The sequence below is a fragment of the Candidatus Palauibacter sp. genome, assembly GCF_965213655.1.
Taxonomy (GTDB): Bacteria; Gemmatimonadota; Gemmatimonadetes; order Palauibacterales; family Palauibacteraceae; genus Palauibacter.
On the sequence record NZ_CBDBZT010000002.1, the window covers coordinates 169,305 to 226,975 of the forward strand.

Below are 57,671 nucleotides of genomic sequence, written 5' to 3' on the forward strand. Positions count from 1 at the left end.
GCGGGCAAGCCCTGGATCGCGCCGACGCTGCCCCGGGGCATCGAGACAGCGACCGCGGACCTCTTCGACAGCATGGATCCCCTGGGCGAAGCGCTCAACACGCTGTTCGCGTTCGGCGACGCCTACGCAGCGGTACCGGCAAAGAGAATACGGGAGACGCTGACCGACTACTTCGACAACAACGGGCTCGGCACCGTGCCCTCCGCCCGTGCAATCGCTGCGGAACTGCGGAGACGTGGGTGCAAACGCGCCAAGCGCCACGGCGCGAGAGCCTGGCGTGGATGCCGGGAGGCCTGAAATGGGACCGATGCGACGGAATAGACCCACTGGTTGGGTTGTGCCCGCAGGCGCGCGCGTACGCAGGGCAACCTACGAAGGGGCCGTAACCGGCCGATTCGGTCCCAAAGGCGACAGCCCCGAGCCCTTTCTCCATGCCGTTTCGGGCTCAACCGACGCCTCACCCGCAGTGCGTCCGGCCCGAAGAGACCGGCGCAATACCGCCTCAGACACCGTAGCCTGCTCATGACCAGGACAAGACAACCCTCGATCAGAAAGCTGCCCGCCGCCTGGCGCCGGCAGGCCAAGACACTCCGCAAGTACGGCGGCCAGGCGCTCGCCACCGCGCTCGAACGCTGCGCCGACGAACTCGAAGGCACGATCCAGGAACGCGACGACACCACCTACTCGCTGACCGACGCGGCCCGGGAGAGCGGGTACTCCAGCGCACACTTGGGACGCCTCGTGCGCGACGGCAAGATCCCGAACGCAGGACGGCCCAACGCACCCAGAATCGCGCGCAGGCACCTGCCCCGGAAAGCTCGGGCCGAGCCGCGACTGGCGGAGAAGTCCCGCCGTGGCCACCTTTCAAACGCGCAGATCGTGCAGTCCATCATCTCGAAAGGAATCGAATGATGGCACGCACGAAACGTAGTCGGCGCTCCTACAGCGCCGGAGAGTGGGGCCGGAACCGGGTCCGGGTGTTCCCCGACCCGAAGACCGGCATCCTCCAGATCGAGTGGCGGGAAAACGGGCGCAGGCTCACCCGGTCCCTCACGCACCGCGACTGGTCGCGGGCGAAGCGGCAAGCCGACGAGTTCGCCGCCGGGTTCGCCGGGCCGGAGCTGAACGGCAAGAAGGACGCCGAGCCCGAACCGCTCACCCTGGGAACGCTTTTTGAAATCTACGGTGAGGAGGTGACGCCCTCCAAGGCGAGGCGCACACGGCAGCGCGACAGGGTCCTGACCGCCATGTTCCTCCGGTTCTTCGGCAGGGACCGCAGGCCCGAAACCCTCTCTCAGCGCGACTGGGACCGGTTCATCCGGGAGCGGCGCGCGGGCAGGGCGGGTATTACGGACCGGCCCGTGACCAACGGGACCATCGAGGGGGACTTGACGTTCCTGATGGCGGTGCTCAACTGGGGCGCGAGGTCGAGGGACGAGCATGGACGACTGTTCCTCGACAGGAACCCGCTCAGGGGCCTCAGAAAGCCCGTCGAGAAGAACCCGAACCGGGTCATTCTCGACGACGAGGAGTACCGGGCGCTCCTTCGCGTGTCACGGCAGGTCAATTGGCGATTCCACGTCGCCCTCGTGCTCGCGCACGAGACCGGACACAGGATCGGAGCGATCTGCAAGCTTCGCTGGACCGATATCGACCTCGAGGGCGGGGTGGTGCGGTGGCGCGCGGAGCACGAAAAGACCGGCTACGAGCACACCACGCCCGTGACCGACGAGGCGTTGGCGGCCTTGAAGGAGGCACGATGGATGAGCGACGCTACCGGCGATGCTCCGGTGATGCCGGCCGGGACGGATCCCATCAGATGCATGAGCACCAGCTGGGCCTACCGGTTTTGGTGCAGGGCGGAGACGCGGGCGGGGTTGGAGCCGAAGCACGGTCGGGGCTGGCACTCCCTGAGGCGCAAGTTCGCGTCCGACCTCATGGACCAACCGCTGAAGGTCCTTTGCCAACTCGGGGGCTGGAAAAACGCGCACACGGTGCTCAGGTGCTATCAGAGAGCCGATGAGGGACAGCTCAGGAAGGCGCTGGAGAGCCGCCCGAAGGTTCGTGCCTGAGAACCCAATCGGCGGGAGTCAATCGGCGGGAATCCGAGCTGCGAAATCCGTAAACTCAACGCTCACAACTAGATATACACCAACGGGGATCTACTGGTAGCATTGCAGGACCGTTTTGGCGTTCTTCCAGCCGCCAAGCTCGCAGAGCACCTTGAGCGGCTGAGCCATCAAGTCGCTCGCAAACTTGCGTCTCAGCGAGTGCCAACCCCTGCGGCGCTTCCGCTCCATCCCCGCGAGTTCCTCGGCCCTGCCCCACCAGACGCTCGGCTGCGACGGGCTCACGCATGTCAAAGGATTCGTCGCCGAGGGCAGCACCGGCGCGTCCCCGATTCCGGGGCTCCTCCTCCACGCCTGCTTGAGAACGGCGAGCGCTTGGCCGGACAACGGGGTCCGGTGCTGGTATCCCGTCTTCTCGTGTTCGCAGCGCCACCGGACGGTCTCGGCGTCGAGGTCGACATCAGACCACCTGAGCTTGCGGATGGCCCCGATTCTGTGTCCCGTCTCGTGGGCGAGCACCAGTGCGAGGTGGAACCGCCAGCCCACCTGCCGGGACACGTTCAGAAGCGCCCGGTATTCCTCTTCCGTAACGACTACGCGAACCGGGTTCTTCTCGACGGGTTTCCTGAGACCCTTGAGCGGATTCCTGTCGAGGAGCAGGCGGCCGTGCTCGTCTCTCGACCTCGCGGCCCAGTTGAGCACCGCCATCAGGAATGTGAGATCGCTCTGGATGGTCCGGTCGGACACGGGCTTGCCGCTGGGGCCAACCCTGCCCGCGCGCCGCGCCCGTATGAACCGGTCCCAGTCCCTCCGCGACAGCGTCTCGGGTCTTCGGTCCCGCCCGAGGAATTCGAGGAACATCACCGTCGCGGCCCGGTCGTGCATGCGGGACGTCTCGCCCTTGGTGGGCGTCACCTCCTCACCGTAGATGTCAAAGAGCGTGCCCAAGGTGAGCGGCGCGGGCTCGGCCTTCGCCTTGCCGTTCAGGTTCGGGCCGACGAACCCGGCGGCGAACTCGTCCGCCTGCCTTTTCGCTCGGGTCCATTCCCGGTGCCCGAGAGACCGGGTGAGCCTTCGCCCGTTCTCTCGCCACTCGATCTGGAAGATGCCGGTCTTCGGGTCGGGAAAGATCCTGACCCGGTTCCGGCCCCATTCTCCGGCGCCGTAGGAGCGCCGGCTTCGTTTCGTGCGTGCCATCGTTCGATAACCTCCGATTGATGGACCGCACGATCTGCGTGTTTGAAACTTGGCGCCGCGCGGGCGCGTCGTCCAGAGTTGGCGGCCCGGTGCGCTTTCGCGTGAGGCGCTTCTCGGGCCGTTCGTCTCTTGCGGTTTACCGTGGAGCGTTCGATAACCTCCGATTGATGGACCGCACGATCTGCGTGTTTGAAACTTGGCGCCGCGCGGGCGCGTCGTCCAGAGTTGGCGGCCCGGTGCGCTTTCGCGTGAGGCGCTTCTCGGGCCGTTCGTCTCTTGCGGTTTACCGTGGAGCAAGATGTGTTTTTGATGTACAAAAACCTCTGGCCGGGGGATGGCCCCCGGACCCCCGAACGACATTCCGCGCGCCACCAAAGGAGGCCGCCCGACATGGCCCGTCCCCGGAAGCCCGAGGCCGAGCGCAGGACCCGCACGATCGGCGCGCGCGTCACGACAGCGGAAGCCGCCGAGATCGCCAAGCGGGCCGGGGCGGCCCGCATGACCAAGGGTGGCTACATGCGCCGCAGGGCGCTGGGGCAGCCGGTCCGCGAGGCGGCCGTTCACCGTCTCGGCGCTCGGGAGCGGGTCGAACTCCACCGGATCGGCGTGAACCTGAACCAGATCGCCCGCGCCCTGAACTCCGGAGCTTCGGCACCCGACGGGACGCTGGAGGCGGTCGAGAGGGTGGGCGAGCTTGCGGCCGATCTGCTGAGCGGCGAGGTGCTGGACCGATGATCCCGAAGATCAACAGTCTGGGGCGCTCGTTCGCCGGTGCCGCGGCGTACTGTCTGCACGATTCCCCGACGCCGGACGACCGGAGCCCGGAGACTGCGGAGCGGGTCGCGTGGACCGACACCCGGAACCTTGCGACGATCCGGGCGGAGCGGGCTGCGCCGCTGATGGCCGCGACCGCGAAGGCGGCCCCCGACCTCAAGCGGCTGGCGGGCGGGACGCCAAGGGGGCGGAAGCTGGCGAAGCCGGTGCTGCACTACTCGCTCAGTTGGGCGAGGGACGAGACGCCCGACCGGCAAGAGATGAGCCGCGCGGTGGACGGGAGCTTGGAGGCGCTGGGGCTGGAGGGCCACGAGGCGCTGGTCGTCGCGCACGACGACACCCGGCACCCCCATGTCCATGTGGTCGCCAACCGGGTCGATCCGGAGACCGGGAAGGCGGCGAAGCTCGGGAACAGCAAGCTCCGGCTGTCGCGCTGGGCCGAGGGTTACGAGCGGGAGCAGGGCCGGATCCGGTGCGAGGAGCGGGTCAGGAACAACGAACGGCGGCGCGCGGGCCAAGAGGTGGTTCGCACTCCGTGGGAGCGGCCGCGCCACTGGGCGCGCGTCCGCCGCGAGGGGATGCAGCCCGGGCGCGCGCGCCGGGCAAGGGGGCCGGTCGACGAAGGGTGGGTCGACATGGAGGCCTGGCGGCGTGCCGAGGCGCAGGCGTGGGAGAAGGTCGAGGATCGGCGCATGCAGGAGTTCTCGCGGCTGGAGAGCCGGGCGCGGGAGGAATGGGCCGGGCTGCTCAAGCGGCAGGAGGACATGCGCCAGAGGCTCGACCGGGAGAGCCGCACCGTGCTCGGGCGGCTCCGAATCTGGCGGATCGAGCCCTCGTTGCGAGAACTGGCCGGGGCGGTCCGGGGTCGGGAGGATCTGGTCGAGAGCTGGCGTGAGGATCTCGACCGGTACAACAAGGGCGAACGGGCCGCGCTGGGCAAGGCACACGCCGACAGCGCCCGGCAGATCGAGCGGAAGGTGCGCGAGGTGTACCGAAAGGGGCTGCAAGACGCGGAACAGCACGCACGGATCACTGTCCAGGACCTCGTCCAGCGGGCGGCGCGGGAGATGAAGGAGCGCGGCCCCAGCATAACCCACGTTCCCGTCCGACCGCCCCGGCCCCGAGGCCCCGAGCGTGACGGAGGAGGGTTCGAGCGATGACCCTTGACACCGTCACCGCAAGGGGATCCCAATCCCCATGGTAGCCAACAGGGTGCGAGGTTTGCCGTCGAGGGAATCGTATTCCACGAGTCCGTGCAGGTAGACGACCTCGATCCCATACGACAGCGTGTCGCTCAGGGGGATTCTGAATCCAGCGGTCACCGCGCCGCTCAGGTCGAAGCGCGCCACGGGCGTTCGGGGCCGGGACAACTTCGCTGGCGGACAGGGTTCGCCAGTGCCGCATGGCACGACGCCGCCCGTGCGGATGCCGACGGACAAGCCCACTCCGGCAAACGCATGTGCTCGCAGCAAGTTGAAGAGTACGAGCGCGGGGACCTCGATGTGCTCCGCGCTCTCGTGCTTGCGCACCCAGCTCGCCCCTATACGGAGCGGCAGGCCCGGCGCCGGGATGTCGAGTGAAATCCCGGCGGTGAATCCCGTCGTGTTCGTGTAACTAGCCCGATCTTGCACCAGCTTGGTGAAAGAGCCCCCGGCTCGGAGGTTGACGGTCTGCCCCTCGGCGGCGTGACTCACGCAAGCGAAGGCTGCCAGCGCCAAGATCGTTGCCCTGCCGGAAGCACTCATGATCCCACGTTCTTGAGCCATGTTGAGCGGATGTCCCCGGCGTTCCAGGTGGACGGCTCGGTAGCCGATTCCCTCACGGCAGTCGGCGCGTCGATGCCGTGGAAGTTCTGATTGTGGGCGGCCTCGTTCACACGGTTTTCGAGACACCAGACGAAATCTGACAGTCCCTCCAGACCATAACCCCCGTTCCCCCCCCGGCCCCGAGGCCCCGAGCGTGGCGGTGGAAGGATTCGAACGATGACACCACCATACCACGAGTGCAGCCCAGCGCCAACGCGCGAACTGATCTTCCACCTTCGATTATCGGCAAACATCCCGGCCGGAAGAATGGGCGCTGCTGACGGCGAGCCTCTCCACGGCGGGAAGAAGGACGACGCCCGCACCCGCGAACTTCCCCGGAGTGCGGGTCTTCCTCGGGTTCGAAGGGTGCGGTCCCTCAACTCGTGGACTTGGCGGCGGTCATCCCGGTTGCTTAGAATGTTGGAATGGTGTCCTCGAATGATGGAGGCATCGTGCCCGCCTTCGCACCTTGCCTACTCGTGCTCGCACTCTCCCTCTCAAGCGCCGGTTGCGGCAGCATCCTCGGCATCTTCGGCTCACGCGCGAAGCTGGAGTTGACGGTGCCGTCGGTCCCATGGACGGACGACTCGCAAAACAGCTTCGACGACCCGAACGGACTCGGGGGACTCAGAGTCGTGTTGAGCGGGGCCATCTCGGACACCCTCGCCGCGAGTGAATTCCCGGTACCGCCCTACCGAGTGCCGGGCTCCGGCACGATCCGTGTCCGTGTGTCTCTGTCCCAGGAATCTGAACTTGTCGCCGAGCGCGAGGTCGAGTGGGCGCTCAAATCGAACGCGAACACATGGAGGCTGGAGTTCGACCGTTCTCCGTTTCCAAGCGGCTCGCTGACCGATCCCGAGCGAGTGGAAAACAAGGATCCGAACCCGGGTTGCGGCTGGTTCAGCTGCCAGAAGGTGTGGCGCGTCGACATCGACGAGGATGCGCGCAACTACGACGATGAAGTGCTCTGGCTGATGCTCTGGATGTACGATGGCGGGTGCGTGGACGTCTGCCCGTAGTCGGTCTTGGACACACCTCTCTTCCGCCACCCGATCGCCGGCACCACCCGGGACGGGAGGTTGGGCGCGGCTGACGGTGAGCGACGCCCTCAAACGCGGGCATTTGGCGGCGGTGATCCCGGCCGCCTAGAATACCGAAACGGCGTCCTCGAATGAAGGAGGCATCTTGCCCTTGTTCGCACGTTTCCTCGTCGCGCTCGCACTCTGCCTCGCGAGTTCCGGGTGCGGCAGCGTCCTCGGCCTCCTGGGCATCGGTAGGGGGACTCTGGAGCTGGAGGTGTCCGCCGTACCGCGGGGCGACAACTACAATTCCACGACCGATTATGAGGGTCTCGCCGGTCTCTGGATCAAGCTCAGCGGATCCGTTGAGCGCACCTTCGTGGCGGCAGACCTTCCGGTCAGACCCTTCTCGGTGCCGCGTGACGGTTCGGTTCACGTTGAAGTCGCCCTCAGCGATGGCTCGCGCCAGGTTGCGTGGGGTCGAGGGAGCTGGGCGTTGTCCCCGGGCGTGGCATGGAAGCTCAGGTTCGAGCGTGGCCCTTTCTTCGTTGACGGCGATACGATGAACTGGTTGCCCCCAGCCCCCTCCATCCCCGGCCGTTCGGTAGAGCTTTGCAGCTGGCCGGGGTGCCGGGAGTACTGGCGCTTCGACATTGCCGAGGACGCACGCAACTATGAGGGCGAAGTCCTCTGGATGGTGCTCCTTGCGCCCGTACGCTGCCCCGAAGGCGAGGTCTGCTAGAACCATCACTTGCGGACTCCCCCGGGTAAGCGCGGCCCATCCGGGTGCGTAGCCTAGCCGGTCAGGTTCTGAAGCCACGTGCTGCGTATGTCGGCGGCGTCCCAGCCGCTGTCCCGCACCGCGCTCTGGCGAGTTGGAACGGCAAGACCCGGAAAGTGATCGGCGTGCACGCTGCCGTTGATCCGGTTTTCCATGCACCAGACAAAGTCGGACACATTGTTGCGCTTTCGCCAGTTGCCGCCGACCCTGACCCGACAGGACCCGAAGGCTGTGGCCACCGCCGCCGCCGAGTAGTTGGTTTCGTCGTTCTGCTCGTTCGACGGGTCGATCAGGTCCTGAAACAGCATCGCGATGTAGCCTTCCATCCTTGGGTCGGGGGCCAGGGTGTCGAATTGCGCATACTCCCAGGAGTGGCCCCAGGCCCCGATGTCGGCTGCGTAGTCGGCGAAACCCTCCTGGAAGGCGCAGAGGTAGCCTGATACCTCCCAATGCTCGTGCGACACATAGCACGATGGCTCGGCCCTCCAGAGGCCGCCATACGCTTTCGCGTGCATCGCATGCCCGTACTCATGAGCCGCGGTCCAATCCTTGTGGTAGGAAGCGGTTCCGAATTTGATGCGATGCTCACGGTCGTTGTACGACGACACCGAGTCCGAGTCCGAGTCCGAGGAGGATGTGAACCACGCGACCCGCGGAACCGAGGGGTTGCCGAAGTGGCGGAGTATCTTTGGAATGACATCCCCCAGGTTCTTCCACGGCAGATACCTCCGGTCCGAGCCGGCGGCCATGATCGTGTCCCCGCAGTCGCTCGACCGCGCCTGCCAGTAACCGGAAAGGCCCGCCCCGGCCATGTGGGCCGTGCTCGGCAGGTCCACGCCGCCTTCCAGGTGGAAGCCGGGGCGCGGGCAGTCGAAACGCACGATGCCGCTGGGGCCAACGGTGGCTCTCTGCTGGTTCCAAGGCCCGTCCGTATGATCGTGGTTGTGCCACTCCGCAACGTGCGCGTAGGCACCGACCGCCGCCAGATTCACGCCCTTCCGCACATACACCGCACTCATGTAGACGTAATCGTGGGAGTCCATTCCGACGTCATCTCCGTTATCCGCCGCCGCTTGGCTCCCCGTGCCGCCCCGGCCGATCCTGGTGTGGAACGGTCCCGGCACCGGCGCGATGCCGTCGGCGAAGACATCTTCGTCGAACTCCGGCGTCCACCGCCCGCCTGTGTCCGTCACGAGCATCCAGCGCTCGTACTGGACATCATCGCTCACATAGGGGTTCTTCCACTCGCCCGCGGGCGCTTCCGCGTCGGCGAAGATCGACAGGTGGTAGTACCCCACCTCGGGCAGCGTGATGGTGAACGAGCGTTGCCAGGTGTCACCGGGCTCCATCGGCGAGAGCGTCCACCGGCGCTCGACCGGTAGGCTCCGGCCAATCGGGTAGTACGGGCGCTTCCCGGCGCCGGCGTACTCCATGCCCGCCATCGTGGGCAGGGTGACGGTCACCGTGCCGCCGGCAACCTTCTCGACCGCCCTCCCCTGAAGTGTCACGGCAATGCTCGCGTTGGGCGTCAGCGCGCCGCTTGCGGAGATGTCGAGCTTGAAGCGAGGTCGCGTGTGGTCGACGACCGCGGCGGCGCTGGAGCCGCCCGATGACGCCGCCATCTCCCTCGGCAGATCGTCAACGGAGGATGGGCGCTCGGACTCGTGGAGCGCCACGGGATCATCGTGGCAGGCGGCTACCAGCACGATGCCGACCGCAGTGATCGAGGTTCGGTACATCGCCTTCGCGTTCATGTCTCTTCCTCCTTTGGGCCAAAGCCCTGGATGGTGTCGCGTCCGAGCGCGAGAGCGCCCGAACCGGTACTGGCAGACTGCCGGGCCGCTGAGGTTCCTTCGGCGATCCGGCCCCATATTCGAATATCGGCAATGCCCGCGAGCTCTCTGAGAGGAAAAATCCTGCAAGTCGTGAGGGGAAAAACCCTCAAGACGCTGCCGGGAAACTCCCCCTAGGAGAATGGGGGAGTGCGGGGCTCCGATGCCGCCGGTCCAAAGGAGCGTGCTCCTCCAATCTCGGCACCCATAGTGGCTACAGGCGCTTCCGCCGCGCATCCGTATGGTCCAGACATCGATGGCCCCGTCAATGGGGATCCGTCTCGGAAAGCCCCGGGGCGGCCAGCGCGGGAAAGTCCTGACAAAGGACGGAGCCCCGGGACCATGATAGACCGCGACACCGAGGTCACTATTCCGCAGTCATTATGGTGTCGGGGATCCAGGTCGGCTATATTCCACATTCCAACCAATATAGCCGCTGATAGATCATTCCGCTTGGCCGCCCGCCGCAATACGGCGTACCCGAACGAGCGAATACGACGGACAGCCTTCCACCGGTCGGCGCATCCATTGGGGACCGCCCCCGAAACCGACGCCTCCGGACCAAGGAGAAAGGACACCATGAAGACCAACGCCACCACAACCGCCGTTGCCGCCTTGCTCGCGCTCGCTCTTGCCGCTTGTGGAGACGCCACCCCGCCCCCGGACGTTACCCCGTTCGAGGCTCCGGAAGTCACGGCCGCGCTGGACTGGATCGAGGACTCCGGAATGGAGTTCGGCGCGGCTCCGTTCTCGCCTCCCGGCTGGCCCTACCGGATCGGCGAACGGATTACCACCTACCACCCGTCCGACCCCCGCAACGCCACATCACCGCTTCCCACCAGGTCCCAACTTCTCAAGCGGTTCCCCGATTTTCTCGGCATCTTCGCCGTCAACTGGGTGGACGGCTTGGCGTTCGGGGCCAAGTTCTCGGCGGGTGGTGGTGAGTTCCGGATCTACGAAGGCCACTTCCCGCAGAAGATTACCCGGACAAGCTACGAGGACGCCCAGCGTTTCGGGATCGCTCTACCGATGCCACCGGGCGGCAACGTGGAAAAAGCGCTGGGCGACCACATCGAGGCGGCTTATCCCGTGGCTTCCGACTCGCTGGACGTGCTCCGGGCGCGCTGGCATGAGCCGTTGGAGGTTCGGACCTACAAGGACGGCGGACGATGAGGCGGGCGGCGCTGGCCGCGCTGGCCGTCGCGCTGTGGTGCGCGGCCCCGGCTTCGGCCTAGGAAGCGGATGACGACCAGAGATACTGCCTGAGCACGGATACGGCCCGCAAATGCTTCGACAAGCACTTCAAGGATGAAATCCAGTTGGAGGGTTCCGAGCTGGAGCGCTGGCGGGGGAAGTTTGAGCGGGCGACGTGGGATACGGGCACGAACTGCGAGAAGGTGAAGACGGCGCTATTCGATCTGTTCGACAAGGCGGAATCGACGGTGAGCGGCAAGACGGCGGAACTGTATTTTGCCCTGCCGAAGGACAACGACTCCGACTTTGCTGGCAGCTATTGGGGAGGGCTGAACGACAGCACGGAGCATCTTGTCGTGGTCAGAAAAGACCTGACCGACGCGCGCAAAATCGAATTCCTGCTGCACGAGGCGGCCCACCATGCGGGTTTCGAGCATTCGGACAACTGGAACCCCTACAACGCGCAGAGCTGCGCGGAGGAGAAGGAGGACGACCCCGGCGGCGGGGGCGGCGAAAATACGGGGGACGACGACCCGACCTGCACGACGACGATCGAATGGAAAAAGGCTTATCGCTACTGCACGTACTGGACCGGCCCTTCGGGGCTGCCGCATTTACATGTCTGCATCGAAGAGATTTTGATACCTGTGGAGGTGACGATATGCACCACCTGACAACGATTTGCACGGCGGCGGCGGTCCTGTTGGTCGCGGCCCCGGTCGCGGCCCAAGAGGGGGCCGACACGACGGTGTACACGGGGGCGGACGCTCCGGTGTGGCTCACGGTGGAGGACGTCGACGGGGACGCGGGCGCGCACCGCGTCTACGTGGCGGTGCTGTGGGACGATTACCGCTCTACGCTTCCGTTCGCCGTCGAGGTCGGGGCGGGGGACCTGACGGTGTTCCTTCCGAAGACGGAGGACGCGGACGAATCGGACCTGTCCGAAGGCTGCCGGTTCACAAGTGCGAGGATGGCGCACGGCAACCCCGGCATGGTCCCCGCGAACCGGGCGGATACGGAATGTCTCGCACCCCCGGCGGCGTACCTTCCGCTGGTCGGAATCGAGTACACGGGTTCGCCGGCGCGGATGGCCTGTCTGCCGGCGGCGCGTGATGACGGGATCGAGGACCCGGAGGTGCGGTACTTCGCTTGCTACTGGTCGGCCCCACCGGACGAAGGAGGCTGAACCGGGACCGACTGGCGTAGAGGGGGACAAGCGGGGCCGCTTCGGACGCGATCCGGGGCGGCCCTTTGCCGCTCAAGGGCGTTTGCGGAGCCACTGAGGCAGTCGTGGCCCGGTGCCGGGACACGGACGATGTGTGGGCTTTCGGGATCTTCGGCGCAGACGCAGCGCGGGTGAGGGAGTCCCGCCATTCAACTCGTTTTTCCCGCTCTCACGGCACGGTCCAGCAGGGTCCGGTGCAACGACAGGAAACGCAGATCGTGCAGTCCTGTAAGTAGTTAGACGATTTCCTGTCGGGATTCAGACCTCTGGCAATCCGTGTGGCCGACATCACGTATGTGCCCACTTGGGCGGGCTGGCTGTACCTAGCCGTTGTGCTCGACGTCTGGAGCCGTCGCGTCGTCGGCTGGGCCATGGCGACGCACATGCGGACCGAACTCGTCGAGGCCGCGCTGTCGATGGCCCTCGCGCGCCGTCGTCCCCGGGGGCGCATCGTCCATCACTCCGACAGGGGCTCGCAGTACACCTCGCTCGCCTTCGGGGAGCGCTGTCGCGAGTCGGGCATCGCCCAGTCCATGGGCTCGGCGGGCGATGCGTACGACAACGCCATGTGCGAGTCGTTCTTCGCGACGCTCGAGTGCGAGCTGATCTGGAAGCGCTCCTTCCGCACGGCGGACGAGGCGCGACGGGAGGTCTTCGGCTTCATCGAGGGCTTCTACAACACCCGGCGGCTGCACTCCGCACTCGGCTACGAGTCGCCGGCAGACTACGAGAGGAACCATGCGGCCTGAGGCGCACCGGCGGCGCGCACGGACGTCCTCTCCCGAGCGCCTGAGAGAGGCCGAAAGGAGAAGAGCCCGAGACGATCAACCACAGAAACTAACCGTCCGTGAAAGCGGGACAGCTCCAGACACCCATCATGGATCGCAAACGGATGATCAACGTACGGATCGGCCCGTGTTGCTTCAATCGACCTGGCTTAGGATTCGACGTGATCCCGTGTAATCCTAGGAAAGACGGGGGCCTCCCGTGGCGAGGCGTGCGCGCTTCTTGTTCCGGGCTAACCCCCCACGCCCCCTCGAGCGGAGATCCGCTTGACGAACCGCATCAGGCGAGCGTGAACTCGATCCCCTCACGTTTTTTTCGCACCGTCTCGGCGAACTCGCGTGCGATCCTTGCGCAGCGTTAGCGACGCGACCCACGGTGAAGACGCTCAAAAGGTTATGGCTCTTATGCTTCGCGGTCAGGAAATCCCCCTGCCGCCCCATCCAAGAATGACCGCAGCCGTTCCGCCAAGCGGTCGACATCCGTTGTCTCGCATTCCCAAACGACGCGCGGCCGCCAGCCCATCTGTTCCAGCGCCTTGGTATTCCTTCGGTCGCGCTGAACGTTCAGGTCGAGCTGCATCCGCCAGCACGCCCGATTCGCTGTCATGCCGCCCAACCGGCCGACAGCACCTCCGCCTGTTCAAGCACCGTCCGCGTCGCCTTCTCCTGCTTGTCGGGCGGGTAGCCGTGCTTTCGCAGGATGCGCTTGACCAACCGCCGCAGGTTGGCACGGACGTTCTCGCGAAGCGTCCAGTCGATCCTCACGTTGTTGCGCACGGTCTCGACCAGCTCGCGGGCGATGTCGCGTAGGGTCTCGTCGCCGAGGACCTGCACGGCGCTGTCGTTCGTCCCGAGCGCATCGTAGAAGGCGAGTTCATCGTCGGAGAGCCCCAGCGCCTCGCCTCGGGCGTTCGCCTCGCGCATCTCGCGGGCAAGCTGAATCAGTTCCTCGATGACCTGCGCGGCCTCGACGGCCCGATTCGCGTAGCGGCGGACGGTCTGATCGAGCATCTCGGCGAAGGATCGCGCTTGGACCACGTTCCGTCGACTGCGGACCGCTAGTTCCCCCTTGAGGAGCTTCCGCAGCAGTTCGACGGCGAGGTTCCGCCGCTTCATCCCCCGCACTTCGGCCAGAAACTCTTCGGACAGGATCGAGATGTCGGGCTTCTCAAGGCCCGCCGCTGCGAAGATGTCCACGACGCCTTCGGAGGCGACGGCTCGCGACACGATCTGGCGTATGGCCATGTCAAGCTCCTCCTCGGACTGCGCTTCCCCGGCGGCGCGTTTGGCCAGCACCGACCGGACGGCTTGGAAGAACGCCACGTCGTCCCGGATCCCTAGCGCTTTCCCGTGAGGGACGGCGAGCGCGAACGCCTGGGAGAGTTCGCGCACGGCCAGTAGACAGCGTTCCTTGCCGTTCTCCTGCGCGAGGATGTGTTCCTGGGCTGCCGGCAGCAGGCTCGTGCGTTCGGCGGGCGTGCCGTCGATCCACCCCGAGTAGTCGAAGCCGAAGAACAGGCCTTGGCACACCTGGTATTTCTCCACCATTACGTCGGCCGCCTCGGACTGGTCCAGCGTGGTCCTGCCCGTGCCGCCGCTCTCGGTGTAGGTCGCGAGAGCACGTTTGAGTTCGTGGGCGAGCCCGAGGTAGTCCACGACCAACCCGCCCGGCTTGTCGCGGAACACGCGGTTCACCCGCGCGATGGCCTGCATGAGCCCGTGGCCGCGCATCGGCTTGTCCACGTACATGGTGTGCAGGCTCGGGGCATCGAATCCGGTCAGCCACATGTCCCGCACGAGTACCACCCGGAGGGAATCGCCGGGATCGCGAAACCGCTTCGCCAGGGTCTCGCGGCGCTTCTTGTTCCGGATGAGCGGCTGCCAGTCGGGAGGGTCCGATGCGCTGCCGGTCATCACGACCTTGATCTCGCCATCCGCGTCGTCCTCGTGGTGCCACTCGGGACGCAGACGGATCAACTCCCGGTAGAGTTCGATGCAGATGCGACGGCTCATGCAGACGATCATCGCCTTGCCGTCAATGGCTTCGAGCCGCCGGTCGAAGTGTGAGACGATGTCCCGGGCGACGAGCTTGAGTCGGTGCGGGGCTCCGACGACCGCTTCGAGTTGAGCCCACTTGGTCTTGAGCTTCTCCTTGCGCTCGACCTCCTCGCCCTCGGTCGCCTCCTCGAAGTCGGGATCGATCTTGGGCCGTTCGGCCTCGTCTAGTGCCAGCCTCGCCAGTCGGCTCTCGTAGTAGATCGGCACGGTGGCCTTGTCTTCTACCGCCCGCTCGATGTCGTAGACGCTGATGTAGTCGCCGAACACGGCCCGCGTGTTGGCGTCCTCAAGCTCGATGGGCGTGCCCGTGAAGCCGATGAACGAGGCGTTGGGAAGCGCGTCGCGCATGTGGCGGGCGTAGCCGTCGATGAAGTCGTACTGGCTGCGGTGGGCCTCGTCGGCGATCACCACGATGTTGCGGCGCCCCGACAACTCGGGCATTCGGTCACCCTTCTCCTCGGGGAAGAACTTCTGGATGGTGGTGAACACCACGCCGCCCGACTCGACGGACAGCTTGCCCCGCAGGTCGGCCCGGTTCTCGGCCTGGGTCGGCGGTTGCCCGAGGAGATCGTGGCAGCGGGAGAACGTGCCGAAGAGTTGGTCGTCGAGGTCGTTGCGATCCGTCAGGACCACGATGGTCGGGTTCTCCATCATCGGCTGGCGGGCGATCCGTCCGGCGTAGAAGGCCATCGTCAGGCTCTTCCCCGAGCCTTGGGTGTGCCAGACGACTCCGATGCGCCGATCTCCCGGCGTGCCTCCGGGCTTCCGGCCCGACTCGTACCGACCGCTCTCCTCGGGAACCCACTTCGCTTTCCGCCGGAGCGCGGCCGCGCGCAGGGTCTCCTGTACCGCCGTCTCCACCGCGTGGAACTGGTGATAACCAGCCATCTTCTTGGCCAGCCTGTCGCCGCCGTCGTCCTCGAAGACGATGAAGTCCCGGACCAGCGACAGGAACCGCTCGCGCTCGCACATCCCTTCGAGCATCACCCGCAGCTGGGGCAAATGCGGTCCGGCCAGCGTCTCGCCCGTGATCGTGCGCCAAGGCTTGAACCACTCGCGCCCGGCGGTGAGGGTTCCCATGCGGGCCTTGAGGCCGTCCGAAGCGATGAGAACCGCGTTGAAGGCGAACAGGTCAAATAGCTCGGCCTTGTAGGTCTGGATCTGCTCCCAAGCCTTCCGCACCCTGGCCTTCTTGTCCACCGGGTTCTTGAGTTCGATCAGGCCCAGCGGAAGGCCGTTGACGAACAGCATGATGTCCGGCCGCCGCTCGTGCTCGCCTTCGACCACGGTGAACTGGTTGACCGCGAGCCAGTCGTTGTTCGCGGGGTTCTGGTAGTCGAGGACGGAGACCTGCGCACCGCGCATCGCACCCCCGGGGGGCCGGTACTCGACCGTCACGCCATCCACGAGCAGGCGGTGGAACGCTCGGTTGCGGGCTTCCAATGTGGAGCCTTCGGGGCGAGTGATCTTGCGGAACGCGTCGTCCACTGCCTCGGCGGGCAGGTTCGGGTTCAACCGGTCCAAGGCGTCGCGCAGCCGGTGTTCCAGAAGGACTGCGGTGTAATCGGCCCGTTCCGCACCTTCCGCGTGCGGGCCGATGTCGGGACCGTAGGCCACGTTCCACCCGAGGCCTTCGAGCCATTCCAGCGCAGCGGCTTCGACCTCCGGCTCGGTGAAAGCCGCCATCAGACAGCCGCGCCGCCGGATCCCAGGACAAAACTTGCTCGTTCTCGCCTGAGCATCTCGTAAGGGTTCATACAGGGCACACCGAGGTCGATACAGGCGTTCGGAATCTTGACCTTACGCTCAGTGTCAGCCGGAACTTCGTGCGTCACGACAGTGCAATCGTGAGCCAGCGCGTGCCCGACAAGCCAGTAGTCGGCGACCTGGAGAAATGTGGCGACCGCGGCAGGTTGGTATCCGCTGCCGCTCGCCCAATCGCTTACGCTGTGAAGCGCCGATACGACCGCCTTGTCCGGTCTCAGAAAGAAACGTTCGCTCCTCACTGCTGCCCAGCTCGACAGTTCGTCTGCTCCCGCGTGCAATTCGTCGGCGACCTTCTCGATACTGGCGACCTTTCCGGTGCGATTCTGCTCGACGAGCCAATCCCAAAAGGCAGGGCAGAAATCAAAGCCATAGTGCAGATTCTTGGCTTGGATGAACACGTTTGCGTCGATGAGATAAGCGGTCATCCGATCACCCCGACTTCGCGCCCCAGCTTGTTGAAGGTCTTGGTCTTCCGGACTCCCAACATCCTAAACGCGTCCCGGTAGAGCGTATGCCCTTCGAGCGTGCTCGCGACGAGCGCTCGAGCGAAACGGTGGCTGACGCGCGCCAGCGTGGTGTTGTAGAAGTCGCCGCCACCGCCTCGAACAAGACGCGTCAGGTGCTCGATCTCCCGCTCCCACGCGACATTGAAGCGACTCCGTTCGATCCACCCCGCGTCGAGAAGGCGTCTCAGAATCACCAGCTTGCTGACCTTGAACGCGCGCGCAAGCCGGGACAGAGCCTCCGGGAGCTGCTCGTTCCATCGGAGATCGGACCGCAACACGTCGAGCGGCACTAGGAACTCTGCCGCCACCGCGTTACACCACACCTCCTCGCGGCGGAAGCCAGACTGCGGAGCTACGCCGAGATTCGACAGAGCCGAGGCTCCAAGCCAGAGATGCGCAAGCTCGTGGGCGAGCGTGAACATCTGGGCCGCCTTCGTGTCTCGACCGTTGATGAAGACCAGCGGCGCCACAGGATCAGACAGCGCGAAGCCGCGGAACTCGGCGGGGTCGAGGGGGCGGCGGTTGTTGCTCATCACGACACCGCTGACCATGACGAGCACACCGACCTCGTCGGTTTGGCGGATGAACAGTCGCAGGGCATCGGTCCAGGTCGAGCACTCCCGGCGGGCTGCAGGATCAAAGCCTAGCCGCTCACGCATCTGGTTCGCAACGGATTCTGGAGACGCTTCGAGCGAGGCGTGTCCTACGAAATCCAGCTCCGGCCGACCGCTTACCCGGGCGAAGTCCCGATACCAGCTCTGCCGTTCCTGACACATGTAGATCGTGTCCAACAGGTCCGGACTCGGTCGCGTCAACTCGTGTGCGACATGGGTTCGGAAATCCGGGATGGGGATGGTCTCCTCCGGCGGTTCCGTGAGGAACAGATAACCGACGGGCACATGGACGGCGCGCGCGAATGCCTCGACCTGTTTGAGGGTGGGTCGCGTTTCTCCGTCCTCCCACTCCGGCAGCCTCTTGAACCTCTTCGCCAAGCTGTCGAATGGGATCCCAGAGCGCTCGCGCGCCCAACGGAGAAGGTGGGGGTTTACGGCCACGCGGATCATAACCGCTCCCTCAATTCTTCGGCCTCAGCCCTCTTGGATTCGGCCAAACGAAGTTCGCCCGAAATGAGCTTTGGGAGGAGGGTGTCGCGGAGCGCGCCGAGGGTGCGGGATTCGTGGATGTTTCCGACGATGCGCCGCAGAATCGGCGTAACGAGTCGCTGGAACTCAGCAGCCACGTCATCCATTGGCCGACATAGGTCATACCTGTTCATGGCCTTCCAACTGGTTCGAGGCATCCTCGTCCCCGTCGCGGCCTGGCTTGTGTGGGCAACAAACGCAGACGACGAGACGCAGGCTAGTACGAATGCGGACCACTTCGGCTCTCGTGCGCCAAGCACAACGATATCTGTCGAGCAGACGCCGTCCACTGGCGCGATTCCCACCTTGTGGAAGTAGGGCCTGAGCTTGCCGAACAGAATGTCTCCGGCCTCGAACGCGGACTTTCTGCTGAAAACGCTCCCGGCCCCACCCCAGTCTGTCAGGGCGATCGATCCACGGGGCATGTCGGCTAACCCGATGTAGGGGGTATCGGTCGCTACGCTTGCCGGATCGACTCCTCGCCGTCGCAAGGCCGCCACATCGCCGAGCCTTCCAACCTCCCATCCCTCCGGAATCTCGCCCAACTCGGAATCCACCAGCCGATCGGGGAACAGGTCGGCGATGTCCCCCGGCAGGCCCGTGTCGCGACCTTCCAACTTGGCCCGCACCGGATCGAAATCGACGAACCAGGACTTGAACAGCGCCCGCGCCTTCGCTTCCAACGTCTCGTTCATCCGGCGGTTCAACTCGATCTTGTCGTCCAACGTGCCGAGGACATGAGCGATGGCGCGTTGCTCGGAAAGGGGAGGCAGCGGCACATCGAGTTGCGCCAATGCGTCCGTTGGCACTCGTTGGCGTCCGGACGTGCCGGTCATCTGGCCAATCGCATATTCCCGAACGAGATTCGAGCGCGCAGCGTAGAAGGCGTACTCGGAATCAGTTACCCCGGGTCGACCGCGAACCACGATGAATTCCGTCGACCCATGGGCAACATCGCCTATGCCGGAGTTCGCGGAGTAGCGGGCGATCTTGCCGTTCTCCAAGCACGGGGTGATCCGGGCGAACAGGGTATCACCGTGCTGGAACCTGCTACCGCTGCCTCGAAACTCTCTGATACGTGCCGAGCGAACGGCACGACGGGTTGGATCGACAGCGGCCATATCGACGAATGGGGTTGGGCTGCCACGTTCGATCGGCACGGCAGGGTTGACCACGAACGCTTCGCTGAACGGCATGGTGGACCAATCCTCGATGCGTGCTCGACCGTCCACCTCGGAGACTGTGGTCGGAGGCTGCATGGTCACCGCGTCGCGCCGGATGATCGCGCGAAAGGCATCGTCGGTCCTTGCCCAATCCACGACATCGACCTTGAACGGCAAGTCGGAGTTTCCGAGCGCCTCGTCCAAGGCGGAGACTGTGCGTAGCGAGAGAGGCTCTTCACCCATGACCGCAAGGTCGAGGTCGGAGTAGTCCTTCGCGGTCCAGCTCGCGCGCGATCCGAAGGCGAGCACCTCGCGATCCGGTACATGGCTCCGTAGAGCGCGGCGGACGATAGCCCAATGATCGGGCCGGAGGTCGACGCCGGGTACGGGGATCCTCATTCCAGCCATTCCCGCAGCCGGTCCCGGAGATAGGCTACCTCTTCGAGGAACCCCGGAATGGCCGCAACCACGGTCAAAGCGATGGGCTCGCTGTAGGTGTGGCTCGTCATGCCGCGCATCTTCCGGTAATCACGCCACTCGGGCCACGCTCCTAGGAGCAGCCCCTGCTCGTTCGCCGTGCGGATCTGATCCTGAAAGGTCATTTGATCCAACAGCGCCGGGTTCGCTGCCGTGTATTCCAAGTAGCGTTTCAGGGTCTTGTAGCCGAGTTCGTAGGTGAACTCGAAGCGCTGAATCAGGCCGTCGCGAATCTGAAGGTCGCTGGTGTCTCTCAGATACCGCTCCAGTCCCTCCTCCAGCCGTTGGATCGCCCGTTTGAGGGGCGTGATGTCCGGGATGTCATACATGTGGTTACCGACCCTTGAATCCCAGCCCATGCAGGTTCTCGGTGATCGCGGCGTCTAGCTGAGCGCCCTCGGCTTGCTGTTCGCGAAGCTCCAAGACCAGTCGCTTCATCTTGTCCTCGAACGCCTCGCCGTCAGCTTTCTGGGGCTCCACGCCAACGTAGCGGCCCGGCGTAAGGACATGGCCGTGCTTCCTCACTTCCTCCAGAGCCGCGCTCCTGCAGAAGCCGGGAACATTCGTGTAACCGTTTCCCTCCTCGGCAGCCCGCCACGAGTGGTACGTCGCCGCGATCCGGGCGATCTCCTCGCCGGTAAGTTCGCGGTGTGTCCGGTCCACCATCCGGCCGAGCTTCCTCGCGTCGATGAACAGGATCTCACCGCGCCGCCGTCGCCCGCGCGCCAGGAACCACAGGCAGGCCGGGATCTGGGTCGAGTAGAAGAGCTGGCCCGGCAGCGCCACCATGCAATCGACCAGTTCGGCCTCGATCAGGCTCTTCCTGATCTCGCCCTCGCCCGACTGGCTCGACGACATCGACCCGTTGGCCAGCACGAAGCCCGCGACGCCCCTCGGCGCGAGGTGGTGAACCATATGCTGCACCCACGCGAAGTTCGCGTTGCCCCTCGGAGGGACGCCGTAGCGCCAGCGCTTGTCCTCGGCCAGCCGCTCCCCGCCCCAGTCGGAGACGTTGAACGGGGGATTGGCAAGGATGAAGTCGGCCTTCAGGTCCGGATGTCGGTCGTTGTGGAACGTGTCGCCGTGGGCGATCTGCCCGTCAATGCCCCGGATAGCCAAGTTCATCCTCGCGAGCCGCCATGTCGTGTAGTTCGACTCCTGCCCATAGATCGAAATGTCGCCCCGCGCCTTGCCGCCGTTGGCGTTGCCGGTGGCGTGGGCGCGGATGAACTCGACCGACTGCACGAACATGCCCGAAGAGCCACAGCAGGGATCGTAGACCCGCCCTCGATAGGGTTCCAGCATCTCGACGAGCAGTCTGACAACGCAACGCGGCGTGTAGAACTCGCCGCCCCTCCTGCCTTCGGCGCTCGCGAACTGCGAGAGGAAGTACTCGTACACGCGTCCGAGCACGTCCTTGGAGCGGGCGTCTGCGTCCCCAAGGCGGATGTTGCCCACCATGTCGATCAACTGGCCCAAGCGCTGCTTGTCCAGCGCGGGCCGCGCATAGTCCTTGGGAAGGATCTCCTTCAGCGCCGAGTTGTCCCGCTCGATCGCGGTCATGGCCCGGTCCACGGTTTGGCCGATGGTCGGCTGCCGCGCTTCGGCCTTCAGGCGCGCCCAGCGGGCTTCTCGCGGCACCCAGAAGATGTTCTCCGCGATGTACTCGTCCCGATCCTCGGCGGCCTCTTCTCCCCACTCGGCGAGCACCGCTGCGCGCCGCTCCTCGAATGCGTCCGAGATGTACTTGAGGAAGATGAGCCCGAGCACGACGTGCTTGTACTCCGCAGCGTCCATCGAACCGCGGAGCGTGTCGGCCATCGCCCACAACTCGGCCTCGTAGCCGGTTGTGGCACCGCTATCGGTTGGGTTGGCAGGCATCTCTACTCGCACGCTTCAGTTTCGCATCACTCCGGTCGCTTCCGAAGGCCTTGTCCAAGATACGGCATGTGTCACGGGGCAGTACACCTCACCTCGCCGGAGTTGGCCGGTGCGCCGCTTACGCTCTCGGGAGCGGACGCCGGCGACTCCGAGCGTTCGGTCTCCGAAAGCGTCGGGGATGGCCACATCGGCGGCTTGGAGAGCGGGGTCCGCCGAAACCCGGACGGAGAGAACAGCGTACAGGTGGAAAGCACCCTCGTCCCGAGAGCCGGTGCCGCTGGTCGGCGGGCCGGCGGGCTGGAGCCGGTTTGCCGATGCCCCCGGCACTCGTGCCTACGCCGGACCGCGGCGTGAAAACGGCGAAGGGGGTCGTTTCACGAATCGGCCCTCCGGCGATTCACACCGGGCTTTCCATCCATCTGCTTGCGCGGTGGTGTCTTGCGGTCTCGCGGCCCGGCCGCCCGCTGCCGGACGGGCCGCACCGGTCGTGGCGGGAGCGACCCCCCTCGCCGAAGGCTCGGTGCGGCGTAGCGACGAGTGTGTTTTCACAACTCGCCCCCCGCCTCCCGGGGTCGCTCCCTAACCAGCAATCCCTGGCGGGAAGGCCGTCCAGCCCCCGTTCCGGGACTTGTCTGCACCCGAGCACCGAACCCGTCGCCTCTGGGCACGCCGTCGGGGCTCAGAAAGAAATGTAACCGCCCATCTGGAAGAGCACGATGTTCGTATCGTCGGACCCGTCTCCGACGTGGAGGATGACGCGCGCCCCGTAGCGCCGTCCGAACGTCAGGCTCGCACCGGCGGTCGGCGAAACGTCTCCGCCGTCGTACTCGATGCCCGCGCGCAACGCCGGGCGAACGACCCAACCGGAACGTCCGAGGAGAACCGACGCGCCGATCCGGTTGGCCGACCCGGCGATGTCGGCGCACCTGTAGTTCTCGACCATCCCGTACAGCGACACCGGCCCGCCGACCCGCCCGCTGAGGCCGACGTAGTGTCCGGGACAAGCGATGCTATTGCCGCCGACGAACCCTGCTTCAAGAACGAAACGGCTCGGCACTTCCCGCGCCTGTTCCGTTTCCTGCGCCTGAACCTGCGAAGGCAACGCGACGGCCAAGCAGGCCGGCAACAGCTCTCGCATCTTGATGCACCTTCCACCGGTTCACATGCTCCGGAGGCGGCCAGTTGGCCGCTCCCGTCCACCAAGGAATGCTCGCCGCAATCCCCTTGGTTGACAAGCAGGATCTCCGGGGAAGCGGGTACCGACCCGTCCCGGCTCTCCGTGCGAACCCCGGGAGACGGTCGGCGAGTCGCGGCGCTTCCCGATTCTCTGGTTCCGCGCCATGATTCGTGGTGCTGGCGGACGGGCGGTTCGAAAAAGCTGTTCGCCCTCCTCAGGCGACCAAGGCCGGGCAGCGACGCTGTTGTCCCAACCCGTGAGAACCGCATGGAATCCACAAGGGGCTTGTTCGGAGGGGCGCGATTGATCTGCGGACTGCTCGTGCCGCTCGTTGCCGGATGCGTCACGGGACCCGACGAGGTGGAACCGGTTGTCGGCCTGATCACCAAGACCGAAGACAATCCGTTCTTCGTGACGATGAGGAACGAATGCTGGGGATGACCGCCGACGTGGCGGACTCCAGAAGCCGTGCAGTATGCCTTCCTGCAAGGAACTGCTGGACTGGGAGCGACCCCACGGCGGAGGGGTCCGGGATGTGCACATCCCGACCCTCCGCGATGCACGCACTGGGCATCGAAAGAGGGGTACTCCCAGCCACGGCCTCGATGGCCGCATCGGCATCGGCGCTCCCTTTGCCGTGGTGCAACCGCAAGCTGCTCCAGCGACTTGCGGTATCGGTCGCGTGTCACATCCGAGAGTGGATTTCGTGTCCGGTCGACCTCGAAGCAAGAAACACATGTCCCGTGCGGCATCGGGACGGCCGGATCTCCGTCAGTACACCGTCCGCCTGAGCCGCTCCGGCTTCGACGGTCTCGTCGCGAAAGGCCGGGTGGAGGATGGCGCTAGCGGCGGATGACGGCTAGCATCGGTGCATTCATCAGCCTCACAAGGAGTTCTATTGTGGACCTGCAATGTATGGCGGTGTTTCGGAAGGTTCCTGAAGGCTACATCGCCTTCATTGAGGAGTTTCCCGGTGCCAACACCCAAGGCGCTTCCCTTGAGGAAGCCCGGACGAACCTTCGAGACGCCATCGCACTGGTCGTCGAAGCCAACCGGGTTTTCGGCCTCGCACCCATGGAGGAACCGCAATGACCCGACGCCTGACTGCGATCGTCGAGCGCGAGGGTGAGGGCTATGTGGCGCTCTGCCCCGAGGTGGACGTTGCGAGCCAAGGTGAGACCGTGGCCGAGGCTCGCGACAATCTCGCCGAAGCCCTTGCCCTGTTCTTCGAGGCCGCGCCTCCCGGCGAGGTCGACCGGCGCCTGCGAGGCGAAGTCTACGTAACTCAGATCGAGGTTGCGGTTGGCTAGGCTTCGCGTCCTGTCCGGCCGTGAAGCCTGCCGCATCTTGGCGGCCAACGGTTTCGTCGAGGTCCGACGACGGGGCAGCCACATCGCCATGCAGAAGGCGGATGCCGACGGAACACTCACCGTCCCTGTTCCAGACCACCGAGAGCTGCGGGTCGGTACCCTGATGTCGATCATTCGCCAGTCAGGCCTGCCCCGCTCGGGGGAGTACAAGCGGGACTTGCAGCCGCTGTCGATTCTCCAGCATCACGGAGCGGGAACCGGGTTATTGGACTTCACGGAGAGTCCTCTCGTGGCCCTTTGGTTCGCGTGCCGGAACGAACCAAAGGAGGATGGGAAGGTGTTTGTCCTAGACATCGGCGACCGTCAGGTCGCGGTGAACGGACGGAAACTGGATGAAGAAGCCTTGTTCCGTACGGAGGAGATCGTGTACTACGAGCCGGATCGATCCCTCAGCCCTCGGATCGTCGCGCAGCAGAGTCTATTTGTGATCTGCAATCCGCCTATGGTACCGGAAGGATACCTCATGCAGGTGGTCATACCGAAAGAGATCAAGGGTACCTTGACCGAATACCTGAAGGGCCTCGGGTTGTCGGAGGAGAACCTTTTCGGGGATGTTTCCGGGCTTGCCACCGCGAACGCGAGGCACACGCCTCTACGATCCAAGCTGACGCTTTCGCCGGAACACCACCGAGATTGGGGAAACCGCGCCTATCACGCCGAACGGTACGAAGACGCTCTCGCGCACTACCAGTCATACGCGGAGGCACTTCCCGACGTAGCCCAGCCGCATTGCCTGGTCGGGGATACGCTCGCCGAGCTCGGACGCTACCAAGAGGCGATCGACGCGTACACGAGGGCGATCGAGAGAATCGCACGACCGATCGATCTTGGGCCAGACGTGACCGTGAGATCGGACGCCGTTCGCCCGCTCATGCTCCATTCACTCTATTTCAACCGAGGCAACGCGCGCGCGGCGACTGGAAACCATGCCGAGGCTGTTTCCGACTACGACAGCGCCTTGGACCACGGCACCCGGTTGAAGAGGAGCGTGCTGTTCAACCGTGGGAATTCAAGGTACAGCTTGGAACGTTATGCAGAGGCCTTCGACGACTTTGAAGCCGCGTGGTTGAAGCGGGAAGGAGGCGACGCCGCGCTTGCAATGGGTAACTGCAAGGTCCTGACCGGGGAGTTGAGGGACGGCTTGAGGCGGTTCTTGGACGGCGTCGAGCTGGGGGAGCCGGAAGACTCGGCTGCTCATTGCCGACGGCACGCGGAACAACTGGGAGAAATCTTGGACGCTTTGGGCGACTCCGACTACGAAGTGAGGCGAGAGGGACCAGTTTTGTACGTCGAAGCGGCGGGTGAGTTGGCGACGTTTCCGTTCAGTGGCAATCGCGGGAACGTCGGCAATACCCCGTCGGGATTGGTCACTGCGCATGGCGGTGAGGGCTATGAGGGAAGCGCGGGATTCGCGGTTATTTTGGTCCCGAGGCACGCCTGAGCGCGGATCCGACATCGGTAGCGTCAAGAACCGTCGGCTCATGGCCTCTCGCCCGAACATCGGCTAGCTCTGGGAACGGCGGCCAGCCCGGCCGAGTCGGTTTCCGGCGGGACCCTACCGTCCCGAGCTTTCATGTCTGGCGGACAAGGCTCCTCTCTGCGAGCTTTCGTTCGTGCAGATCGTGCAGTCCATCGAATCGAGAGAGGTATCGAACGATGGCACGCACGAAACGAAGCCGCCGGAGCTACGGCGCCGGCGAGTGGGGCCGGAACCGGGTGAGGGTCTTCCCTGACCCGAAGACCGGCCTCTTCCAGATTGAGTGGCGCGAGAACGGGCGCAGGCTCACCCGGTCGCTTGGACACCGCGACTGGGCGAGGGCGAAGCGGCATGCGGACGAGTTCGCCGCTGGATTCGTCGGCCCGGAGATCGGGGGCAAGGCGGATGCCAAGCCCGAGCCGCTCACGCTGGAGACGCTGTTTGACATCTACGGTGAGGAGGTGACGCCCACGAAGACGGAGCGGGTCCGGCACCGGGACAGAATCGGGACGAGGATGTTCCTCGACTTTCTCGGGCGCGACCGACGGCCCGAGACCCTGTCCCAGCGGGACTGGGACCGCTTCATCCGGGAACGCCGGGCAGGCCGGGTCGGACCGAGCGGGAAGCCTGTGGGCAACCGCACCATCGAGTTGGACCTGAAGTTCCTGCTCGCGGTGCTCAACTGGGCGACGAAATCCAGAGACGAGGAGGGCAGGCTCCTGCTCGACTCGAACCCGCTGAGGGGCCTGAAGACGCCCAAGGAGAAGAACCCCACCCGGGTCGTCCTCTCCGAGGAGGAGTACCAAGCGATGCTCGGGGTGTCGCGGCGGGTCGATTGGAGGTTCCACGTCGCGTTCGTGCTCGCCCATGAGACCGGCCACCGAATCGGGGCCATCCGCAACCTTCGGTGGGGAGACATCGACTTCGAGGGCCGCGAGGTGCGGTGGCGCGCCGAGCACGAGAAGACCGGCTACGAGCACGTCACGCCGATGACCGACCAGGCGGTAGCGGTATTGGAGGAAGCGCGCGACGCGAACCCCGGAAACGGGGAGACGCCAGTCCTGCCCGAGCCGCGGGATCCCTCGGCGAGCATCAGCCGCAGGAGGGCGGGCACTTGGTGGCGAAAGGCCGAGCGCCTTGCGAGGCTGGAACACAAACGTGGTAGAGGCTGGCACTCGCTGAGGCGGAAGTTCGCGTCCGACCTCATGGACCTGCCGCTCAAGGTGCTGTGCGAGTTGGGCGGCTGGAAGGAGGCCCAGACGGTCCTGCGCTGTTACCAGCAAGCCGACTCGGGACAACTCAGGAAGGCCTTGGACAGTCGTCCGAGGGTCCGCGTCTGACCCAAACCAAACGGCGGGAGTCAAACAGCGGGAATCGGCCTGCCGAATCCCGTAAGCTGCACGCTTACAACGATATGTGATTTCAAGTGCTCATGTCGCGTAGGCAAGATCGAGCGTCTTCGCCCTGATTTTGATGTACGTTCTGCTGGCGATCCCGTTCGGATCGTGGCTTCAGCCGTTGATCGTGCTTGCCGTCATACCCCTGGGGGCGATCGGCGCACTCGCGGGACACATGCTGCTGGGCCTCGATCTCAGTGTCTGGTCGACGCAGGGACTGGTCGGAGTGAGCGGAGTCGTCATCAACGACGCACTCATGATGATCAAGTTCATGAACAACTTCAGGGACTCCGGCATGTCGCCGCGCGACGCCATCATCGCCGGCTCCAAGGTCCGGTTCCGCGCGATCGTCCTGACGTCGCTCACGACGTTTCTCGGCGTGGCCCCCCTGGTGTTCGAGACGAGCACCTACGCCAAGCATTTGGTCCCGGTCGCGACGTCCGTCGGTTTCGGTGTCCTCGTCGCCACGATCCTCCTCCTTCTGGTCGTGCCGGCGCTCGCCGCCCTGCAGTACGATGTCCGGGAAAGGCTCGGTCGCGCGGTAGCGCGAACACGGGGTCGCCATCCCCGCTGACGCGGTCGCCGGTCAGGCGATCTGGCGGCTCACGAGGTCCCGGAATGCGCCCGGGGAGGCAGCCAGATCCGCGAAGGAGCCCTCCTGCACGATCTTGCCCGCTTCAAGCACGTAGATGCGGTCGGCGTGACGCAACGTGGAGACGCGGTGCGCAACAACGATCCGCGTCGATGTGAGGCCCGCCAGATTGGCCAGGACCTTGGATTGTGTTTCGTTGTCCAGCCAGTTGGTGGCTTCGTCGAGCATCAGAATGCGGGGATTGCGGATCAGCGCGTGGGCGATCCGGATGCGTTGACTCTCACCTCCTGACGTGACGGAGGCACCCGCGCCCACCGGCGTCAGCATGCCCATCGGCATGGCCGCGATCTCGTCATCGATGGCGGCAAGCTGCGCCGCCCGCCATGCGTCTTCCGCGGTTGCCCCTTCGTGATCGCCGACGATGTTGTCCCACAGATCCTGTGGGTGGAGCCTCACCACCTGCGGCACGACCCCGATCTGTCGGCGCACCTCCTTGAGATCGAGCTGTTGAAGGTCTCGGCCATCGAAGTAGACCGATCCACCGGACGGCTGCTCCAGCCCGAGCGCGAGCCGCAGGAGCGTGCTCTTGCCGGCGCCCGACGCGCCGGCGATGGCGACGAACTCACCCTTGCGGACCTCAATCGATACTTCGTCGAGGATCAGCGGCCCGTCGGCTTCGCGGCGGAACGAGACGCGGTCGAACGCGACTTCACCACTCAGTGCCGCCGGGAATTCCCCTGCGGCTCTCGTCTCGGGCGTCTCGGCCAGCAGGGGCCCGAGTTGATTCCGTGCCGGCACAACGGCGGCCAATGCACTGAGCGATTCACCCAAGCGGCTGATCGCCCTCTGGTAGAGGTGGAACAGGACGAAGATGGCGATGAAGTCGCCGGCCCCCACGGAGTCCGGGCCAGTCATGGTCAAAACGAGGATCACCATCGTCCCGGCCAGCAACGGCAGAGCGGCGCCGAGCGCCCGCAGGTGCGCCTCCAGTGCGCCGAGTTCCAGCTCCGCGCGCTTCTGCACGCGGTAGCCCCTGGCCCACGCCGCAAAGCCCGAACCCTCGGCGCCGTCCACCCTCAGTTGGGGTATGCCGTTGATGAGTTGGAACAGTCGGCCGGACAAACGTCGAACGGCCTCCAGTCGGCGGTCGTGCGGGGCGATCTGCCGCAGTCCCAGCGCCACCGTCGCCAACAGCGAGAGCAGGCCGAAGGCGGCCGTCAACCCTCCGAGGCGCGCATCGCGCAGGGCGATGAGCAGGAACGCGGGTGACAGAAACAGGATCGACAGCACTCCGTTGCCGATTACGCCCTGCGCTGCATCGCGCGCGTTCTGGAACGTCATGCCTCGCATCGCGAGGTCGCTGGCCGGATACCGACGCAGCACGCCGGAAGGCAGCTGGAGCAGACGGTCCCAGAACGCGGCCTCCATCCGGGAGGTGGCGCGACCCTCGAGGCGCACCAGGGTCATGTTCTGGAGGGTGTGGAGGAGGGCCCGGACGAGACCGAACGCCACCAGAGCCGCGCTGATTCCATACAGGAGTCCGACATCTCCGGTCGGGATGACCTCGTCCGCAGCGAAACCGATGGCCACGGCCGGGAGCAACATTAGGGAACCACCCAGCAGCCCGGTCACCACGAAGCGGGCCAGATCGGCGCCCAGCCCCGTTCGGGCAACGCGCCACAGATCGCGCCACCCGGCGGCCCGAGACTCCAGCGAGGGATAGAAGACCCAGGCGTCCGAGCGCAGTGACGCGGCGGTGGTGGCCGTGACCCGCCGCTTCCGCCGGCCGACGGGATCGATTTCCCTGTAGTTTCCGAGCACACCGGGCAACAGCGCCACGGGCCTCCCGTCCTCGGTTCGGAACGCCAGCATGGCACCGCTGTCGCCGATCCACCAACGATCGTCCGGCGAGAGCCGCACCTTTCGGCCCCGCACCCCGGAGAGGTTGAGAACCCTGACGAGCCTGTCGTCCGGCGTGGATCCCTCGGTGGCGGGCGCATCAGGTGGCCGCCGGAAGACGATGCCCGCGTGCTGGCCGATCAATCTGAGGACATCGTGCAGCCCCGAGTCCTCCGTCTCTTCGGCTCCCTCATCCTGGAGACCGTACAGGTCGAAGAGGCGGCGGCGGGCGCGTGCCTCGTCGCCCCGGCGGCTGATGACCCGCGCCCGCGCGAGATTCGCCTGATCGACCACGGCCAGTTGGCGGTTCAGTCGCTCGAGCGAGAACGCGACCCGGTTGAAGGCGTCCAGGGCGGGCAGCAACAGCTGGTGCTCGGCGAGTTCCGCGGAGGATGCCGTGGAGATCCGCACGTCATGCGTCAGTGTGAGCCAGGTGGCGGACGTCAGGGGCAGCGCCCGCCCGGCGTCAGCCGGCTCCGTCTCACCTTCGGCGGGGTCGACTAGGCCCATGAACAAACCGGCCGCGGGCGGTAGCCCCGTGATCCACACGACTCCCCGGCGCGCGGCGAGTGTGCCGCGCCTTGTGCTTGTCGCTTCGCCGAATTCGAGGAGCTCGTCCGCCCGCGGATGAAGCGTGACATCGCGGACCAGCATTGCCGAGATGTCGAGGAGCCATGCGTCCACCTGCTCGGCCAGTTCGGCAGAGCGAATTGAGCCGGGCCGGGAGGCGGGAAGACGCCACAGCACGGTGCCGGGCAATCCCTTGGCGATGAGCCCAAGCGAAGTCACATCGTCCTGTGGCGCCACGCCGGGCAGGAGGCGACCGGTGCCGGCGCGCATCACGTGCTGCGGTGCGGACCGGTCGACTCCCTCCTGACGCTCGACCAGGAACAGGTCGACCGTACCGGATTCGATGAACCAGGCGAATTCGGGATCGCTGAGGTCGACGGGCAGATTGCCGGCGCAGGGTACCGCCGTGCCCGATTCGGCCGCGATCCGAGCGAGCGTTCGATTCTCCTGGCCGGTCATCCGGCCAGCTCCGTCCGCACGAGGCGATGGTACAGCCCGCCTTTCTCTGTCATCAGCTCGTCGTGGGTGCCGCGCTGCACCGCCACGCCCTTGTCGATCACGATGATCTGGTCGCAGTCGCGAATCGTGCTCAGCCGGTGTGCGACGATCAGGCAGCTGACGCCTCGCCGGCGCAGCGCATCGTCGACGTGCGCCTCCGTCGCGACGTCCAGGGCGCTCGTCGCCTCGTCGAGAATCAGCACCGTCGGGTTCCCGACCAACGAGCGGGCGATTTCGAGGCGCTGGCGCTGTCCACCGCTGAAATTGCCGCCGTCTTCGTCCACCAGAGTCGCATAGCCGAGTGGCCGGCTGAGAATGTCGTCGTGGATGGCGGCGTCACGGGCAGCGGCGACCACGTGATCGTCGAGCACCGTTGGGTTCCACAGAGTGAGGTTGTCCCGCACGGTGGCCGAGAAGAGGACGATGCGCTGGTCCACCATCGAGAGGGAGCGAGACAGCACTTCGTCGGGGATCTCGTCTCGAGGTCGGCCATCGAACAGAATCTCCCCCGACCAAGGGTGCTGGATGCCCGCCACCAGGCGGGACAACGTCGACTTTCCCGACCCGCTCGGACCTACCACCGCCACACGCTGCCCTGGCTTGAACACGAGGCTGAAGTCGTTGATCAGCGGGGGGCGGTTCCGGTTGTAGCCGAAGGTCACGCCGCGCAACTCCACATGTCCCGCCAGCCGCAGGCGCCCGTCGAGAGTGGCGAGCGACTCCGATGTTTCCGCCCGGCGCGCCAGGCCTGGATCCACCGGCGTTTCCGTGATGTCGTCCAGTCGCTGCATGTCGGTGAGCAGTGTCTGCCGCTCGTGTGCGAATTCGACGAAGCGCCCTATGGGTTCCAGGAACATCATCGCCACGAGATAGAACGCCAGCAGCGCACCCAGCGTCAACTCGCCGGACATGACTCTCGTCGCGCCGAGGGCCAGCACCGCGGCACTGCCCAGTATCGTGAACAGGTCGGGCGCGGCGGCCATGAGGTTGCCAAGTTCGGAGAATCGCTGGCGCACCTGCAGTTCGCGCGCCTGATGGCCGCTCCAGCGGGCGAACATGCGGTCTTCCGCCGCCGTCATGCGAAGCGAGTCGGCCTGACTCAGCATGATCGTCCCGATGCCCATGAGGAGGCCCTGTTCACGGCGAAGGGCGGAGGCCTCGTCGGACCGCACGCGCTCGATCGGCCGCAGGAGCAGCACGTTCAGGAACGCCAGGGCCAGCACGGCGAGTGCCAGGGGGAGGTCGTACGCCAGCATGACCGCCAGGAACACGACGCTCATGGCCACATCGACCAGCAGACCGAGGACGCGTTCCGACAGGCCTTGCGCAACCTTGTCGATGGACAGGATGCGTGCGGTCAGATCCCCGACCAGCCGGTGACTGAAGTAGTCCACCGGGAGACGCAACAGCTGCGAGACGGAGCGGTTGCCGACAACGACGGAGATGCGGATCGCCAGACGCCACAGAAGCCGCTGCTTCAGCCAGGTGATGCCATACACCAGGAGCGCGGCCCCTGCCAGCGCCCCGGCCACGAGGAGGCCCCACGGCTCGCCGGCGGCGATCACGCGGTCCACGAACAGACTGGCCGCGAACGGCGCCGCCAGGGCCAGCAGGGCCAGCATCAGCCCGCAAACGACGGCCCACGCCAGCCCGCTCCAGGCGCCACTCAGCCAGAGTGGGAGGCGCCGCACGAGGCCGGCAGGCGCACCTCCGGGCCGAAACGCCGGACCGGGACGGAACTTCAGCGTCACCCCCGTGAACCCCGCATCGAACTCCTGCGGGGAGAGCTTGCGGTGGCCCGCAGCCGGATCGTTCAGGTAGAACCACTTGCGATCGAACCCTTCCAGGACCACGAAGTGGTTGAATTCCCAGAACAGAATCATGGGCAGCGGCATCCGCTTGAGCCGATCCACCTGCACGCTCCACCCGGAGCCCTCGAGGCCGTAGTGCTCCGCTGCCCGCTTCAGCCCGGCGGCGGTGGATCCGTCCCGCCCTACTTCGCAGGTGCCGCGCAGTTCCGTCAGCGGCACCCATCGCCCGAAATGGGCCAGCACGCTGCCGAGGCAGGCCGCGCCGCACTCGGTTGCGTGGGTCTGCAGGAAGAGGGGCGTGACGACCCGTCGTTTTCGCTCGCCATGGGGGCTTTGGCCACGTCCCGAAGCCCCCCGCGAGCCGCGCGGTGCCATGTCAGGCCGAGCCCAAGCCGAGGAGCAGGGCGAGTGAGTATCGTCCGCGGACGATGCGAATGCGGCACGGAGTCCCGTCCGGGAGGGCCAGGTCGGACGCCGGTGGGAGGTCGATGTCGACTCGTCGCATGGAGTCTGTGACCGCCGCTCGCGAATCCAGGGACCGTGGCGGCGACGGTTCGGCGGCGACTGCACTGATCCTCCCTTCCAGCCGGCGCGTCTCGCCATCGGGCAGCTGCACTTCAACCGCCGCTCGCATGCCGGTGCGCAATTGCCGGGCCATGCGCGGGGTGACCTGCAGCGTTGCCTGTAGATGGCGACCCCCGGCATCCCGGAGCTGCGCGACGGTGGTCCCGGCCTGAAGGTATTCCCCCGGCGAGGCTCGCAGGACGACGATCTCGCCTCCCGCAGGGCTTACGACGAGTTGCCGCGCGGCGCGTTGCGCCTCCGCCTGCAGCAGCGCTGCACGGGCCGCGGCCAGCTGAGCGGCAGGGTTCCCGGTGTCTGCGCCGCGTCGCTCGACCTCGAGTTCCAAATGTTCTAAGCGGTCCCGGAGGGCCGCGGTCTCGCGCGCCGACGCAGGTGCGGTCTGGCGCGCGATTGCGGCTCCGGGCTCGATGTGATCCCCGGGCTCGACGAGGTATTCCACGAAATACCCGGGCTCCGCGGCCACGACTTCGTAACGCTGTCCCGGCACGAGCAGGACGCCGTCGAGCGTGATCCCGAGTACGATGGTGCCGAACAGGATCCAGGCGCCGATGCCGGCGAGAATCAGCCCGACCGCGGCCAGAACGATGCGTTCGTGGGGGGCCGTGACGCGGAGCAGTCGGTCAAGCTGCTGCCGGTTCGCGCTCGCGGCGATCGCTCGTTCGCGAAATGGGTTGTTGAACATCAATCGCGGCCCTTCCTGTCGAGTTACGGTGGGCGCGTGATCCGGCCGCCTGTACACGCGCGGACCGACTGACTCCGGACCGTCCCAGGATAGGGACTGGAAACTGCATCGAAAGGTTATTATATCAAGGGGAAGTGAACTCACGTACTCTTCGGAGGAGAGAGCAACATGAACACGATGGTGCAGTCGGCGATCCAGACGTCGAACGAGATGCAGCGTCAGTTGATCGCGAGGGCGGGCGAAGATGCCGACTTCCGCGCGCAGCTCATGGCGGATCCAAAGGGGACCGTTAAGCAGGAATTCGGCATTGACGTGCCCGATTACATCAACATCCAGGTGCACGAGAGCGACTGGAACGTCCTTCACCTCGGGCTGCCCCCGGGCCCCGAGGCCGAGATGGAACTGGACGAGGAGAGGCTGGAGGCGATCGCGGCCGGCCTTTCCTGCTGCGCGTGATCGTCACTCTCCGCTGATTTTGCGGGCGCCGGCGGCGGACTTCGCCGCCGGCGCTTCCGGATCCCCTCGATCCTCCCCTAGGCCGCCCCTGACGCCCTTGAGGTGACCCTCTCTCGCTTCCGCTATTTCGCGGCCGTGGCGGCCAGAGCGGCAGCCTGCAGCGGGGGGAACACAAGGCAGAACACGTAGGCCTTGACCGCCTCGAAGCGATCACCCACCAGCGCCATCTTGATGTGATGGATGCCCCGGACGACGAGCAGCATCCCACGCCGCCCGAACACCGTTTCCACCCCCGCCCATGACTCCTCGAGCGCGGACAGTTTCTCCGGTACGACGAGCCCCGGCGCGCGCAGCCCATCGATAATCCCTATCCAGGGCTCGATGTCTTTCAGCCATTGCGTGTCCTCGGCGTAGTAGCTCACGCCCAGCTCCGGGCTCACGCCGCCCGGACCGACGTCCAGGTGCGCCGCCAAGTGTGAGAAAGCCCCGCGTGCCTCAAGATCCGCGACGAACGGAGCGAAGGTCTCGATACGCCCCGGCCAGCTGGCGCGCTCCAGGAAAGAGGTCAACTCGCGCGTGCTCCTGATGCCCGTGATCGCCACCCGCAATGCCCGCGTTCGGTCAGGAAAGGCGCCAACGGCGCCGATCTGCGAGCCCGATGGCCTGGCCAGAAACAAGCGTTCCGCGTTTCGGCGTTCCCCGTTGTCCGGCCCCCAGCCGCACGCCGTGGCGACCGCGTCGGCGACGACGCATAGATCTTCGGGTTCCTGGACCGAGCCGGGGTCCGGCAGCGAGTCGGCGGTAGGATAGAGGAAGATGCCTGGATCCGGGAACGGGCCATTGTGCGTCGGATCAATGTCAAACTCGAGAAGCAGCTTTGTGTCGGCGATTCGCTGCAGGGCGGCCCCTTCCCGTCCCATCTCCTGCAGGAGCCGGACTATCGCCCTCGCGGACGCATCTTCCGGTCGCGATCGGGCCCATGCCTCGAAGTGCGCCGCGGACTGGCTCCCGTGAAACAGCGCGAGGCCCAGATCCGCCCTCGGTTCGGGTTCGTGCAGCCGCAACTCGAAGCCGAAACCGGGGGTCGCGAGGCTGATTGGCAGCCCGCATGTGCGCTCCATCAGCCTGTCCCATCCGGCGCCATCGATCAGCGCGGGGGGAAACCGGCACTTGAACTGCTCCAGGAGTTCGCCGACGGAATCCGCCTGACCTAGCATGTGCTCCTCGATGGCGGCGCGAGTATCGTCGAGGTTCATTGTTCCATGACCTTCCTCTGTTGCCTTCTCCGTTGCTTTCTGTGGCCGTTCGGGGTCGCCGTACGGGATCGTTCAAGCGATGACCGGGATCGGATTGAGTTGATCCTCCGGGAGAGGACTCTCCCGCAAGCCCATTGAGACCGGCACATCGAACAACCGCCCGGGCGCGAAGCGTGCCCAGAAGTGACGCATGCCCGGAACGATGACACGCGCGACCGGCATGCCGATGTCGGGCCGGGTCTGGTCGAGCACCAGAAACTCCATGCCGCGGGCTTCGACGAGCGCACGGCAATGCTCCACGTCATCCCGCGTGTCCGTGGTGTCGGGAACCGGATAGTCCGGCTTGCCGCGTCTCGCCATGCCCGGCGCCGGCGCCAGCCAAGGGTGATCCGCCACCCTGCCGTTCCGCCACCACCAGCGGCTCACGGGGTCGTTGACGGTGTAACCCGATTCGCGCCGCGCCGATCCCTGCACCCATTGAAGGCACTGGTTCAATTCGCACACCGCGCGCAGGGCCGCGATATGCGGATCCGTGTGCGCACCGGCCCCGTAGAGAATGTCCTCGGCCCCTTCACCGGTCCTGCGCGAGATCGCCACGAAGACCGGAATGCCGAGATCGGCGGTCGCGTCCAGCACCCACATCTCGCGCTCATGACGGCCGTAGTAGTCCCGCGCGGACGCGAGGTATTCGTCGCCAAAACTCGACAGGTCCACCTCCGGCACGTGCAGCCGGTTGTACCACCATACGGCGAAGGCGTCGCGTTCCACGAGTTCGAGAAACCCCTGCAGGATCGCCTCCTCGAGCGTGTTCCCCGCGGCGCATCCGTTCGAGTCCGCCTTGAAACCGGAGCCATCGCCTACCTCGCCCGCCATGCCGTAAAGGATCGAGGTGGGCGCCCGCCGGTGCCGCCCCTGTGTGAGCGACCATACGGGCGACCAGTCGATCTCCGCTTCCGGATCGAGACGGGGCGGCACGAAGTTGTAGGGATGGCCGAGAGCGTTGATCCGCTCCGCGTCATCCAGCTGTCGGTCACTGAACAGCTGCACGTCGTTGGGGTGAATCGCTTCCGATTCTCCCGCATTCTCGAAGTCCACGAGGCGGCGCCGGCAGCGGATCTCGTCCCCGTGAAACGCCCCGCTGTAGCGCTCGATCGCCTCGCAGAGGGCGCTCACCTCAGACTGCCGCGGCGTACTGCCCTTGCCGGCGCTCTTGCTTCGCAGACTGCGGCGGAGGGAACTGAGCCTGCGGCTCCTGAGGGCGTAGTTGTTACCCGCCCAGTACACGTGCAGCCAGGGGTCGGCCTCGTCCGTGGTGCGGGTGAGCCACGTGACGACGCCGGTGATCGGGCTGACAAGATGCCGATACCTGGCCAGCGTCACCGCGGGTGGGACCGTTCGTTGGCCGCCGCTGTTGTGCACCGGCTTGGGGCTCGACCGCAGCTGCACCGGTTCCGCCGGTCGGTCGGGGCGGTACAGGGCCTCGTCGCCGCACGCGAGGCATTGAGGGCGGCGCATTGCGGGGTGCAGCCGATTCTCGAGGTTGATGAGATCCAGCGAGATCGCCCGCTCGTGGATGGGCGCCAACTCCCCGAGGACCAGCCATCTGGCGATTTCGGCGGCAGCCAGACCGCAAACGGCTTCCAGCAAGGTCGGCTCAGCCGCGCGCGGCCGAGCGGTGGAGGATTCCCCGCCGACGTTGCGCAGGAAACTGTGGACCTCCTCGTGGGCCTCCATGCGGTAGGCGAGACACGCCCAGCACGGACCGCCGGCCGCCGGCCGAAAGACCGGCCCGAACAGCGGCCGCATGCTGCCCGGCCTTACGAGGATCCAGGGCGCGCCCGACCCGAGGTGGCGGCGATTGATCCCGTCATGCCGTGCGTCGAGGTAATCCGTGCATACGATGGCGGACAGGGAAGGGCGGACCGTGCCCGCCCGGACGCCCAGCGCCTCGAGCCGGCGGGCGAGCAGGCCGGCATCGCCGGTCACGGCGACCGTCGTCCCTTCCAGGCGCTGCTCAGCCCAGCGCGGCGAGGCGCCGAGCGACGACCAGTACGCCGCCCGGCCCGACGGCATGCCGTAGTCGCCGGACACGAGATACCCCCGGGACGCCAGGGCCGCGATCGCCGTTCGCACCTCGGACGCCGAATGCGCGGGGGCCAGAGCGGCGGCGATCTCCTCGTGCGTGCGGCGCCCGTCGAGGAGCGGCATGAGGTCGCAATGGATCTGCCCGCGGAGCAGTGTGTTGAACGCCTCCGAGACGAGCAGCGTCTGCTCGTCGCCGATCGGCCGGAACTCGAGGTGTGGCGCGAGGCGCGGCACCTCAGTGAGGTCGCGGTCGGCGGAAGTGGTTCGCTTCAGCACTGGCGGCCGAGCGGGATCAGGCCCTTGGGCCCGAGGCTGGGGGGCTGCCGCCGAACGGCGTGTCGGCCCGGTGGAACACCTGCTCCGGATCGAACTCCCGCTTCCACCTGAGGCCCTGCTCGAGCATGTCGCCGTAATGTTCCGCCCACTGCTCCGGGCCGTAGCCGACGCCGCCCGACAGGTAACTCTTGCCGCCGAGCCCGACGAGCGTTCGGTCGATACCCTCCAGTTCCTTCACCAGTTCCGCCGCCTGGTCGTACTGGAACTCCCCCAACACGGCGAGGACCGAGTACGAGATCACCCTTTCCCCCGGGGGACGCATGAACAGCGGGGCCTCGATCTCACCCCTCCCGATCGGGTACAGCCCGACCCAGCCCCAGGGCCTGTGCGGCGTCGAGGCTGGATCCAGCAACGGTTCGATGAGCAGCCGTCGCAGGGTCTCCCAGGGCAGCATCCAGTCGCGCCACGGATGATAATGCAGCCAGCTGAAGCCCCACGAGGGATACATCCCGGCGCGCCCGACGCTGGCGGTGTCCCGCGTGTATACGTGTTCGTCGTGCCCTAGCGCGTCGAGGACCCTGCCGTCGTCGAACTCCTCATCGTACTCGATCGCGGCGAGGAGGACGATCAGGTTCTCCCGGTGCCGGAGTTCCGCCCGCAGGTGGTCGAAGCGATCCGCCTCCACCATGTTCTCGAGATCGTCCGCGAAGCGGTCGAAGTCATGGTAATGGAGCTCGTACTGCCGGAACCGTTTGCCGGCCGGGCGGAGCCGGATCCATGCCTCCGTGATGATGCCGAACTGTCCCTGGCCACCCCTCACCGCATCGAAGAGCCCCGCGTTCCGCGTGGGGGAGCACCGAATCCGGTCACCGGTGCCGGTCACCACCTCGAGTTGTTCAACCTGTTCGACCTGAGCGCCGTAGCGATGGGAGGATGTGCCGATCCCTCCCGCGGAGAGCGTTCCACCCACCGTCGCCTCGCCGATGTCCACGAGTACCGGTGGCAGCCGCCGCGCACCGTTCAGCGCGTCCACGACGGCGCCCCACCGCGCGCCCCCCTGCGCGCGTACTACCTCCGGACCTGCGGGCTGGACTCGATCCAGCCCCGTCGTGTCGAGGACGACGCCGCGGTCCGTCAAGCTGCGTCCGCCCTGGGAGTGCCCTCCTCCCCGGAGCGCGAGCCGGATCCCGTCTCGCGCGGCGCGGCGCACGAGGCTGGCCACCTCCTCTACGCTCTCCGGCGTGGCCACCGCTTCCGGCACTCGCCGGGTCATCCGTCCGAAATCGAAGGCGCGCGCCTCCCGATCTTCGAGGTTGCGGCTTGCGCCCGGCAGGAGATGGTCGTCGCTGGTCACTGTCCGCCTTGGGGTGCCTGCGAGGTGAGCAGGGATGGGCAGCGTGCTCCCGCTCGCTGGCCGCCCAACTGATGAAGCCCGGAAGCGTGGGACGCAAGTTGGTTCCAGCGCGGCAGGGGGGTCGCGACCTGCTTCGGCCGTCGTCGTCCTACCGGACCCGGTCGTCTTCGAGCCCGGCGACTCGCGCTTCCTGGTCACCTTCGTGAGCTGCGCGTTCAGGGCCTCGATCGCGTTCGTCGTGTACATGACCTTGCGGATCTCGGGCGGATAATCGAAGAACGGGGTCAGGTTCGCCCAGTTCGCCCGCCACTTCCGGCTGATCATGGGGAAGCGCTTGTCCCAACGCTCTGAAAAGGCCTCCAGCGCCGTCTCGGCCGCCTCCAAGCTCGGAGCCCGGTAGATGGCCCGCAAGTCCCTGGCGACCGCCTTGCGCTCCTTCCAGGCGACGAACCGGAGCGAGCCGCGCACCAGATGCACGATGCAGAGCTGAACCTGCGTCTTCGGGAACACCGACTCGATCGCCTCGGGAAAGCCCTTGAGTCCGTCGATCGCTGCGATCAGGATGTCCTCGACCCCCGGTTCTTGAGTTCGGTGAGGACCGAGAGCCAGAACTTCGCCCCCTCCGCTTCGCCCACCCACAGCCCCAACAGCTCCTTGTTGCCTTCGAGCGTCAGGGCCAGGGCAAGGTAGACCGCGTGCGTCCGGACGTGGCCCCGGGAACGCACCTTCACGTGGATCGCGTCCAGATACACGATCGGGTACACCGGAGTCTAATCCATGGCCATTTACACAGAAATCAGAACACTCCCTGTCAATCGGCACCCGCAGCCGGAACCGTGCCGGACTCGCGTTTTCTGGGCTCGGGGGCACCCCCCTCTCCTCCGCCCACCCCCGGCCCCTCGAAGCGCTTAGAACGCCTCTGAGCGCCTCGCGCCGGATCCGCCGCGCCGCCACGTCGCCGAAGCTCGCGCCCGTGCGCAAAACGCCTCACGCCCGCCGCCGTGTCTCGAAATCCGTGCGCAACGAGCACGGCCGCCGCTTCCTCGGGGCCGGACACGTCCGCCTCCCGCTCGCGGTTGTCGCGTTGCGCCAGCGCACCCGCCACACGTCCGGACGGACGGCCACGGGGTAGAGCCTCGACAGCCCGCGCACGTCCAGCGTCCCGGCCGTCACGGCCCGCATTCATTGACCCGTAGGTATTCGTCCAAGAAGTAGTCCAGCAGCATACGAAAGGCTTCAAAACCGCCGGTACGCACGGCATGAAACGTTTCGGTGCTTCCGCTCGCCCCCGTCCGCGGGTCCTTAAGGGACTTCCACAATCTCAGGTTGAACGTGTAGGGGCCGCCGCCGAAGTGGACGCTGATAGCGTCGGAATTGGCCACGGTGACGCTGAAACGGTCGGGGGCTTCCGGGTCATGGATTCTCGCGGCCCGCCACGCACCGGGAGCGCGGCGGCATCCAATCCGCCGCGTCGAGCGCGCTCTTGTCACGGCGATTCGTGTCCGGGTCGGCAAGCGTGAGATTGTCCAAGTCTCGGGCAAACGCCCGTCGACGCTCGACCGACCATGCACATGCGCCGGAATCGTGCGCTTCGGAGAGCGCGACCATGTGCTCGATGTCCGTCTCGCGGACGGACGCGAACCTCTCCCCCGTGTAGGGGGACCAGATGCCGCCCAAGAGCGCGACGATCTCGGCTTCAACCGAGGCGGGGTAGGAGTAGTCGCCCCGGTCGTATGGCGAGCAACGAGCTTCGCGCGCTATCACGAGGCCGCGCCAGCCATTTGTCGACGGTGTCGAGTCAGGTGCAATCGTCGGCGTCGCGCAGCCAAGCCAACCCGTGGCGAGAGCCGTCAACCAGAGGATCCTCACCGCAGCGTCCTCGATGCGAGGTCCCGATGCGTACGATCACTTATCTAAGTCTAAGGCAGTGGCCCGACGGACCACAACCGGCCGCTGGACCGGGCACGGGCGACGAATCGGCGGTGCGCATGGTGCCTGCACATCCGTCTGGCTCTTTGGTGCCCGACGAGATCAGCGAAGCGAGCTTCTAGAATCAGCGACCCGAACGGATCGAACCGGGCTCTGGTTCCGGAAGTGGAGGTTGTCGAGGCTGTCCCGAACCTCCGGCGAGAAACCGTCAAGGTAGTCTACGAAGTCGGTCTTGGGTTGTTGCCTTCCGGCCCGCGCCCGCAGGTCGCGGAGCGTGAGTTGCGAGGTGTTGTGGAAGGCCTGCCCGACCGCCTACCGGAGCGCGGTGTCCTGTTTGGCGACCCCGGCGGCATCCACCGCTGCCTTCATGTCGAGGTCGGCCCGTCTGATGGGCTCCAGCATCGCGCCTGAATCCCTGTACGATAACGTACCGGCCACGAGGGCCGCGCGGCGTATGCGGGTGCCGTCGCTGAGCGGGGCAGCCGGATACGATTCGATTGGGCAACCTGCCGAAGTAGAGCACTTGGGACCGAAACAAACCTTCACATGAAAGCTGTACCGGTCATCTGGAAAGTGCGCTGGCGTTTGTCGCGTCCCATCAATACTGTCAGCAGGTCTTTGGCGTGGGCGGACGGAGCCAACCCGTCGCTCGACGCTTCAGTCTGCCGGTCGGAGGCGGTCAGGGGACCACTGGGGATGGGGAGGGGATGGTGACCGACGAAGCCAAGCGCGTACTGCATGCTTTCCGGGACGGGCGCAGATTCAGCTTCGGCATGGTGCAGGAGGCAGCTGCGAGCGACCCGCGCCGGGCTCGCATCGCGCTCGAACAGGCGACTCGATTGGGCTACGTCGTGCGGATACAGTTCGAGGCGGCGGACCTCTATAGACTCACCGTCACGGGACGCGACCTCGGCCAGCATCTCGCCGACACCGCATCTGCTCATACCGGGATTTCGGGTATGACCCTGCTCCCACCTGACGAGAAACATGAGGTGAGCATCCACTTCTGACCCCCCCGAGTGGGGAGCAAGGGAGAACGCGGCTCAAACGCTTATGTCCCGATGGGTGGGGCCGGTTGGATTCTCGCCAATCAGTTACGGTTTTCCCGCTTTCGCGGCTCGGTCCAGCAAGATCCAGTAGCACGGTAGAAAACGCAGATCGTGCAGCCCTGTAAGTAGTTAGACGATTCCCTGCCGTGATTCTGGCCTCAGGCGATCCGCTGGCCCATCTGGCGTCCAAGCTGCAGCGTTCCGCGCTGCCGCCGGCCCTCCGCCAGGCCCTGGCCTACAGTCTCCGTAAAGCCGGCGGTACACCCGTCCGCAGTGTGAAGCAGTTGGCGGCCGACGTTCGCAGTTCTCCCGTGACCCTGTCCCATGCTTTCAGTGCGCGCGTCCAGCGCAGGACGACGCTCAGCCGCTTCCTCGGCGGCCTCGTCATCCTCCGGGCCCAGCAACTTCGTCTCTCCGGTTCCAACTGGGGAAATGCGAGCGACCGCCTCGGATTCGCCCGCGCGACGCTGAACCGCAAGGCGCGCCGATGGCCGGGATGCACCCTCAGAGAACTCGAACGCCTGGCCCCCGATCAACTGCTTGCGGCGTTCGTTTCAGAGTTCGTGCAGCCGCTCCTGGACGACGACTAGCCTGGTGTCGCAGCCGGGAGAACGGGAACCTCCGCCCCGACGGTTGATGTGGGAGGTGGGTGGCCGTCGGGACGGGAACTCTCGGGGAGTCGAGAGCGGTCCTCCGTCTCAGTAACGCCGGATGACTCCGATCACCACGCCCTGCACCGTGACCTGCGATGGGTGCAGGTACATCGGCGTGAGCTCCGGATTCGCGGGCTGAAGCCGAATCTGTCCGTGCTCCAGATAAATCTTCTTCATGGTAGCGTTCTCGCCATCGACGAGCGCGATCACCATTTCGCCATTGTGCGCCGTCTCGCGCGACTGGACGATGACGTAGTCGCCGTCCCGGATCTGTTCATCGATCATCGAATCGCCGCGCACGCGAAGCACGTAGTGTTCGCTCAGGGAGCCGGAGATCATGTCTTCGGGGACCGAGACCGTCTCCTGTTCCTGGATGACCTCTATGGGCTGGCCGGCCGCCACGTTGCCGTAGAGGGGCAGCTCGACCGCTGCGACCTGGAGTTTGCCTTCGATCAACTCGACTGACCGACTCTCATTGTAGCTTTTGCGGATATATCCCTTCGCCCGCAGGTTTTCGAGATGTTCGTGTACCGTCGCGAGCGACCGGTAACCGAACTCCTCCGCGATCTCCTCGAAGCTCGGAGAATACCCGCGGAACCGTATGAAGCCCTCGAGGAAGTCCAGCATCTCGCGCTGCCGCTTGGTAAGCGCCATGGTTTCCCACTCTGGTCGTACATTCGCTGTGTGCGGTCCACGGCTTGATCCGTACCGGGAGCCGAACGAGTCCCGAAACGATACCCGAATACGCCCCGAAGTGCAAGCGGCTGCGGATGGACGCTGCCACGCGGCCTTTTGCGGCGGGATACGAACAGTCGCAGCTTGGCGCCATGGCATCCGATACGATTCTCGAGGAGATCCTCGCGACAAAGCGGGACGAGGTCGCGCGGCTCCAGTTGTTTCGCAGCGCGATACGGGCCGAGGCGGACGAAGCGCCGCCCCCGCGTGGTTTCGAGGCGTCGCTGCGCCGCCCGGGGGAAGTCTCCGTTGTTGCGGAGTTCAAGCGCCGCTCTCCCTCCGCCGGTGAGATAAACCCCTACGCGCAGGCGGCGGGTGTGGCGAGCGTGTACGCCTCCGCTGGGGCGGCGGCGCTCTCGATCCTCACGGACGAGCGCTACTTCGGGGGCTCGCTGGACGATCTCAGGTCGGCAAAGAGCGCTGCGGGAGTTCCCGTCCTCCGCAAGGATTTCACGCTGGATCCCGTCCAGCTCTACGAAGCACGGGCCGGCGGCGCCGATGCGGTCCTGCTCATTGTGCGCGCGCTCAGCGACGCCCGGCTGCGTGAACTTCTCGCACTCGCGGCTGACCTCGGGCTCGCGGCGCTCGTGGAAGCGCACGACGAGGAGGAGATGGACCGGGCCCTGGAAGCCGGGGCCGACATCATCGGGGTGAACGCGCGGGACCTCGCGACCTTCGATGTGGACCTCGAGCGCTCGCTGAGGTTGATCGAGGAGCTTCCGGCCGATGTCGTGGCCGTGGCGGAGAGCGGGATCCGGTCCGCGGAGGACGCGGCGGCGGCCGGTTCCGCCGGGGCGGACGCGGTGCTGGTCGGCGGCTGGCTGATGGCGGGCGATCCTTCGGCGGGAGTGGAGGCGCTCGCAGGCCATCCCAAACGCCCTCGGAGCTCTGCGATGCCTCAGGGCGCAGGGTGAACGAGGTTCGGGTGAAGATCTGCGGCCTCAGGGACCCGCGGCACGCCGCGGCGGCTTCCCGCGCGGGCGCGGACTACATCGGCGTGGTGTTTGCCGGTCGCGTGCGGGAGGTAACGGCCGAGGAGGCCGGCGTGGTCGTGGCCGCGCTCGAGGGCGGCACGCGGGCCGTGGGCGTGTTTCTGGACGCGAGTCCGGCGGAGATCCTTCGGACCCGGGACGCCGCGGGGCTCCACGTCGTCCAGCTCGCCGGCGCGGAGCCGCCCGACGTCTGCGATCGCCTGCGGCACGAAGGGTTGGGCGTCTGGAAGGGTCTCCGGCCCACGTCGAGCGATGCCCTGATCCGCGCGTGGGACGAGTACCGGGAGGCGGCGGACGCGATCCTCGTGGAGGGTTTCTCGCCGCGCGGACCCGGAGGTACCGGGACTGCCTTCCCGTACGAGTGGCTGTCGGAACTCGCGCGGGATGGGTGTGCGCTCGCGCTCGCGGGCGGACTGAAGGCGGCCACCGTGGCGCGCGCCATCCGCCACGCCCGCCCCGACATCGTCGACGTCTCCTCGGGCGTCGAGCGGGCGCCCGGCGTGAAGTCTCTCGAACGGATCCTCGAGTTTCTGGCGGCGGCGCGTCCCGGTCCCCCGGCGTGACGACCCCCGCCCGCGCCGGATGGTTCGGCGACTTCGGCGGACAGTTCGTGCCCGAGACGCTCATTCCGGCGCTCGACGAACTGGCCATGGCCTGGGCCGCGGCCCGCGACGACCCCTCCTTCCGGGAGGCCCTCGAAGCCAGCCTCGCGCACTACGTGGGACGGCCCACGCCGCTCTACCGGGCCCCGCGGCTGGGGGCGGATCTCGGGCTCGACCTGTGGCTGAAGCGCGAGGACCTCAACCACACGGGCGCGCACAAGATCAACAACACGATCGGTCAAGCGCTGCTCGCGAAGCGGATGGACAAGGCCCGGATCATCGCCGAGACCGGCGCGGGTCAGCACGGCGTGGCGACGGCCACCGCCTGCGCGGCGCTCGACTTCGAGTGCGCCGTCTACATGGGCGAGGAGGACATGCGCCGGCAGGCGCTCAACGTCGAGCGCATGGAAATGCTGGGGGCCGAGGTCATTCCCGTCTCGAGCGGCAGCCGGACGCTCAAGGACGCGACGAACGAAGCGATTCGCGACTGGGTCACCAACGTCGATACGACGCATTACATCATCGGCTCCGTCGTCGGGCCTTCGCCCTATCCGGCTCTGGTTCGGGATCTTCAGCGGGTGATCGGCGACGAAACCGTTCGGCAACTCGCGGAGCATCGTGTGGAGCCCGACGCCGTGTTCGCCTGCGTTGGGGGCGGCTCCAACGCCATCGGCATCTTCGCACCCTTCATCGAGCGCAACCACGAGTGCTCGGCAGAGGACCGCGTGGCCCTCGTGGGCGTGGAGGCCGCGGGTCACGGCCTCGACACCGGACGCCACTCGGCCTCCCTCACCGCTGGCGAGCCGGGCGTCCTGCACGGCAACTACAGCTATCTGCTCCAGGACGCCGACGGCCAGGTGATTCCCGCCCATTCCGTGTCGGCCGGCCTCGACTATCCCGGCGTCGGCCCGGAGCACTCGTGGCTCAAGGAGACGGGACAGGTCCGCTACGAATCGGTGACGGATGACGAAGCCCTCGCCGCCTTCCAGGACCTCTGCCGGCTCGAGGGGCTGATCCCTGCGCTCGAGAGCGCCCACGCGCTGGCGGGGCTGCGACTGGAAGCCGCGCGCTGGGCCGGGAGCAGCGTCGTCATCTGCCTCAGCGGGCGCGGCGACAAGGACGTCGAGGAAGTCGCCCGCATCCTCGACCCGGGCGAGGCCGGCTGAACATGGCCTTCATCGAATATCCGGACCCGGCGGGCATCCCCGAGGAGGACCGGGTCGCGGACGACGACAACATCATCCGCATTCACGGCGTGCACAGTCGCGTCACCCCGCTGCACTACGATCTCTACCGCGAACTCATGTACGGGCCGGGGCCTCTGTCCCGGATTCAGCGGGAGATGATCGCGGTCACTGTGTCGGGACTCAACGACTGCCACTACTGAATTGTCCATCACGGAGAGGGTCTCCGTCGTCTGCTCGAGGTTGCCGGCGCCGGTGGTTCCACCGAGGAGAACGAACGCCTCATCGCCGACCTCGCGACGGACCATGCCGCGGCCCAGCTGAACGAGGCCGACCGGGCGATGCTCGACTATGCCGCGCAGTTGACGCTCGCGCCCGGCGATATGAGCGAGTCCGCGGTCGACAGCCTGAAAGCGCACGGTTTCGATGATCTCGCGATCCACGATATCTGTGCGGTCACGGCCTACTATGCGTTCGTGAACCGAATCGCCGACGGGCTCGGCGTCGAACTCGAAGACGAGAGAGGCTGACGAAATTGGCCATGCTTCCCACCCCGCAGGAGGGTGCACCGGGCGCCCCGGTCGTCCCGCCGAATCTCGACCATCTGCTGCTCGGAACCGCCGACCTTGAGGAAGGGGTCGCATGGGCGGCCGATCGGCTCGGCGCCGAGGCCGCCTTCGGTGGCCGCCACGAGAACCTCGGAACCGCGAATTACCTCCTGTCGCTCGGGGGCGACATGTACCTCGAGATCCTCGGGCCGGACCCGGAAGCGTCACCTCGGGAGGAACCGCTCCCGTTCGGGATAGAAGCGCTCGACGAGCCGAGGCTCGTCACGTGGGCGGCCCGGGGGAGCGACCTCGAGACACTTGTGGCGCGAGCCTCGGCACGGGGTGTGCAACTCGGCCCGGTGCGGCCCGGGTCCAGGCTGCGGCCGGACGGCGGTGAGCTGCGCTGGGAAGTCACGGCCCTCACGACGGTGCTTCACGATGGACTCGTGCCCTTCTTCATCGACTGGGGGACGACGCCTCACCCAGCCAGGTCGACGCCACCCGGCGGAAGCCTCGTCGCCTTTCGGGCCGAACACCCGGATCCTGCCGCGGTACGGGCGGTTCTCGAGGCGCTGTCTCTTGCGCTCGTGGTCGAGGAAGGGCCGGAGCCCGCGCTGGTGGCGACGATCCGCACCCTGAGCGGGGACGAAACAGAGTTGCGCTGACATCCGAATCCGGATCTTGAATCCCGATACAGGAGTTCCACTCATGAATATTCTGAATCGCGCGGGCTGGCCCCTGCCTGTCGGGGGCGCCCTGGCGGTCCTGCTGCTGGTCGCCACCGGATGTGTCGACGACCCGGCGGCGCCGGAGCCGGAGCCGGACTCGGACGGGGCCCCGATCAGCCTGGCCGCCGCCCTGGCCGAAAGCGGGCGCCACAGCCCGGAGGGAACCGAGGTATCGCGAGGTTACCGCCTCGCCGTCGAGATCCTCAACGAGAACGGCGGGATTCGCGGCCGGCCCGTGCAGTTGGAGATCCGAGATGATGGCAGCGACGCGCGGAGGAGCGCGCGACTGTACGCGTCGTTCATCGCGTCGGATACGATCGATGCGCTGCTGGGCCCGTTCAGCAGCCCGATCACCGAGGCCGTGCTCGCCGTAACCGAAGCCGCCGGCGAGCCGATGGTGGCGCCGATGGCGGCCACGCCCGGGATATGGGCCGGACGCGAGCGACAGTGGAGCGCCCAGCTGCTGAATCCGGGTCCCACCTACCTCCAGGGTTCGGTGGAGGCTGCCGTGTTCGGTGGCGCACGAACCGTCGCCATCGTGTACGAGGACACCTCGTTTCCGTCTTCGGTGGTGCAGGGCGTGCGTGAAGCGGCCGAGGCCCACGGACTCGATATCGTCATGGACCAGTCCTACGCCGTCGGCGCGGCGGACCACGAGGCCATCGCGGCAGCGGCGCGGGACGCGCGCGCGGACCTCTTCATCGGAGGGGGATACACCGCCGACGCCGTCGGCTTCGCCAGCGCCGCACCGGCCGTCGGCTACCAGCCTCTCCTCATGAGTCTGATCCTCGGTCCCGGTCAGCCGCAGTTCGCCGACGAGGTGGGCGGAGCGGCGCGATGCGTCGCCGGCAACGCGCCCTGGCACTCGACCATCCGGACATCCGGTTTCATCGCGGACAGCGAGACCTTCGTCAGCCGCTACGAGGCCGCGCACGGAAAGACCCCGGGGTACCACGCGGCGGGTGGTTTCGCGGCGGTGGAACTCCTCGCAGAGGGGCTCGACGAAACGCTGCCCGCGACGGGCGACCTCGACCCCGTCGCCCTGCGCGATTTTCTGTTCACGACCCAGACGGAGACCGTGCTGGGGCCCTACCACGTCGCCCCGCTCGGCGACGCGGAGGCCGGCGCGCAGCGCGGGCTCAAGGGCCTCCAGGTCCAGTGGCAGGACGACGGCGCCGGCGGGCTCGCCCTCCGGATCATCCACCCCTGGGCCGCTGCCGAAGCGGTGCCGTGCTATATGCGCTGAGCGCCCGCGGCCCGCGGACGCAGTGCCCGCGCTACCGGTTTCCCCGGATCCCGGCGGCCGCGCCCTGGGCGCTCTCCTCCGCGGGCCGCTCCCTCTCGAGCGGCCGCTCCTCGGGATAGATCTCGTCGAGCGTCATCCCGTTGTACAACCGGCCGTCCTTCATCACATAATGGATGTCGACCGTGTTCCGAAGTTCGTCCAGCGGGTTCGAGTTGAGCACGACGATGTCTGCGAACTTTCCTTCCTCGATGCTCCCGAGCTGCTCACCGAAGCCGATCGCCTCGGCGCCGAGGATCGTCGCCGCCCTGAGGATGTCGTAATTCGAGGCGCCGCCCGAGCCCATCGCCCACAGCTCCCAGTGATACCCGACGCCCTGGATCTGTCCGTGGCTGCCCACGGCCATGCGGGCGTCCGCTTCGAGCATCTTCTTCACGAACTCGCCGTGACGCGCGAAGACGTACTCCTCCTCGAGGAACCAGCCGCCCTCGCCGGGGCTCCCTCCGGCGCCGGGTCCGCGCCGCCGGGCCCTGGCGTCGATGTTCGCCTGGGGCACGAACGTCGCGAGCTTTTCGTCGCCCAGCACGTCTTCATGTGTGTAGAAGTAGTTCTCGCCGAACGGGCCCCCGTAGGAGACGAGCAGCGTCGGACTGTTCGTCGTCTGTGAGGTCTCGAAGAGTTCGACCACGTCGGAATAGATGGGGGCGATCGGCAGGTTGTGCTCGATGCCGGGGTAGCCGTCGATCGCGTGCGTGATGTCGATCTTGTAGTCGAGCCCGCCCTCGGTCGTCGGCATGAGTTCGAGGTCGCGCGCCGCCTGGATGATCCACTGACGCTGCTGGCGGTTGCCCGTCATGTACATCTTCAGCGTCTTCGTGTCGAAGTACTCCGCGTAACGGCGCAGGATGCTCTTCGCATGGTCCGCGTCGCGGAGGTTCTCGCCCGCGAACACGCCGGGTCCGGTCGAATAGATGCGCGGTCCGATCATGCCGCCCGTCCGCACGCGGTCGGTGTAGCTGAGGATGTCCGTCGTGGCGGTCTGCGGATCGCGCGTCGTCGTGACGCCGTAGGAGAGCGTCGCGAGGTACTGCCACACCTCCTCGGGATGGACCTCGGGGACGAGCCACTGCGCGTGGTAGTGCGTGTCGACGAAGCCGGGGACGAGCGTCTTGCCGCTGACGTCGATGACGGTGGCGCTGTCCGGCACTTCGACCGAGTCGGCCGGGCCCACGGCAACGATGCGGTTGTCCGTCACCAGAACGACGCCGTCTTCGATGATGCGCGGTTTCATGGCAGGCTCTTCCGGCTCCGCTTCCGCGTCACCTTCCGCCTCGGCCCCGCCCTCCTCGGCTTCGGCCGCCGCGGTGTCGGCGGGCGCCTCCGCGGCTTCGGGCGGCGCCTCCGCGCCCGCCGAGTCCGCCGGCGCGCCCGCCGTGTCGGCCGGGGCGTCGCGGACTTCGGTCATGGTGATGATGCGGCCGCCGCGCAGAGCGACCGTGCCGCGCGGGACGTCGCGCGGAAGCTGCGCCTCGATCCTGCGCTCACGGGCCTCGTAGGTCTCCGTCGTGTCGGCCAGGACCTCCTCATCGCCCGCCCGCACCGCCGCGGACTTCTCGGCCACCTCCTCCGCCGCCCGCCGGATCGAATCGGCACGCGCGAGGAGCGAGTCGGCGACGACCTGCACCGAGTCCGCCTGGAGCCGCGTGATCTCGTCCTCGAGCTCCTCCGGCACTTCTTCATCGGCGTTCTCGAGGCTGTCGGCCTCGGCCCGCTTCTCTTCGAGCGTGTCGGTGATCGCCGCCGCCCGCACGCGAAGCAGGGCACGGGCGTGCGCCGTCTCTTCCTCCTCCTCTTCCTCCGCCTCGATGTGGTCGAGGTCGTACGTGAAGAGGACGTTGCCCATGGCCCAGTGCAGGGCCCCGCCATCGGGCGCCCACGAGGGGAACTCGCCGCCCACGTCCGTGACCTTGCGGATCGGCAAAGGAGCGGAGTCCAGCGTGATCAGCATGATCGTCGGAGGTTGGTCCCCGACCTCGGCCATATCCACCACGAAGAGATCGCGTCCGAACTGCACGAAGGCGCGGTCGCCCGCGGGGGAGAGCTGGATCAGGCCCGCAGGCGCCGGTCCGCCCGCCTCCGCGGGGGGATCGGGGTCGGTCGGGTCAGGGCCCTGGCGCCACGGGAAAACGCGCCGGGGCAGGAACTCCCACTCGTTGGGGTGCGGGTCGCCGATGCCGGCGATCCCCTGGCGTCCCCGCACGATCAGGTGGCGCTTCACGTCGGTCCCGTCCCAGCGGAAGGACACCAGGCCCTCGATCGGGCTGTAGGCGTAGATGCGGTCGGGATCGTCCGCCGCGAAGTGCGGCACGTCGCGGAGGCCGGTGGGCGAAATCACCTCCGCTTCAGCCGGCTCGGGTCCGACCGCGGGCACCCACACGAACTCGCCGCCGATAGGGCCGAAGAAGGCGCCGGACGCTTCCTTCAACTGACGCGCGGCCCCGCGTGAGGCCACGATCCGCTCGCCGTTCGGCGACCACGCCACGTTGTAGTAGAGGGCCGCCGTGGTCGTCAGTTGAAACGTTTCTCCGCCGGTCGCCTCCACCTTCATGATGTGGCCGCCGCCGGTGTCGTCCCACGTGGTGTAGGCGATCCAGCGGCCGTCGGGCGACCACTGGGGATGGAACTCACCCGCGTCGCCGTCGGTGAGGCGCCGCGCCTCGCCGTCCGGCAGATCCCGGATCCAGAGGCGGTCGAAGGCCGTGAACACGACCTGGTCACCGTCCGGGCCCACGACCGGGTTCCGGATCTGGCTCGCCGTGACCATCGCCGTCGTGTCGATCTGGTACTCGAACTTCACCTGCGGGCCGACATCGAGTTCGACCTCCGCCTCGAACGGGATCTCTGTCGCCTCGCTGCCGTCCATGGGGACGTTCCAGATCCTGCCGCCGTACGAGATCACGATCGCCGAGCCGTCCGGGAGGAAAGCGTACCCCGGCAGCACATCCAGAGGCGCCCGCGACTCCTGCTCGTCCCGCTGCACCGGGTAGGCGAGCCAGGCTTCCTCACCCGTCTCGAGGTCGCGCTTCCGGAGCCCCGTGTCGGCGTTGTAGCGCGTGCCGTACACGAGCCAGCGGCCGTCCGGAGAGATCGCGGGGCGGAACGCCGACCCGTACCGGTTCGTCATCGTCGTCGTCGTGCCCGTCTCGCGGTCGTAGCGGTAGAGCTGGTAGATGTAGACGCCGTCGGGACTCCATTCCGGCGACAGCATGAGGCTCGACCCGCCTCCCGCCACCCGGGTCGTGTCCGTGAGGTCAAGCCGCATCGTCCACAGCGCGTCGCCCCCGCTGCGGTCGGAGATGAAGGTCACCGACTCGCCGTCCGGGCTGAAGCGGGGCTGCGTCTCGTAGGCCATGCCCGTCAGCAGGGGTGACGCCTCGCCGCCCTCGATCGGCATCGTGTACAGATCGCCCAGCAGGTCGAACACGATCGTCGCCCCGTCGGGACTCACGTCGAGCGAAATCCAGGTGCCCTCCGTCGCCGTGAAGCTCGCCGTGCGAGCGCTTCGCAACGGCAGCGGCTGCCGGCCGCCGGGCCCGCCGGGCCCCATCATCACCTGGGCTGCCGCCGGCGCGGCGGCCACCGAAGCCAGGAGCGCGGCGAACGCCGCAGCTTTCCCTATCCGTAGCCGTGCCAGCCTCTCGCGGGGGCTCATCGGTCACCTCCCCCGGAGCCGGCGCCTACAGCAGTGGTTACGGCGGGCGCGGTATCCCTCCATGGTTCGTTCGGGGCCGCCCGTTGCCGCGGCCAAAGCTCGTCGAGCGTGTCGCCGTCGTAGAGTCGCCCGTTCATCATCACCTTGTCGATCGTATTCGTGTTGCGGATGTCCTCGAGCGGATCCGCGTCGAGGATCACGAGGTCCGCGAGCTTGCCGGGCTCGATCGAGCCCAGATCCTCGCTGAGGCCGATCGCGTCGGCCCCCATGAGCGTGGCGGCACGCAGCGCGTCGTGCTCGTCCATGCCGCCGCTCTGCAGCGCCCACAGCTCCCAGTGGTAGCCGAGGCCCTGCAGCTGGCCATGGCTGCCGACGCCCGTGTTCCCGCCCCCCTCCACGAGGTCCGCGAGCCACGCCGCGTGCTTCGGAAAGGCGTATTCGTCCTCGTGGAACCAGCCGCCCGGCCCCGGTCCGGTGAAAAGCCCCAGGCGCCGGGCCTTGATGTCGAGTTCCCGCTTCGGCGTGAAGTGCGTGAGCTTCTCGTCGCCGAAGATGTCCCAGCGCGTGTAGAAGTAGTTTTCGGCCCACGGCCCTCCGTAGGAGACGAGGAGGGTGGGGGAGTTCACCGTCCCCGAGGTCGCGAACAGTTCCACGACGTCGTTGTACGCCGGCACGATCGGCATCGAGTGCTCGATGCCCGGATATCCGTCCATGGCGTGCGTCATGTTCAGCCGGTATTCGAGGCCGCCCTCCGTCGTGGGCATGAGCCCGAGTTCGCGCGCCGCCATGATGAGCCACTGCCGCTGACGCCGGTTGCCGGACATGTACATCTTGAACGTCTTCGTGTCGTAGTACCGGCTGTATTTCCGCAGGACGTCGAGCGCGTGCTCGTAGCTGCGGATGAAGTCGAACTGGAACACGCCGGGTCCCGTGTGATACACGCGCGGCCCGGGCATCCGGCCCGCCCGCACCATGTCCTCGTAGGAGAGCACGTCCGTCGTGGCAGTCTGCGGGTCGCGGGTCGTCGTCACCCCGTAGGCGAGGTTGGCCTGGTAGATCCACGGCCGCGCCCAGTGGAAGTCCCACAGGTTCCACATGTGGGCATGCGTGTCCACGAACCCGGGCACGACGGTCTTGCCGCCGATGTCGATGACCTGGGCGCCCTCGGGCACCTCGCCGGGTCCCGCCGACACCGACGTGATGCGGTTGTCGGTGACGACGATGTCCGCGTTCTCGACGATCTCGTCGCCGTTCATGGTGATGGCGCGTCCGCCCCGGAGGACCACGACCCCGCGAGGGATGTCGCGCTCGGCCGTGACCTCGATCTGCTGCTCCGCCGGCGCGTACGCCGTGTCGCCGGCCGCCGCATCGAGGTCGTAGGTGAAGAGGGCGTTGCCCAGCGACCAGTGGATCGTGCGCCCGTCCGCCCCCCACACGGGGAACTCGGCGCCGAGTTCGTTCAGCTTCCAGGCGGGCACTCCGGCCGAGTCCGGCTTGGCGACGTCGATCCTCGGCAACGTGGCCCCGAGGTCCGGAACCGTCACCGCGTACAGGTCATCGCCCACGTGCGCCAGCGCCAGATCACCCTGTGGCGCCATGATGACCGAGCCGGCACCCAGCCGCAGGACGATCTGCTCGCGAAGCTCGTCGTGCTCGAACGTCCGCGGCATCGGGAGGTCCGAGTGCGGCGAGCGCTCATACCGTTCGTACGCCGCCGGGACGCCCCCCGCGTCGAGATTCGCCCGAGCCGTGACCGCCAGATGCTGCCGCCGGTCCGTGTCGTCCCAGCGGGCGGACGAGAGCGCGGTCGTCGCAATGGGCGGACTGGGTGATCCGGGCACCGGGTCGGCGCGCGCCAGACCGTAGTAGTAGATGCGGTCCGGGTCCGATGTGAAGTGCGGCTCCCTGCGTCCACCGGTCGGCGCGATCCTCGTCAGCTGCCCTCCATTCGCCGGGACCCACACGAACTCCGAGTCCAGCCCGAATCCGATGAAGGGGTCGACCGCCTCCTGGATGTTCCGGCGCGACGACCGAATGGCGACGATGCGCCCGCCGTCGGGAGACCAGGCGAGCTGCTGGTAGTAGGCCGGCTCGCGGGTGAGGTTCGTGCTCGCACCGCCGTCCGCCGATACGCGCCGGATGTGGCCCTCGCCCGTGTCGTCGTCCCATGTCACGTAGGCCACGTCTCGCCCATCCGGCGACCACACCGGATGGTACTCTCCCACGTCGTCCCCGGTGAGGCGGCGCGGGGTCCCGTCCGGCAGGTCCGCGACGTACAGTCGGTCCAGGGCGGTGAAGGCCACGCGGCTCCCATCGGGCGAGGGACGGGTGTTGCGGATCTGTTTCACGATGAAGGTCGGGGTGTCCTCGATCGGGTACTCGAAGTCCACCTCCGGGCCGACCGCGACCTCCGCATTGACCGTGAACGGGATCTCGGTCGGATCGCTCCCGTCGATCGGCACGCGCCACATCCCCCCGCCGTAGGAGATGACGAGCGCGTCCGAATCGGGCGTGAACGAATAGCCCGGCAGCACGTCCATGGTGGCCGTCGACTCCTGGTCGTCGCGCTGCACAGGGTACGCGAGCCACCGTTCCTCACCCGAGTCGAGTTCGCGCAGCCGGATCCCCGTTTCGGTGTCCTCCCGGGTCGCGTAGGCGAGCAGTTCTCCGTCGGGCGAGAGGGCGGGGCGGAAAGCGGAGCCGTAGCGGCTCGTCATCGGCGTGCGCGTCCCGGTCCGGCGGTCGTAGACCCAGAGCTGGTACTGCGGGAAAATCGCGTTGTACTGCCAGGTGCCGAGGCGCTGCGCGTACCAGATGTAGCGTCCCTCGGCGTCCACCGCGGCTCCGAGCATGCGTTGGGCCCCGCCTCCGCCCACCATCTCGAGGCCGGTGCCGCCGTCCACGTGGTAGAGCCACAGCTTCTCCAGTCCGAAGAAGGCACGCGAGCGCGAGACGACGACGTACTTGCCGTCCGGCATCCACTCCGGCGAGAGGAAAACGCTCCCGATCCCCTTGCTGAGCTGCGTCGGCTCACCCCCCTCCGCGTCCATGAGCCACACGTTCTCGTCCCCGCTGCGGTCCGAGACGAAGACGATCCGCGACCCGTCCGGGCTGAAGCGCGGCTGCATGTCGTGCGGCAGGCCGCTCGTGAGCCGCGTCGCCTCGCCGCCGGTGATCGGCATCCGGTAGAGGTCGCCCAGGAGGTCGAAGACGATCGTCTGCCCATCCGGACTCACGTCGAGCGAGATCCAGGTCCCCTCGCTCGTCGTAAAGCGCGCCCAGCGCGCCGGTTCGAGGGGAAGTCCCCGGTCGGGGTCCAGCTTCTCCTCCTCCTGTGCCGCCGCGGGCGGGGGCGCAGGAAACGGTACGAGCAACGGTGCGAGGAGCAGCAGAGCGGCTGCCCGAAGGCGAGGAGGGAACGAGAACATACGCCGACTCCGTTCCGGAGGTTGCGGTTTGAACCCTTATGCTGTGTACGGGGTGAAAGCGTACGAAAGGCATAGTAGTGTGGGCTGGCACTCGCGACCAACCAAAGGGAAACGATCCTTGGCCAACCATCGGGACATCGCGCTGATTTCCGTTTCCATCGATCTTGGGGCCGGGCGCCGGGGGGTCGACATGGGTCCCTCCGCCCTTCGCATCGCGGGGATCAGCCGGGAGATACAAGCCGTCGGGCACACGGTCACCGAGCTCGGCACGCTGACCGCGGGCGGGCTCGAAACGAGCGCGGCGGGTGAGAGCGAGCTCCGTTTCCTGGATGAGGTCGCCCACGTCGCGGAGGGCACGCGTGCGCTCGTGGGCCAGGGTCTGGACCGGGGCTGCACCCCGCTCGTACTTGGTGGCGATCACTCCCTCTCGATCGGCTCAGTGGCGGCGGTCGCCGACCACTACCGCCCGCAGGGAGCTTCCATCGGCATCATCTGGGTCGACGCCCATGCCGACATGAACCGCCCCGACACGACGCCCAGCGGCAACATTCACGGGATGTCGCTCGCCGTCCTGCTGGGCCACGGGGAGCCGCGGCTGACGCGCGGCCGGCCGAGCGTCCGGCCCGGGAACGCGAGTGTCCTCGGCGCACGGTCGCTGGATGCCGGTGAGAAGCGGCTCATCCGCGAACTGGGCGTCCGCGTGTTCACGATGTCCGAGATCGACGAACGCGGCGTAGCGCCGTGCATGGACGAGGCGGTCGAGCGCGCCAATGCCGGGACCCGCGGCTTCCACCTCTCCTTCGACCTCGATGCACTCGACCCCCGTATCGCTCCAGGCGTGGGGACGCCCGTTCGCGGGGGACTGACCTACCGGGAAGGCCACCTCGTGTGCGAGAAAGCGTCGCGCTCCGGCCGACTCCTCAGCCTCGAACTCGTCGAACTCAACCCGGTCCTCGACGACCGCAACCAGACGGCCGAGTTGGGGGTCGGCCTCGTCGCCTCCGCCCTCGGCGCCACGATCCTGTAGCACCGCGCGCCGCGCCGACTTGCGGCCCGCCGTCGCCCCGACGGATTCTTCCGGTCGCAACTTCCACCACCGGACTGCCCAGGGGGTCACATGCGCGCCAAGATCGGAAGGTTGTTCCTCACGACCGTCACGGCCGCCGGGCTGACCGGATCCGGGCTCGTCGGGTCCGCCCCGGCCCGACCCGCCGCCGCGCAGGAAATGTCCGCCGCGGAGCTTGCCGAGCTTCGCCACGGCGTTCCCAACGGGGCGTGGCGCTCGACCTACGCCGCCCCCACGCATGCGCCGACGCTGATCCGGGGCGCGACCCTGATGACCGCGGCCGGGGAGGAATACGCCGGCAGCATCCTGTTCGAAGACGGGGTCATCGTACAGATCGGCCGCGATGTCGAGGCGCCGCCGGACGCCGTGATCCTCGATGGCGCCGGACGCTTCGTCACGCCGGGCCTCATAGACTCGCACTCGCACCTCGGCGTGTCCGCGACGCCCGAGGTTCCGACGAGCTTCGACAACAACGAGACCGGGATGACCACGCCCGGCGTGTGGATCGAACATTCGATCTGGCCGCAGGGCCCCGGGTTCGTGCGCGTTCTCGCCGGCGGAACGACCACGCTGCAACTGCTCCCCGGCTCCGGCGACCTCATCGAGGGGCGGGGCGTGACGGTAAAACCCGTGCCCGCCCGC

Annotated in this window: 48 protein-coding genes and 2 pseudogenes (2 of these 50 cut by a window edge); 29 read left to right on the forward strand and 21 right to left on the reverse strand. The window is 66.8% G+C overall.

All coding sequences use genetic code 11. The features are described 5' to 3' along the window. The 3 genes from ACOOGH_RS01790 to ACOOGH_RS01800 all read left to right on the forward strand — a co-directional run. Positions 1–297, forward strand: the 3' portion of a protein-coding gene (locus tag ACOOGH_RS01790) for a phage/plasmid primase, P4 family (protein WP_420447280.1). Its footprint begins 1,473 nt before the window's first position; only the last 297 of its 1,770 coding nucleotides appear in the window; the start codon falls outside the window, past its left edge; its stop codon occupies positions 295–297. 225 nt (positions 298–522) lie between these two features. Further along, positions 523–912, forward strand: a complete 390-nt coding sequence (locus ACOOGH_RS01795; RefSeq protein ID WP_420447281.1) for a hypothetical protein — start codon at positions 523–525, stop codon at positions 910–912. Next, positions 912–2,072 carry a tyrosine-type recombinase/integrase gene (locus ACOOGH_RS01800; protein WP_420447282.1) on the forward strand — a complete coding sequence of 387 codons (1,161 nt, stop codon included), beginning with the start codon at positions 912–914 and terminating at the stop codon, positions 2,070–2,072. The genes ACOOGH_RS01795 and ACOOGH_RS01800 overlap by 1 nt, the downstream gene beginning before the upstream one ends. A gap of 90 nt (positions 2,073–2,162) precedes the next feature. On the opposite strand, the gene ACOOGH_RS01805 is transcribed toward ACOOGH_RS01800, so the two are convergent. Continuing rightward, a complete protein-coding gene (locus ACOOGH_RS01805) occupies positions 2,163–3,266 on the reverse strand; it encodes a tyrosine-type recombinase/integrase (RefSeq protein WP_420447283.1) in 1,104 nt (367 codons plus the stop codon). Between the two features lie 390 nt (positions 3,267–3,656). On the opposite strand from ACOOGH_RS01805, the gene ACOOGH_RS01810 reads away from it, so the two are divergent. Together ACOOGH_RS01810 and ACOOGH_RS01815 are read left to right on the forward strand one after the other, a co-directional pair. Continuing rightward, complete coding sequence (locus tag ACOOGH_RS01810; RefSeq protein ID WP_420447284.1) at positions 3,657–4,001, forward strand: plasmid mobilization protein; 345 nt, start codon at positions 3,657–3,659, stop codon at positions 3,999–4,001. Beyond that, positions 3,998–5,200 (forward strand): relaxase/mobilization nuclease domain-containing protein, encoded by a 1,203-nt coding sequence (locus ACOOGH_RS01815; protein ID WP_420447285.1) that lies wholly within the window; start codon positions 3,998–4,000, stop codon positions 5,198–5,200. Before ACOOGH_RS01810 ends, ACOOGH_RS01815 begins: the two co-directional genes overlap by 4 nt. Before the next feature lie 12 nt (positions 5,201–5,212). Here the strand turns inward: ACOOGH_RS01815 and ACOOGH_RS01820 are convergent, their stop codons facing one another. After that, on the reverse strand, positions 5,213–5,734 hold the full coding sequence (locus ACOOGH_RS01820; protein WP_420447286.1) for a hypothetical protein: 522 nt from the start codon (positions 5,732–5,734) through the stop codon (positions 5,213–5,215). A 563-nt stretch (positions 5,735–6,297) separates the two neighbouring features. Between ACOOGH_RS01820 and ACOOGH_RS01825 the strand changes: the two genes are divergently transcribed. Both ACOOGH_RS01825 and ACOOGH_RS01830 read left to right on the forward strand, forming a co-directional pair. Further along, positions 6,298–6,864, forward strand: a complete 567-nt coding sequence (locus ACOOGH_RS01825; protein WP_420447287.1) for a hypothetical protein — start codon at positions 6,298–6,300, stop codon at positions 6,862–6,864. 172 nt (positions 6,865–7,036) lie between these two features. Continuing rightward, positions 7,037–7,606, forward strand: a complete 570-nt coding sequence (locus ACOOGH_RS01830; RefSeq protein ID WP_420447288.1) for a hypothetical protein — start codon at positions 7,037–7,039, stop codon at positions 7,604–7,606. 53 nt (positions 7,607–7,659) lie between these two features. On the opposite strand, the gene ACOOGH_RS01835 is transcribed toward ACOOGH_RS01830, so the two are convergent. Beyond that, on the reverse strand, positions 7,660–9,399 hold the full coding sequence (locus ACOOGH_RS01835) for a hypothetical protein (protein ID WP_420447289.1): 1,740 nt from the start codon (positions 9,397–9,399) through the stop codon (positions 7,660–7,662). 657 nt (positions 9,400–10,056) lie between these two features. Between ACOOGH_RS01835 and ACOOGH_RS01840 the strand changes: the two genes are divergently transcribed. From ACOOGH_RS01840 to ACOOGH_RS01855, 4 genes are all read left to right on the forward strand, one after another. After that, positions 10,057–10,650 (forward strand): hypothetical protein, encoded by a 594-nt coding sequence (locus ACOOGH_RS01840; RefSeq protein ID WP_420447290.1) that lies wholly within the window; start codon positions 10,057–10,059, stop codon positions 10,648–10,650. A gap of 146 nt (positions 10,651–10,796) precedes the next feature. After that, positions 10,797–11,345, forward strand: coding sequence for a hypothetical protein (locus tag ACOOGH_RS01845; RefSeq protein WP_420447291.1), 549 nt, complete (start codon positions 10,797–10,799; stop codon positions 11,343–11,345). Then, positions 11,333–11,857 (forward strand): hypothetical protein, encoded by a 525-nt coding sequence (locus tag ACOOGH_RS01850; RefSeq protein ID WP_420447292.1) that lies wholly within the window; start codon positions 11,333–11,335, stop codon positions 11,855–11,857. The genes ACOOGH_RS01845 and ACOOGH_RS01850 overlap by 13 nt, the downstream gene beginning before the upstream one ends. A gap of 287 nt (positions 11,858–12,144) precedes the next feature. Beyond that, the gene (locus ACOOGH_RS01855; RefSeq protein WP_420447341.1) at positions 12,145–12,645 is read left to right on the forward strand and encodes an IS3 family transposase; all 501 of its coding nucleotides are present in this window, start codon (positions 12,145–12,147) and stop codon (positions 12,643–12,645) included. Between the two features lie 639 nt (positions 12,646–13,284). Here ACOOGH_RS01855 and ACOOGH_RS01860 read toward each other — a convergent pair. The 7 genes from ACOOGH_RS01860 to ACOOGH_RS01890 form a co-directional block, all read right to left on the reverse strand. Next, positions 13,285–16,425: a type I restriction endonuclease subunit R gene (locus ACOOGH_RS01860; protein WP_420447293.1), complete on the reverse strand. Its 3,141-nt coding sequence runs from the start codon at positions 16,423–16,425 to the stop codon at positions 13,285–13,287. Next, a complete protein-coding gene (locus ACOOGH_RS01865; RefSeq protein ID WP_420447294.1) occupies positions 16,425–16,931 on the reverse strand; it encodes a DUF4411 family protein in 507 nt (168 codons plus the stop codon). The genes ACOOGH_RS01860 and ACOOGH_RS01865 overlap by 1 nt, the downstream gene beginning before the upstream one ends. After that, a complete protein-coding gene (locus tag ACOOGH_RS01870) occupies positions 16,928–18,076 on the reverse strand; it encodes an ImmA/IrrE family metallo-endopeptidase (protein WP_420447295.1) in 1,149 nt (382 codons plus the stop codon). Before ACOOGH_RS01870 ends, ACOOGH_RS01865 begins: the two co-directional genes overlap by 4 nt. Next, positions 18,073–19,626: a restriction endonuclease subunit S gene (locus ACOOGH_RS01875; RefSeq protein ID WP_420447296.1), complete on the reverse strand. Its 1,554-nt coding sequence runs from the start codon at positions 19,624–19,626 to the stop codon at positions 18,073–18,075. The genes ACOOGH_RS01870 and ACOOGH_RS01875 overlap by 4 nt, the downstream gene beginning before the upstream one ends. A gap of 86 nt (positions 19,627–19,712) precedes the next feature. Continuing rightward, positions 19,713–20,123 (reverse strand): nucleotidyltransferase substrate binding protein, encoded by a 411-nt coding sequence (locus ACOOGH_RS01880; RefSeq protein WP_420447297.1) that lies wholly within the window; start codon positions 20,121–20,123, stop codon positions 19,713–19,715. A gap of 4 nt (positions 20,124–20,127) precedes the next feature. Continuing rightward, a complete protein-coding gene (locus ACOOGH_RS01885) occupies positions 20,128–21,675 on the reverse strand; it encodes a type I restriction-modification system subunit M (RefSeq protein ID WP_420447298.1) in 1,548 nt (515 codons plus the stop codon). Positions 21,676–22,354: 679 nt separating this feature from the next. Further along, the gene (locus tag ACOOGH_RS01890) at positions 22,355–22,813 is read right to left on the reverse strand and encodes a hypothetical protein (protein WP_420447299.1); all 459 of its coding nucleotides are present in this window, start codon (positions 22,811–22,813) and stop codon (positions 22,355–22,357) included. A 306-nt stretch (positions 22,814–23,119) separates the two neighbouring features. Here ACOOGH_RS01890 and ACOOGH_RS01895 point away from each other — a divergent pair, with 306 nt between their 5' ends. From ACOOGH_RS01895 to ACOOGH_RS01925, 7 genes and pseudogenes are all read left to right on the forward strand, one after another. After that, positions 23,120–23,293: a hypothetical protein gene (locus ACOOGH_RS01895; protein ID WP_420447300.1), complete on the forward strand. Its 174-nt coding sequence runs from the start codon at positions 23,120–23,122 to the stop codon at positions 23,291–23,293. Positions 23,294–23,767: 474 nt separating this feature from the next. Beyond that, positions 23,768–23,944 (forward strand): type II toxin-antitoxin system HicB family antitoxin, encoded by a 177-nt coding sequence (locus tag ACOOGH_RS01900; protein ID WP_420447342.1) that lies wholly within the window; start codon positions 23,768–23,770, stop codon positions 23,942–23,944. After that, the gene (locus tag ACOOGH_RS01905; protein ID WP_420447301.1) at positions 23,941–24,162 is read left to right on the forward strand and encodes a type II toxin-antitoxin system HicB family antitoxin; all 222 of its coding nucleotides are present in this window, start codon (positions 23,941–23,943) and stop codon (positions 24,160–24,162) included. The genes ACOOGH_RS01900 and ACOOGH_RS01905 overlap by 4 nt, the downstream gene beginning before the upstream one ends. After that, positions 24,155–24,361: pseudogene (locus ACOOGH_RS01910) on the forward strand (type II toxin-antitoxin system HicA family toxin); the annotation flags it as partial. The gene ACOOGH_RS01905 and the pseudogene ACOOGH_RS01910, both read left to right, overlap by 8 nt. Then, positions 24,350–25,663: an FRG domain-containing protein gene (locus ACOOGH_RS01915; RefSeq protein ID WP_420447343.1), complete on the forward strand. Its 1,314-nt coding sequence runs from the start codon at positions 24,350–24,352 to the stop codon at positions 25,661–25,663. The pseudogene ACOOGH_RS01910 and the gene ACOOGH_RS01915, both read left to right, overlap by 12 nt. 215 nt (positions 25,664–25,878) lie before the next feature. Further along, on the forward strand, positions 25,879–27,039 hold the full coding sequence (locus tag ACOOGH_RS01920; RefSeq protein WP_420447302.1) for a tyrosine-type recombinase/integrase: 1,161 nt from the start codon (positions 25,879–25,881) through the stop codon (positions 27,037–27,039). A gap of 127 nt (positions 27,040–27,166) precedes the next feature. Next, positions 27,167–27,670 (forward strand): efflux RND transporter permease subunit, encoded by a 504-nt coding sequence (locus ACOOGH_RS01925; protein WP_420447344.1) that lies wholly within the window; start codon positions 27,167–27,169, stop codon positions 27,668–27,670. A gap of 12 nt (positions 27,671–27,682) precedes the next feature. Here ACOOGH_RS01925 and ACOOGH_RS01930 read toward each other — a convergent pair whose 3' ends face one another. Genes ACOOGH_RS01930 through ACOOGH_RS01940 form a run of 3 tightly spaced genes read right to left on the reverse strand, consistent with a single transcriptional unit; the run spans position 27,683 to position 33,733 of the window. Beyond that, positions 27,683–30,616 (reverse strand): ATP-binding cassette domain-containing protein, encoded by a 2,934-nt coding sequence (locus ACOOGH_RS01930; protein WP_420447303.1) that lies wholly within the window; start codon positions 30,614–30,616, stop codon positions 27,683–27,685. Continuing rightward, positions 30,613–32,841, reverse strand: a complete 2,229-nt coding sequence (locus ACOOGH_RS01935) for a cysteine peptidase family C39 domain-containing protein (RefSeq protein ID WP_420447304.1) — start codon at positions 32,839–32,841, stop codon at positions 30,613–30,615. Before ACOOGH_RS01935 ends, ACOOGH_RS01930 begins: the two co-directional genes overlap by 4 nt. A gap of 1 nt (position 32,842) precedes the next feature. Next, entirely contained in the window at positions 32,843–33,733 is an 891-nt protein-coding gene (locus ACOOGH_RS01940; protein WP_420447305.1) for an HlyD family efflux transporter periplasmic adaptor subunit, read from the reverse strand. A 168-nt stretch (positions 33,734–33,901) separates the two neighbouring features. On the opposite strand from ACOOGH_RS01940, the gene ACOOGH_RS01945 reads away from it, so the two are divergent. Then, a complete protein-coding gene (locus ACOOGH_RS01945; protein WP_420447306.1) occupies positions 33,902–34,189 on the forward strand; it encodes an NHLP leader peptide family RiPP precursor in 288 nt (95 codons plus the stop codon). A gap of 122 nt (positions 34,190–34,311) precedes the next feature. On the opposite strand, the gene ACOOGH_RS01950 is transcribed toward ACOOGH_RS01945, so the two are convergent. The 5 genes and pseudogenes from ACOOGH_RS01950 to ACOOGH_RS01970 form a co-directional block, all read right to left on the reverse strand. Continuing rightward, positions 34,312–35,445: a hypothetical protein gene (locus ACOOGH_RS01950; protein ID WP_420447307.1), complete on the reverse strand. Its 1,134-nt coding sequence runs from the start codon at positions 35,443–35,445 to the stop codon at positions 34,312–34,314. A gap of 72 nt (positions 35,446–35,517) precedes the next feature. Continuing rightward, positions 35,518–37,806, reverse strand: coding sequence for a TOMM precursor leader peptide-binding protein (locus tag ACOOGH_RS01955; protein WP_420447308.1), 2,289 nt, complete (start codon positions 37,804–37,806; stop codon positions 35,518–35,520). A gap of 16 nt (positions 37,807–37,822) precedes the next feature. After that, complete coding sequence (locus ACOOGH_RS01960; RefSeq protein WP_420447345.1) at positions 37,823–39,079, reverse strand: FAD-binding protein; 1,257 nt, start codon at positions 39,077–39,079, stop codon at positions 37,823–37,825. Positions 39,080–39,340: 261 nt separating this feature from the next. After that, a pseudogene (locus ACOOGH_RS01965) lies at positions 39,341–39,924 on the reverse strand (IS256 family transposase); the annotation flags it as partial. A 649-nt stretch (positions 39,925–40,573) separates the two neighbouring features. Further along, complete coding sequence (locus tag ACOOGH_RS01970) at positions 40,574–40,924, reverse strand: GmrSD restriction endonuclease domain-containing protein (protein WP_420447309.1); 351 nt, start codon at positions 40,922–40,924, stop codon at positions 40,574–40,576. Between the two features lie 872 nt (positions 40,925–41,796). Here ACOOGH_RS01970 and ACOOGH_RS01975 point away from each other — a divergent pair. Continuing rightward, the gene (locus tag ACOOGH_RS01975) at positions 41,797–42,099 is read left to right on the forward strand and encodes a hypothetical protein (protein ID WP_420447310.1); all 303 of its coding nucleotides are present in this window, start codon (positions 41,797–41,799) and stop codon (positions 42,097–42,099) included. Positions 42,100–42,284: 185 nt separating this feature from the next. Further along, a complete protein-coding gene (locus ACOOGH_RS01980; RefSeq protein WP_420447311.1) occupies positions 42,285–42,728 on the forward strand; it encodes a hypothetical protein in 444 nt (147 codons plus the stop codon). 108 nt (positions 42,729–42,836) lie between these two features. On the opposite strand, the gene lexA is transcribed toward ACOOGH_RS01980, so the two are convergent. After that, positions 42,837–43,445, reverse strand: coding sequence for a transcriptional repressor LexA (gene lexA, locus ACOOGH_RS01985; protein ID WP_420447312.1), 609 nt, complete (start codon positions 43,443–43,445; stop codon positions 42,837–42,839). Positions 43,446–43,618: 173 nt separating this feature from the next. Here lexA and trpC point away from each other — a divergent pair, with 173 nt between their 5' ends. The 6 genes from trpC to ACOOGH_RS02015 are packed head-to-tail and all read left to right on the forward strand — an operon-like array spanning position 43,619 to position 48,826. Further along, positions 43,619–44,440, forward strand: a complete 822-nt coding sequence (trpC, locus tag ACOOGH_RS01990) for an indole-3-glycerol phosphate synthase TrpC (protein WP_420447313.1) — start codon at positions 43,619–43,621, stop codon at positions 44,438–44,440. 11 nt (positions 44,441–44,451) lie between these two features. Further along, entirely contained in the window at positions 44,452–45,081 is a 630-nt protein-coding gene (locus tag ACOOGH_RS01995) for a phosphoribosylanthranilate isomerase (RefSeq protein ID WP_420447314.1), read from the forward strand. Further along, positions 45,078–46,286 carry a tryptophan synthase subunit beta gene (gene trpB, locus ACOOGH_RS02000; RefSeq protein WP_420447315.1) on the forward strand — a complete coding sequence of 403 codons (1,209 nt, stop codon included), beginning with the start codon at positions 45,078–45,080 and terminating at the stop codon, positions 46,284–46,286. The genes ACOOGH_RS01995 and trpB overlap by 4 nt, the downstream gene beginning before the upstream one ends. A gap of 2 nt (positions 46,287–46,288) precedes the next feature. Further along, positions 46,289–46,834, forward strand: coding sequence for a carboxymuconolactone decarboxylase family protein (locus ACOOGH_RS02005; RefSeq protein ID WP_420447316.1), 546 nt, complete (start codon positions 46,289–46,291; stop codon positions 46,832–46,834). An 11-nt stretch (positions 46,835–46,845) separates the two neighbouring features. Then, positions 46,846–47,517 (forward strand): VOC family protein, encoded by a 672-nt coding sequence (locus ACOOGH_RS02010; RefSeq protein WP_420447317.1) that lies wholly within the window; start codon positions 46,846–46,848, stop codon positions 47,515–47,517. A gap of 43 nt (positions 47,518–47,560) precedes the next feature. After that, on the forward strand, positions 47,561–48,826 hold the full coding sequence (locus tag ACOOGH_RS02015) for an amino acid ABC transporter substrate-binding protein (protein ID WP_420447318.1): 1,266 nt from the start codon (positions 47,561–47,563) through the stop codon (positions 48,824–48,826). Positions 48,827–48,857: 31 nt separating this feature from the next. On the opposite strand, the gene ACOOGH_RS02020 is transcribed toward ACOOGH_RS02015, so the two are convergent. Together ACOOGH_RS02020 and ACOOGH_RS02025 are read right to left on the reverse strand one after the other, a co-directional pair. After that, positions 48,858–52,535, reverse strand: a complete 3,678-nt coding sequence (locus ACOOGH_RS02020; protein WP_420447319.1) for an amidohydrolase family protein — start codon at positions 52,533–52,535, stop codon at positions 48,858–48,860. Beyond that, complete coding sequence (locus ACOOGH_RS02025; protein WP_420447320.1) at positions 52,532–55,963, reverse strand: amidohydrolase family protein; 3,432 nt, start codon at positions 55,961–55,963, stop codon at positions 52,532–52,534. The genes ACOOGH_RS02020 and ACOOGH_RS02025 overlap by 4 nt, the downstream gene beginning before the upstream one ends. 118 nt (positions 55,964–56,081) lie before the next feature. Between ACOOGH_RS02025 and rocF the strand changes: the two genes are divergently transcribed. Both rocF and ACOOGH_RS02035 read left to right on the forward strand, forming a co-directional pair. Continuing rightward, positions 56,082–56,990 (forward strand): arginase, encoded by a 909-nt coding sequence (rocF, locus tag ACOOGH_RS02030; RefSeq protein ID WP_420447321.1) that lies wholly within the window; start codon positions 56,082–56,084, stop codon positions 56,988–56,990. A gap of 90 nt (positions 56,991–57,080) precedes the next feature. Continuing rightward, on the forward strand, positions 57,081–57,671 hold the start of the coding sequence (locus tag ACOOGH_RS02035; RefSeq protein WP_420447322.1) for an amidohydrolase family protein. The gene runs 831 nt beyond the window's last position; 591 of the gene's 1,422 nt are visible here — the first part of the coding sequence; its start codon is at positions 57,081–57,083; the stop codon falls past the right edge of the window.

Excerpts from the sequence above, each read along its gene's own strand:
- ACOOGH_RS01795 (WP_420447281.1), top strand. The coding sequence starts at position 523 with ATGACCAGGACAAGACAACCCTCGATCAGAAAGCTGCCCGCCGCCTGG.
- ACOOGH_RS01800 (WP_420447282.1), top strand. The coding sequence starts at position 912 with ATGGCACGCACGAAACGTAGTCGGCGCTCCTACAGCGCCGGAGAGTGG.
- ACOOGH_RS01805 (WP_420447283.1), bottom strand. The coding sequence starts at position 3,266 with ATGGCACGCACGAAACGAAGCCGGCGCTCCTACGGCGCCGGAGAATGG.
- ACOOGH_RS01810 (WP_420447284.1), top strand. The coding sequence starts at position 3,657 with ATGGCCCGTCCCCGGAAGCCCGAGGCCGAGCGCAGGACCCGCACGATC.
- ACOOGH_RS01815 (WP_420447285.1), top strand. The coding sequence starts at position 3,998 with ATGATCCCGAAGATCAACAGTCTGGGGCGCTCGTTCGCCGGTGCCGCG.
- ACOOGH_RS01835 (WP_420447289.1), bottom strand. The coding sequence starts at position 9,399 with ATGAACGCGAAGGCGATGTACCGAACCTCGATCACTGCGGTCGGCATC.
- ACOOGH_RS01840 (WP_420447290.1), top strand. The coding sequence starts at position 10,057 with ATGAAGACCAACGCCACCACAACCGCCGTTGCCGCCTTGCTCGCGCTC.
- ACOOGH_RS01850 (WP_420447292.1), top strand. The coding sequence starts at position 11,333 with ATGCACCACCTGACAACGATTTGCACGGCGGCGGCGGTCCTGTTGGTC.
- ACOOGH_RS01860 (WP_420447293.1), bottom strand. The coding sequence starts at position 16,425 with ATGGCGGCTTTCACCGAGCCGGAGGTCGAAGCCGCTGCGCTGGAATGG.
- ACOOGH_RS01865 (WP_420447294.1), bottom strand. The coding sequence starts at position 16,931 with ATGACCGCTTATCTCATCGACGCAAACGTGTTCATCCAAGCCAAGAAT.
- ACOOGH_RS01870 (WP_420447295.1), bottom strand. The coding sequence starts at position 18,076 with ATGATCCGCGTGGCCGTAAACCCCCACCTTCTCCGTTGGGCGCGCGAG.
- ACOOGH_RS01880 (WP_420447297.1), bottom strand. The coding sequence starts at position 20,123 with ATGTATGACATCCCGGACATCACGCCCCTCAAACGGGCGATCCAACGG.
- ACOOGH_RS01885 (WP_420447298.1), bottom strand. The coding sequence starts at position 21,675 with ATGCCTGCCAACCCAACCGATAGCGGTGCCACAACCGGCTACGAGGCC.
- ACOOGH_RS01890 (WP_420447299.1), bottom strand. The coding sequence starts at position 22,813 with ATGCGAGAGCTGTTGCCGGCCTGCTTGGCCGTCGCGTTGCCTTCGCAG.
- ACOOGH_RS01895 (WP_420447300.1), top strand. The coding sequence starts at position 23,120 with ATGGAATCCACAAGGGGCTTGTTCGGAGGGGCGCGATTGATCTGCGGA.
- ACOOGH_RS01900 (WP_420447342.1), top strand. The coding sequence starts at position 23,768 with ATGGCGGTGTTTCGGAAGGTTCCTGAAGGCTACATCGCCTTCATTGAG.
- ACOOGH_RS01905 (WP_420447301.1), top strand. The coding sequence starts at position 23,941 with ATGACCCGACGCCTGACTGCGATCGTCGAGCGCGAGGGTGAGGGCTAT.
- ACOOGH_RS01920 (WP_420447302.1), top strand. The coding sequence starts at position 25,879 with ATGGCACGCACGAAACGAAGCCGCCGGAGCTACGGCGCCGGCGAGTGG.
- ACOOGH_RS01930 (WP_420447303.1), bottom strand. The coding sequence starts at position 30,616 with ATGACCGGCCAGGAGAATCGAACGCTCGCTCGGATCGCGGCCGAATCG.
- ACOOGH_RS01935 (WP_420447304.1), bottom strand. The coding sequence starts at position 32,841 with ATGGCACCGCGCGGCTCGCGGGGGGCTTCGGGACGTGGCCAAAGCCCC.
- ACOOGH_RS01940 (WP_420447305.1), bottom strand. The coding sequence starts at position 33,733 with ATGTTCAACAACCCATTTCGCGAACGAGCGATCGCCGCGAGCGCGAAC.
- ACOOGH_RS01945 (WP_420447306.1), top strand. The coding sequence starts at position 33,902 with ATGAACACGATGGTGCAGTCGGCGATCCAGACGTCGAACGAGATGCAG.
- ACOOGH_RS01950 (WP_420447307.1), bottom strand. The coding sequence starts at position 35,445 with ATGAACCTCGACGATACTCGCGCCGCCATCGAGGAGCACATGCTAGGT.
- ACOOGH_RS01960 (WP_420447345.1), bottom strand. The coding sequence starts at position 39,079 with ATGACCCGGCGAGTGCCGGAAGCGGTGGCCACGCCGGAGAGCGTAGAG.
- ACOOGH_RS01975 (WP_420447310.1), top strand. The coding sequence starts at position 41,797 with ATGGTGACCGACGAAGCCAAGCGCGTACTGCATGCTTTCCGGGACGGG.
- lexA (WP_420447312.1), bottom strand. The coding sequence starts at position 43,445 with ATGGCGCTTACCAAGCGGCAGCGCGAGATGCTGGACTTCCTCGAGGGC.
- trpC (WP_420447313.1), top strand. The coding sequence starts at position 43,619 with ATGGCATCCGATACGATTCTCGAGGAGATCCTCGCGACAAAGCGGGAC.
- ACOOGH_RS02010 (WP_420447317.1), top strand. The coding sequence starts at position 46,846 with ATGCTTCCCACCCCGCAGGAGGGTGCACCGGGCGCCCCGGTCGTCCCG.
- ACOOGH_RS02015 (WP_420447318.1), top strand. The coding sequence starts at position 47,561 with ATGAATATTCTGAATCGCGCGGGCTGGCCCCTGCCTGTCGGGGGCGCC.
- ACOOGH_RS02020 (WP_420447319.1), bottom strand. The coding sequence starts at position 52,535 with ATGAGCCCCCGCGAGAGGCTGGCACGGCTACGGATAGGGAAAGCTGCG.
- ACOOGH_RS02025 (WP_420447320.1), bottom strand. The coding sequence starts at position 55,963 with ATGTTCTCGTTCCCTCCTCGCCTTCGGGCAGCCGCTCTGCTGCTCCTC.